The sequence below is a fragment of the Candidatus Neomarinimicrobiota bacterium genome, from assembly GCA_022567655.1.
Taxonomy (GTDB): Bacteria; Fidelibacterota; SORT01; order SORT01; family SORT01; genus JADFGO01.
Genome location: JADFGO010000008.1, coordinates 1 through 43,396, shown reverse-complemented (window position 1 = coordinate 43,396; position 43,396 = coordinate 1). Strand labels below are relative to the sequence as shown.

Genomic DNA, 43,396 nt, shown 5'->3' with positions numbered 1-43,396 from the left:
CCATAAATCTCCCGGATTCTTTCGAGCCTCCGCATGACAACTCTTATTATCAACTTATTTCCGGGCTGAAAAACCAGCCTCCCGGCGGACTAACCGCTTTTTCCGATGAACTGTCATCGATATCCGCATTCCTCGAAAGCAGAGGAATTGTTCCGTCTCCGCTGCTGAAAAACACGGGCGAATTGATCGAAAAAGGACTCGAGCGTCCGCTCAACTCCTTAGAATTAAGGGCTCTCATCGGTTCGCTCGGAATCGACGGTGAAGCGAGAATCTCCCGCAGCATAGCCGAGAAAAATTTTAGCAGCCATAATAATTTCCCGCCGTTAAGAAGAATGCTTTTTAATAAACTATCCTCCCAACTCTCCACACTTTCGAACAACGAACTCTCCTCAGAAAAGTATAGGGCTATAAAGGCGGGTATGGAATTCTTTCAGACCCTGTTTGAGAAATCATCCGGCTCACACAATCCGGCTCCGGAAACGTCTATGCTGTCACGTTTATATTTCATCCGGGCGGCGCAAAGCCTGAACTACCTCGGTGTGATACCTGATTCCCTCAATCTTATCGCATTAGAAGCGCTTCTCGAATCGGACCATCCCGTAACACGGGATGAGATAAAATCACTCACTGACACTATTTCGGCATTTCCGGTCAAAACCGGATCTCGACAGGAGATAAAGTCTCTGATGAAGGCGGCGCTGTTGTTGAAAAGTATGAAACTGAACCGGTCTTTCGAAAATGCTGTTTTCATCAGCAGAGTAGCCGAGAGCCGCTATAACGTCAGCCGAATTTTATCCGCCCTGCTTGACAACGATTCCTCTCAGGCACTCAACCTCCCCGATGGAATAGATAAACTTCATGAAATCACTAAACGGCTTTCCGGTTTACTGTCGGGAAAAACCGTCCGCTTCGCAGACCTCATTAAACTCTCCATCGCTTTAGCTGTCGAAGTTCCGCAGGAACTTAAAAAGCAGATTTCCTTCCCTCTGTCTCAAATCAAAGAAAACGACGCACGAAAGATTCTGCAAAAAGTACAGACCGAATTAAACTCCGCCATAGAAAAAATTTCTCCTGCAAAGTTATTCTCGGACAACGTCAGGGTGTTAATCAAATTGCACTCTCTTGAGCGCTCAATCAGCGCGGTCATCGCCGGAAAATCGCCGGATTCTTTACAAAAAATAGAAGACTATCCGGCTGAACCGGGGAGTAACCTGAACTCCTTGGAAAGAAAGATCGCCGCCCGTTTAATAGCCCGTCAGTTAGACCCCGCACAGGCGTTGATTAAAAAAATAGCAAATTATCTGGAGAGTTATTCGGGAGCTGACAGAGATAAGCCGGGTACGATGAAAATAGAGCGCGCCGTCAGAGCGGTAACCTCGCGGATGCCGTTGAACGAAACTACCTGGCAGCTGCTCAAACCCTTGGATTCTCTATCTTCCGCTGTCGCCCGAAGCGCAAATGATTACCTCGAACTCATCTCTCAATCCGAAGTCCATACGGGCAATAATGAAGGAATGAAGGGGATTCTTGAGTTGTTGATAGCTATTTCGACCGGAAAGCCTGATCAGAAGTCGTTAATTAAAATGAGCTCGTTGTTGGACGATTCAACCATAAATAATCGACTGATCAACCATTCACGGGCGATTTCCAAACAGGTTGAACAGCTCACCGAAACGGTTAAAAACGAATTGCTCAGAATCAAAGAAGAAATTAACCGACACTCAACGAAAAAGAGCGTGAAGGAAGTCGAATCTCTATTAAAGTCCTTATCCACGGCACTTGAGCGGTTGGAAATTTTTCAAATGGACAATTCAAGAAAAGAAGGACTCTTCCAATTCATACTCCCGTTCCCGAACACACCGGACGACGGTCAGGCTAATTTCCGGTTTTCCAAAAAAGAATCCGCCGGAGACGATGAGGATTTCAGTATCTCGCTCAAGCTCTCCCCCGAGCCGATAGGACCGATCGAAATTTCCCTGCGTAAGCTTAAGACCGGCGTAGTTGCCACGCTCATCATAAAGCGCCGGGAATACCTTGAACTGATATCGGAAAATATTCATCTGTTGACCCGAAGGTTCGAATCAATCGGCTTTGGCGAGGTGAGCGTCAGCTGCGCGGTAAGCAGAAATCCGGAAGTGAAGAGACGCCGCTTAACCGGGCTTTATGCTTGAAAGTAGTTTAATCCCTGTGTATAATCGTGAGCAATCGAGAAAGCCGGAACAATCACCAGACCGATTGAATACCTTATTCGGTAATGAGGTTGATTTTTGGACATTGAGAAATATCAGAACGAAAAGGTAATCCGAAAAGTACTGCGCAAAAGTAAAACAATTGCCGTTTACGGCGCTTCCGAAAAGCCGTGGAGAGCAAGCAACAGCATCACCCGGTTTCTTTTGAGTGTCGGATACGATGTTATTCCGGTAAATCCGAATTACGAAAGAGTGATGGGAATGGAATCGTTCCCGAGCCTTCTGGATATCGGGGTGAACGTTGATCTGGTCGATGTATTCAGGCGTTCCTCGGAACTGATATCCGTAGCCGAAGAAGCGGTCAAAATAGGCGCTAAAGGAATATGGTTTCAGGAGGGTGTTATAAACGAACAGGCGGCGGAAATTGCCGTATCCGGCGGTCTTGAGGTAATAATGGACAGATGTATATTGAAAGAATACAACCGCTATACCGACTAAGCGAAGTTCGCTAATTCAATTACAGACAGCATGGAGCTGATCCTGTCCAGATTAAACGGTTTCCTGACATAGTCGTAAGCCCCTATACTCAGCGATTTTTTCGCCATCTCCTCGGTAGCGTATCCTGACATCATTATAACCGGTACGTTTTCATCATATTTCTTTATCATCTGAAGGATTTCAATGCCGTCGAGACCGGGCAGCATTACGTCCAGAAATATGATATCGGGAATCGCCCTGTTGAGGTGATATATGGTTTGCGCGACCCCGTCCGCATCCAGTACCTCTTCGCACTTTGACTCAAGAAACAGCGAAAGGGTTGTTCTTATGTCCTCTTCGTCGTCAACAACTAATATTTTATTGAATCCCATATGTCACCTCTTTGTATAATTAAATCAGTTCTTAAATAATTTTTCGAATTCTTCCTCCGAAACCGGAGTCTCAACGTAAAGGAAAGGTGATTTCGCCAGCTCTATCTCCTTCCCTTCGTCATAAGGTACCCCGTCGGCATTGCAAAGTAGATCGAGCTTCGGTCGCATCGGATGCGAAGGATCAAGACCGATGACCTTTCCGATATCCCCGTTATTCAATCTGACAATCGAGTCGATCGGAAATACGGAAATCTCCCTCACAAGAGCTCTCAGAAATTTAACGTCGAAGTGCGAATCTTTGAGCGCCACAACCTTCTGAAGAGCCTCGTATGCCAGATATTCACTCCTGTACGACGAGGGGTGCGATACAGCCTCATACATATCGATTATCGCCACTATTTTAGCATAATCGTGTATCTCGTCGCCTGCAACAGCGTTAGGATAGCCCGCCCCGTTCATCCTTTCATGTTCCTGCAAAGCCACAGTCGGTAGAAATCCGAACTGAGCGAGTTCAGGTCTTGTTAGTATGGCGTTTGCCAGATACTCGCTTCCCTTGATCGGATGATTCTTGAGTGTATCCATTTCCTCGTCGGAAAGTTTCCTTTGTGCCTTCCGAATCTCATCGGATATAAATAGCATCCCCACGTCGTGTAAAAGAGCCGATAGAGCTAATTCAACCATGAGTTTATTCTCATACTTTAATCCGGTGGAGAGTTTCACGGAATAGATACCGACGTTGAGCGAGTGAACGGGAAAATCGTTACCCTCTCTTCTGCCCATGGCGCGTATCTGAAGGTAATTCGACTGATTGACGGAAGAAACTATCCGTCTTGCGCCCCGTATAAGAGAATTAAAATCATATTCGGCGCCGCTCACAACGGCACTCTCGAACTCCCTCAGATCAGATAAAGCCGTTGAATATACTTCCTTGTGGTCTACTTCCTCATTAAAGTCGTATTCGGGTAAAACCTCCGCTTGAGGTTGAGGTTGTGAAACTTCACCGACTCCCCCCGGGGGAACCGGTGAATCAGGCAGTTCAGCGGAAGGCGCTGCCTGTTGGTCAGCGGGTATAATCGTACTCTTTTCGATATTTTGTTCAACCGGTACGGGCGGTTGAGGAGGTTGAACGGGAGCCTCCGTAATTTGTTCCTGCTGGATTTGAGGCGCTGTCTCCACCGGTGAAGGTACCTGGCTGACCGCTTCGGAAGGAGAATCGACAACTCCCTGCCGGTCAATTTCTACAGGAACTGATTCCTGAGCAGCTGCCGCCGGATCGGCAGGGACTGACGTCGGGGACGGTTTTGTCAACTCTCCGGAGCCGCCGAATATATCGTCCAACATTGATCCCGCATCAAGACTGTCCATCTCCTGATCCGTCTCTTCGACCTGATCCGCAACCCCGGGTTCCTCGCTCGTTTCAGCCGGCGGCTGTTCGACTTCCTCTTGAACGACGTCGCTCTCGGGAGTGACCGCATTCCCGGCTGGGACCTTGAGAGGGTTAACAGCATCATCACCCATGCCGGATTCGGGAACATCAACCACTCCTGTTGAAGTCCCAGCTGCTCCGACCGGTTCATGAGTCGGATCAGGCTCTGATTCTGCTGCGGCGGTCTCGTCCGACGCAGAAAGCCCCTCGACCGGTTGAGGTTCAGGTTCATCGGCCGTTTCCAGACCTATTTCATCTACGGGAATAGCCACTGCGCCGGCTCCGGAATCTACTTCTGTCTCGATCCGGTCTGAGGCAGACGAATCGTCCGCCGGTTCGTTCGGCGTCCTTGAAAGCAAAGACATTACCCTGCTCCGCAGCTCCGCAGGGTTGATCGGCAGCGTGATATAATCGTCCGCTCCTGTCTCCATACCCAAAACTTTATCGGGTCCTTCTGCGGAATCGCTCACGAGAAGAATCGGAGTGTTTTGAAGCGATCGGTTTTCTTTTATCTTCCGTGCCAGTGTCAATCCGTTCATCATCGGCAGATTAATTTCCGCGATTACCACCGATGCTGTATTCTTAAGAAGAAATTCACTCGCCGCTTCACCGGATCCGAGAATTACGAGCTCCATTCCGAGACTCTCCAGAGCCTGCTCTAAGGTGCTGTGAATTTGTGACGAGGCGGCGACCACCAATATACAGCTCTTCTCGGCTGCTGATTCATCGTTATTAACCTGTGTTACCTTAGGGCGACTCGAAGACCGGAATAGATCTATAGAACGTATCATGTAAGCTCCATTACTCCAAATTAGAGCAGATAAAAGTCAAAATCAACAATTCCGGAGCCAATACTTATCTTCCCTGATATCAGATCACCATGTTGATAAGAGCGGAATCTATCAATTTCAATTCCCTTCTCGCTCCGGTCATCAGCGCCAGATCACAGATGCTGTTTATTCTCCTCGGAACGCCGTAAGAAGCGTTGAATACGGCGGAAATCGCATCGTCGTTGACGATATTCGGTGATGCCCCCGCGATTTTAAGCCGGTGATGAATGTACTTGTGCGTATCTTCGAGGTTGAATGCATGCAGGTGATATTTTACTCCGAGTCTCTGCTCGAATTGCGGCATGGAGGAGATCATTTCTCTTAATTCCGGTTGACCGACAAGTACGATCGTCACGAGAAATTTGTCGTTGAGCTGATGGTTCAATAGGAGTCTCAATTCCTCAAACACGGAGGCATCCTTCATCAATTGCGCTTCGTCGATCATGATCAAAACATCTTTACTCAACTGAAATTTTCTGTACAAAATTTCTTCGATCATTTTTGAGAGTTCCACACGCGGTTTCTGAACAAGTTCTTCCCCCAACTGATAGAGTATTTCCTGCAACAGCTCCTTAGGATTGAACTGCGGGTTATTGACTATCACCACTTCCCTGTCGTCGCTTTTAACGTCATTCGCTATTATCCGCAGCAGAGTGGTTTTACCGCATCCGTATTCTCCGGTCAAAAGAGCGCCGCCCTTGTTCTCCGTAACCGCATAGATCATTCTTTCGTAACATTCTTTGTGCTCTTCCGAGTTATAAAAATATTCGGGATCGGGAGTGTTCTCGAACGGCTTGCTCTTCAGGTTCCAGAACTGCAGGTACATCAGGTCAAATTCCTCTGTTCTCTACGATCTGCTTCCGACGCCCCAGTTTAATTTTGCCCTCAGAGTGTCAAAATATGATTTATCTTTCCATTTGATCAACTTGATATTGTTTTCCGCTCTGACAACCGTCACGCTTTGATCCTTCCTGATCTTGACGCTCGTCTGTCCGTCCATGGAGAGCAGCATCTCCTCCGGAACATTTTTGAAACTGATCTCTATACTTGAATCCGGTTTGAGGACTACCGCTCTCTGCGAAAGACTGTGCGGCGATATCGGCGTCACTACCATAGCCTGAAGCGGCGGAACGATTATGGGTCCACCCGCCGAAAGAGAATATGCCGTAGAACCTGTGGGTGTGGCGATAATAATTCCGTCGGCGGTGTAGTCATTAAAAAAGGATCCGTCCACTCTGACCGAAATACTCATCATCCTCGATGAGAATCTTCTTTCGATAACTACGTCGTTAAGCGCCCTGAAATGAGTCCCCTTATCGTCGTCCACGACTGCCTCAAGCACCATTCGTTCCTCTACCAGATACTCACCCTTTTGAATCAATTCGAGTCTTTCGTATATCTCCTCTACCGCCACCTCAGCCAGAAATCCCAGTCCGCCGAGATTTATCCCCGCTATCGGGACTCCGCTGCTGCCCACGGCTCGCGAAGCAGCTAGAATCGTTCCATCGCCGCCGAGCGCGAGAATAATATCGCACTTTGACGCTATCGAATCGCGATCAGCGCTCTCGATACCCTTCAATTCATTCTTTGCCGTCGAGATTATATCGGTTTCGAGAATGACGCTGTTATCGTGCTTTTCCAGCCAGGAAATCAGATCGGGAAGCATCTCGAAAAGTTCACTCTTCCCTGTGTTAGCTATGATTCCGTAAATCACTCTTCCGGCGCTGCCTCTTTGTCCTCTGATTTTATTTCCTCTACCTTCTTGGCGGCATTTTCGAGGAATTCGCGGCAGATCTTGGACAACTTCACACCTTCCTCGAACAGTTCAAGAGTGTCTTCCAATTTCATCTTCCCGTCCTCAAGCTCTTTCACTATTTCGGACATTCTTTTCATTGCCTGTTCGAATGAAGTTTTGCCTTTCTTTTCTTTAGAGCCCATTCGATACCTCCTTTATCACTCCCCTCAGCGTTCCTTCGTGAACCTTGATGCGTATGTCGTCATTTACCTTTACTTGTTTAAAACTCGATATTATCTCTCCGCTAACTTCAGAACTTACAATCGAATATCCCCTTCCGAGAACAGAGAGCGGGTTGAGGGAATCCAGACTATTTTGAAGAGCTCTGGTTTCGAGTTTAAGAACTTGAAAGATATGTTCCTGAATGAGCCTCATCTTCATACTTATGTCGTTAACCTTATTATCAGATTCGGTAATGAACGTTTCCATCCGCTCCCAGCTGAAAGCTGACTCGATATCGTCCACTGCTCTCTCAATTTCTCTGATCTGTACGGTGACCGATTCGTAGATCGACTTTGAATGATCTTCGATGGCAGAAAGCAGATCAATCATCCTCGGAGCAGCCAGTTCCGCCGCAGCCGAAGGCGTCGGCGCCCTCAGATCAGCGCTGAAATCCGCTATCGTAAAGTCGATTTCATGTCCCACTGCGCTGATGACGGGAACGGCTGATTCGGCGATCGCCCTGGCGACAATCTCTTCGTTGAATGCCCAGAGATCCTCGATTGAACCGCCGCCTCTTCCGACAATCAATAAATCCACGTCCCCCCTAAAATTCAGCTTTTCAATCCCTTCGGCTATCTCCTCCGCCGCCCCGTCTCCCTGCACACGGACGGGTTCGAGTACCAATTCGACGTAAGGAGCCCTGCGGTTCAGGACGTTGATAATATCCGAAATCACGGCGCCGTCAGGCGACGTGACTACTCCTATCCTGAACGGATACGGCGGTAAAGGTTTTTTCCTGTCTTCGTCGAAGAGCCCCTCTTCCGATAGCCGTTCTTTAAGGAGTTCAAATCGCCGGTACAGCTCCCCGAGCCCGACCGGTTGGATCTGCGCTGCGATAAGCTGATACTTTCCGGATTTTTCGTAGATCGAGATTCTGCCCGAAACGTTGACCTGCATTCCATCTTCCGGTTTGAAAAGCAGCCTGCCCGCGTTCTGTTTCCAGATTACGCATGAGAGTTGAGAAGATTCGTCTTTGAGACTGAAGTATGCGTGACCGGATGCCGCTCTCATCCATGTGGAAATCTCGCCATTTACCCACACGGGAGGGATATTCATTTCTAATACTGATTTTATAAGTGAGTTGACTTCAGATACGGAGTATATCTTTTGATCTGAGCTCATCGAGGCAAAGAGGGTCTTCCCGCCGATTCCCAGGCGGTGACCCAATATCTACCAAGATTCTCGGAAGCCCCGCTCATTTGTTTCCAACCTATATCTCCTACATCCCAGTAGAGCGCTTTAATATAATTCTTGACGGGATCGGCTTTCCGGTCGGCAAGAGAATCTATCAATGAGTCCGACAGACCCTCTCTCGCCTTTGAGTCCGCAATGAGTATCGGCAATACGAGTTGATATCCGTTCAGGATAATATCGAAGGCAAAACCGAGCGGATCGGCAATCGGCTCAGCCTCCTGCATCGACGGGTCATATTCTTCTATGTAGGAATTGACCATTAATTTTTCAAACTGATTATGGATTCCTTCATTATTCGTGAACTGACCGTTGTAGTTCTCCGCCGAGTGAAAGGGCATATGGGCATCCGCTACGTAGTGACCCAGCGCAGCTGCGCTCATGCGGATCTTCTCCCTCTCCCCCGATTTCATATCTTCGGAGAGTTTCATTGTGTATTCGACTATCCGCCAGGGGAGAGTTCCCTTCGAGTTTACAGCCTCGGCACCGAATTTCTTCACCGCTTCATCGTAATCCCTTGGCAGCTCCCTAAAAGGATACGTACCGTACATATCGATGTCGATGAAGTGACGAGGTAATTCCTCTTTGTCATCACGCTTCCATTTGTCGGGATCCACTGCGTGTTCCGATATGAAATTTCTCTCGCTTTCAAAAAATTCCTTCATTCCTGCGGGAAGAGTGTCGACCGCATCGGAATTGATCCTCATGTGGGCATCGTAGCCCCATCCGTTGGACAGTTCAAGTGGAATAAACATGGCGGCGATGAAAAGAATCGTAATCGATGTGTTCTTTATATTCAGGCTCATTTCATTTCCGGTTAATTTTTTACAAATCCGGTGTCATATTTGGCGATTGTGAATTCCGGGAAGATAGAAGGAATTCATCCTGCGCCTCTAACGAATTTTCTTTTTATGACGGTTCATCCGAAGACGTTTTTTACGCTTATGCGTATTTATCTTCTTCCGCTTTCTCTTTTTGCCGCATGGCATAGCTTATAAGAGCTCCTCTTTTTTTAGATGTTTATAATTTAAAATTAATCTTTTTTTAAATTTGCCGAGATCTGATCCCTCAATATTTTCGATGCCTTAAATGTGGGAACGTATCTCTCGGGGAGGTAGATCACTTCACCCGTCCCCGGGTTCCTGGCTTTTTTGGGCTGTCGCTTTTTAACGTTAAAACTCCCGAACCCGCGGAATTCAACGCGCTCGCCCTCCTGCAAGGCGCTTTTAATAGTGCTTAAAAACCCGTCGATGACAGCTTCTGTTTCTACTTTAGTCAGACCCGTTGCTTCTGCTATAATGTCTACAATGTCCGCTTTAGTCACTATTATACCTCCAACGCTAAAAATTTAAGTTTAACTTATATTCCGGCAGGGCGACTCTGTCGAATACTCTCAAAAGATCCTGTGCGTCCCCGAAGAAAAGATCGAGCAGCGAAGATTTTCGTCTCTTTTCTTTCAATATATTCGGTTTGCCGGTCAAGCCCGCCAATTCGACTGCGTAGTCCAGGGCGTCCTGATATGTACCGAGCGTATCTATCAAGCCGAACTTTTTTGCCTGATTGCCGGAATAGATTCTTCCGTCCGCTAATTCGCGCACTCTCTCTATCGTCATTCCCCTTTCGACGGAGACCGTATTTACGAATTGATCGTAAAGATCGTCTACAACCTCCTGAAAAACATCCCTGTCATCTTTCCTGAGTTTCCTGTAAGGAGATCCGCTGTCCTTCAAGGGGCCGCTCGTTATATTGACGAAACTCAGCCCGAGCTTGTTCATAAGACCCTCATAGTTCGGAAGCCCTACTATGACTCCGATCGATCCGGTTACCGTGGCGGGATTCGACATTATCTTATCGGCGCCCAGGGCTACATAATAGCCTCCGCTCGCCGCCACGGCACCCAGAGATGCGAGGATCGGCTTGCCCGAGTCCCTGACCTTCCTCACTTCTTGATATATCTCCTGCGATGCCGATACTCCGCCTCCCGGACTCGATATCCTGAACAGAATAGCATCGATATCCTCATCGTCACCGTACTTCTTGAACTGTCTTATTATAGAATTGGAATCGTATATCGGGCCTGACAACTCGACAACTGCTATCAGAGGTTTTCCGTCCGATATATTTATTTCCCCCCCGCTGATATACTTATAAGCGATGACAAGGAACAATGTGAAAACGAAAAAGACGGAGGTTATCAAAAGAGCGGTCAATATATTTCGTTTACGTGTCATACCTGTATTACCTCCTGTAAATCTTGATTCGGTCGCCCGGTTTTATCGGATTATCCTCCGCCCACGGGTTCCAGGAGAACATCTCCGAGATAGAGACGCCGTTTTTCCTTGCAATATCCCATAACGTATCGCCTCTTCGCACCGTATGGATTGTCAACTTCACGTTCTTCAAGGTGATATCAGCCTCGACAGCCTTCATCGTCCATACATTTATCAATGACCCTGCCTTTAACTCATTCCCCTTTATCGAATTCCAGAGCCTCAACTCATCCGTTTTAACTTCAAATTTTGCCGCTAAAGCGGAGAGAGATTCACCCGCTTTCACACGATAGTGTAAGAGGAAAAGTCGTGGATCGGCAACCGAATATACGGGCTGGGATAATTTCAAATACTCCGGCAGATAAACGTTTAAACTCTCTCCCTCGTAGATCGGTTTACCGTACCTTAATCCGTTCCACGCCCTGAGCTTTAAAGCTGTAGTATTATAATACTCCGCTATGTGACCGAGCGTATCGCCTTTTTTGACTCTGTATTTGATCGGCTTGGAATTTTTAGGCACGGCGGAGCGGCTTTCGATTCTCTTGGAGCCCGCAGAAGAAAACACACTGCTGTTGGTCGGGATTAACAGGATTTTGCCGGCCCTGATAGAATTGCGGTTCCTTATCGAATTAACACGCACTATCCGACCGACCGGAACACCGTATCTGGCTGCAATTGTAGAAAGCGCCTCACCCCTCCTCACCTTGTGGCGGACGTACCCCGTCCGCTCCTTCTCGGGTAGTTCGGCGAAGTTCTGATTGAATTGTTCTGCCGTCCCCATGGGCAGCAAAAGAGAGTACCCGTAATCGCGGGGAGGCGTTGCGTTACGTCTGAGTTCGGGGTTTAACCTCCTCAGGTCTTCGACGCTGACCCCTGCGGCTTTTGATATGACGGATAAACTGATGCTTCCCTTAATTTTTACCTCCTCAAAGGAGAGAGGGCTTTCCGGATTGACGTCAAAACCGAAAGCTTCCGGATCCTCTCCTATGATAGCAGCGGCTATAAACGAAGGTACGTAATTCCTTGTTTCCCGCGGCAGTGTCAGCAGCTCCCAGTAATTTTCGGTGTTTCCTCTTTTCATTGCGCGTTTGACCCTGTTCGAGCCCGAGTTGTATGCCGCCATCACTAAATACCAATCCCCGAATTCCGTGAACAGATCTTTTATATATCGCGCCGCTGCATGAGTTGACTTAATCGGATTTCTCCGCTCATCAACCCACCAATCCCTTTTCAATCCGTACAGCCTGCCCGTGCCGTAAATAAACTGCCACGGTCCGGCGGCGTGTGCCCACGAGTAAGCTCTCGGCGAAAAACCGCTTTCAACCATCGCCAAATACACCAATTCCTTGGGCAGTCCTTCCTCTACGAGGATCGATTCAAACATCTGCTGATAGGCGCCTTTTCGCTTAAGCCACAGATCAAACGACTCGGAAGCTTCGGTCTGGAAAAACCGCACTATTCTCATCACACTGCCGTTTATCACAAGCGGTATTTCCATGCCTAAATCATCGGCGTATTCCTGAAGGACCTTAACCGCTATCCCGGAAGTGTCGTCAATCGAATCGAAGAGCTCCAGCTTTTCCATCAAGCTCAAATCCGATGAATTCCCGTATCTGATCTGGAGTCTTCTAAGCGCTAACTGATAATCTTTGGAAACTTTATTGGCGGTCGCCTGAAACTCCGATTCGAATGCGTTTGATGAATTATCGTAGAGATCGATCTCCCCGAGCAGTGAGACCGCAAGATCATACTCTTCACGCATGCGGGAAGTGTCGGACAGATCCTCGGCTATCATCGCCTGGGCATAATGAATTTTGGCGTCCCGCAATGTCTCCCAGTCATCCGATAAGATCCCGGTTCCTATATCGCTCTCTGTCGCGATCAGTTCCGCGCCGCTCTTATCGGTGGGTGCGGTTGAGCATCCCGCACTCCAGAAGAGGAGCATAATTATGCCTATCTTGCTGTTATTCATCAATTTATACCTTCATCCTTAACAAATCGCTCGAAAAATAGACTCAAACTCCTTTATTGTCAAACACTTTCTGGGATTGGAAGAGGTTCGGGCGTTTACCGTCAATCTGAACTCTTCGCTGCCTTTGAAATTTTTTGTAGAATGAGAGTCGTTGAATAACCTTCCAAAAGGGGTATTCTCCGCACTTCTCCGCCCTGAGCTTCCACTTCTTTTTTGCCGACGATTTCTTCCGCTGAATAATCGGACCCCTTGACAAGAAAATCCGGCCGCACCGTTTTTATAAGCTCCAATGGACTGTCTTCGTCAAAAAGAACGACTATATCTACGCACTTTAAACCTGCTAAAAGCAGCGCCCGGTCTCTTTCACCGTTCAACGGCCTCCCCTTTCCCTTGATCGAACGGGTCGAACGATCGGAATTCACTCCGATAACGAGGAGGTCGCCCAATTTCCTGCTCTCCTCCAAATAATTCAGATGACCGAGGTGCAGAATGTCGAAGATACCGTTGGTGAACACGATTTTTTTGCCTTCGTTATGCGCTTTTTCGCTGATAGCGCCGAGTTCTTCGAATCTTTTGAGCTCACCCAAACAGCTTTCCCTTTGTCTGAATCGAGAGGGGACAGTTCTGGACCTCCCCTCTCGAACACCAACGGTTGTAAAGATGGATCATTCCTTGCTGCACCATCGCAGAGCTCGAGAACATCGGATGATCAGGAGAACACGGCAGCACGAATCTTCTTATATGCCTCAATATCGAGTTGTCCTGTTCGGGCGGATATACAAAAGCTATTCTGTTGACTCTCGCCTCAAGCGCGCTGTCGGATTCTTCGACAGCAAAAACACCGAGGAGAGGGAGAACGACGTTCAGAGCGATCGTCCTTGCTCTCGCTTTTCCTATCAGCGCGGATCTCCTCCGCAGATCTTTTCCGAACCGGGACATTTGGTTCCAGTACGGATCACCCCGTAAAATCAAAGACTCCTCTAAAGCCATAATAAATTTTTCGGGCGATTTGAAATTCACGGCTGCGAAGGCTGCCAATTGTACGAACCGTTCAGGATCGTACCGTTTGAGGAACCCGGCGAGAGCGGCCATACGCCTTGTCGGAAAGTTCTGGGGACGCAGCCGGAAGAACTTCCAATCGCTGCCGTTCATCGGGGCTTGCACTATTAAATGACTGATTTCATGCCATTTCCTCGAAAGCGCTCTTCGCCGCTTATCGCTGCTGCCTGTGTCGATAAGCCCGGAAAAGCCGAAGAGCAATGATTCGAGTGTTTTATCCTCTTTCGATCCGGCTCCATCTGTCCGAATCACCCTGTGAATATCGTCGAGGCTCAGCATCCTGCTGAACCGGCTGAACTGTGTAGAATTTTTGGAGTACCCCAAGGCTCTCGCTAAACCCCTGTAGAAAATATCACCGTAGCTGTGCCCCGCCTCCAGCTGCAATTTGAAGCTCTTACGTTTATGGTTCAATCTCTCCTTGCCGAGCCTCAGAAGTTCAAGATATATCTCTCCTTCTCTCATCTCCGGCCGCTCGTGATAGCACCCGTCGTTCCAGGGCCATTGGAGTTTTTTGCTCAGCCGGGCATTCCAGTCTTCGGATAAAGGAAATACCAACGTGGGAATTATTCTGCCTGCATGGTCTATCGTTTGATCCCCTTTCGGCTCAAATGCCACTACGTGAAGAATGACGTTCGCAAACGCCGGATCGCTGTGGTGGTTATGTTCGTACCATGAACGCGCCCGAAGGTGAATCTCGACGTCGCCCCTTTTGACCTCCCCGTCTATCAGAAGCATTGCTCCTAAAAAATCAGGTCCCGAATCCCTGTTCGGCTCTCCCGGCTCTAAAACAGCCACCTTGCTGCCCCCGGAACTGAAGAGTTTCCCCGCCATCGACTTGCTCGATCGGAGCCATCTGAGCGCTATCTCGCTCTCTTTGAGGTTCTCCGTCGAATAATTCCGGACCGATTCCGAAATGACGCTAAAATTTAGTCTAAGATTATTGTACGGCACTTTCGTAAGCCATGTTTTTTATCACCACATTCCTGATCTCTTTCACAAGTTCGTTCCTGTCGGATATATCCCTTCCTTCCGTGGCTACCGGATTTCCCACTTTTAGCCTTATCGTTCCCCGTTTTATCATCATATCTCCCTTGGGGGCAAGCTCCCGGCTCCCCAAGATCGAAACAGGCACTATCGGTATTCCCATTGAGATCGCCAAAATTATTCCGCCCTTTTTGAATCGTCCGACGCGTCCGTCCAATGTGCGGGTACCCTCTGCGAAGACCATCGCCGACGCTTTGCGCTTTTTAAGTTGCACCGAAGCCTTTTTGAGGCTCTCGACTGCGGATTCGAGGTTTCCTCTGTCGATCCTTATATGCCCCGCCATTCGCAGAGCAAGTCCGAAAACAGGGAACTTGTAGAGCTCTTTTTTTGCTAAAAACCTAAGCTGAAACGGCAGAGAATAGAGCACCGCCGGTATGTCCAAGAGGCTCGCATGATTCGATATGAATACGTAGCTTTTCCCCCGTTCTAATTTATCGAGCCCGTCGATTTCAACGCTTATGCCGGCAATTTTCAAAACGATCCACGCCCACGCACGCGTCATTCTGCCGGTCGAGTTTCCCGAATAATCTATTAGTGTCAGAATCACCGCGAATACGCTGACGACTCCGGTTATAATTAACGCCGAGACTACCGTCATAACTGATCGGAACAACGGTTCACTCCTCCTCTGCTTTTATCACAGCCGTGCCGACGTACGGTACGAGGGGGTCGGGAAGATGTATGCTTCCCTCTTCGGTCTGGTGAGTTTCCAAAAGGGCGACCATGAGACGGGAAGTAGCCAGTCCGCTCCCGTTGAGCGTGTGAACGAAATCTACGCCGCCTTCGTTTTGACGGTACCTGATATTCCCGCGCCTTGCCTGAAACGATTCGAAGTTACTGCATGAGGAGACCTCTAAATATTTACCCTCGGCGGGCGCCCAAACCTCGATGTCATAACATTTTGCAGCCGCAAACGAAAGATCGCCTGTCGATAGCTCCACAACCCTGTAGTGCAGTTCGAGCCTTTTCAATATCTCCTCGGCATGCAATAATATCTCCTCTAAGGCATCGTAGGAATCTTCAGGTCGCGTGAATTTCACAAGCTCGACCTTGTTGAACTGGTGAACCCTCAAAAATCCTTTCGTATCCTTTCCGTAAGACCCCGCTTCACGCCTGAAACAGGGTGAATACGCCGCATAAGAGATCGGGAGTCTTCCTTCCGGCAATATTTCGTTCCTGTGTATGTTTGTCAATGGAATCTCTGCCGTCGGGATGAGGAAGAGTTCCTCCTGTGAACTGACGTACATGTCATCCCTGAACTTCGGCAGCTGCCCGGTGGTAATGGCGCTTTCCTCATTAACCAGAAAGGGCGGAAATACCTCCTTGTAGCCGTGTTCTTCCGTTTGAACGTCGAGCATGAAGTTGATAAGACCTCTTTCGAGCTTAGCTCCCATACCGAGATAGAGAGGAAACCCGGATCCTGAAATTTTGGAAGCCGAGGAAAAATCCAGGATTCCGAGAGATGTTCCGAGCTCCATGTGATCCTTCAGGGCGAAATCGCTCTTCGGCTTATCCTCCCATTCCCTGACGATCTTATTCTCCGACGCATCTTTTCCGTGCGGGACGCTATCGTGCGGCGGATTCGGTACATTCAGCAGCAGCTCTTTGAGCTTATCTTCCGTCTCCCGCAGCGAGTCGTCCAGATCTTTTATTTTATTAGAAACCTCTCGCATCTCACTGATCTTTTCTTCGGCTTCCTCCCCCTTTTTCTTAGCCTGGCTGATCTCCTCGGATACGGTGTTCCTTCGCGCCCGCAGACTCTCAACTTCCTCTAAAACAGCTCTCCGTTTCGAGTCGAGTTTTATTATAGGCTCAAAGTCGACCTTATCCCCTTTTAACGACACCCTTTCCGTCATACGCTTCGTATCGTCCCTTATCAGTTTAATATCTATCATAAGACTTAAAATATATCAATTTTCCCCCTAAGATAAAAGCTCTTGCTCATCATCATGACCGGAATAAAACGCCCCGAACTCACTTTATTTCGGCTTGGACATCTGTGCTTCGTGGTAAGAAAAACCTGTTGTCGGCAACTTTTTTCCCCTCCCGTCTGCCGAAGTTGTCCCGGCTCATCTTTTTGAGCGTTGAATTTTAACCGCTTACCCTTGGAGATCTCGATCCGCTATCCGACAGTGCAAGCAGTGCGGCGCTCGTCTCCTCAATATTATCGTCGGTCAAGCCGATATCCCGCTCCGCCTGCAGAAGGAGAAAACCGAAACGTTCTCCCGAAAGCGGCTTCACCCCCGTAAAAAACCGTTCGATCATCTTACTGCTCGAGTAAACGTCTAAAATTTCATACCCCCGATAACCGGGGTCTGTGTCGGTGGATTGTGCTTTCAAACTTGAAACAAAAGATAGGATTGCAACTGCTGCGGTAAGGCTGAATCGCCGTGACGTCATCAGCTTAAGTTTTAGTGTCCCCTGCCGGTCAGTATTACTATCATAGTCGACAGTAAAATTTTAAAGTCCATTCTGAGCGACATGTTCTCTAAGTAGAACAGATCATATCTGAGTTTACGTTTTACGTCATCGAGAGATTCATCATACTTGTGTTTGATTTGTGCCCATCCTGTTATGCCGGGACGGATTCTCAACCGTTTTGTATAGAGCGGTAAATCGTTCTTGAGTTTTTCAACAAAATACGGCCTTTCGGGCCGGGGACCGACAAGACTCATATCTCCCTTAAGGACGTTTATGAACTGCGGGACTTCATCGATTCGGGATATGCGGAGGAACTTTCCGAAACTCGTGATCCTCGGATCGTCTTGAGCTGCCCATACGGGACCCGTCTTGCTTTCTGCGCCTGAACTCATCGAACGGAACTTCAGTATGTTGAACACCCTGCCGTCTCTTCCTACGCGTTCCTGACTGTAAAGAATACTCCCTCTTGAATCTATTTTAATTAACAACCCTATCAACACCCACAGGGGGAGAAATAGCGTTATCACGCCGACCGAAACTGCGATATCCACGATCCTTTTAACCGACCTTTCCCACGCCGGCATCAACTCCGGAAGAATGTCAATGAGCGGCAGTCCGTAAATCTGATTCGTCCGCGCCTGACCGCTGATGATGTCGTACATGTCAGGGCTGATTTTTATACCGACCGATCCGCCGTTGACGATATTCACCACGTCAAGAAGCCGCTCATGTTCATTTGGCGACAGCGCTAAAATAATCTCTTTGACGCCCTTTTCCTGAATGATAGCCGGAAGATCTCTTATCGAACCGATTACCGGTACGCCTTCGGAGGACTCTCCCAGGTCTTCGGGACGCGTGGAGACAAAACCCACTACGTCATATCCCAAACCCGGATACGATTTTATTCTCGAATTGAGCGCTCTCGCTCTATTGTTCCACCCTACCAATATCGACGGCAGCAGCTCCTCGCCCCGCATCAATCGCCGTTTTTGAAAAGTTCTGAATGCGACCCGCGCCCCGACAACGAAAAAGATCATTCCGGCCCAGTATGTTATAACTATAATACGGCTCGGAGAGATCATGTTGCTTAATTGAATCGTAAACAGAAATACTATCAGGGTACCTACCGAGACGGTCTTAACTACGCTGAGCGCCTCATCGAACCGCGAAGTGGGAGATTTTATGGCGTACAATCCGGAAAACCAGAAAAACAGCACCCAGCCGGCGGATATAAGTGAAACAGGCAGAGGTATATCTCTTAGAAACAAAGGTACCGGATTTGATATTAATCCGCTTTTGAATTTAAACAAATAAAACAGAAAAAGTGCGGTAAATGTTGCCGCAAAATCAAGGGCTACCAATATGAACGTTTCGTTTTTTCTGAGATTCAACTCTTAACCGTTCTGTTAGGGTCTGTCCACCCATTTAAAATAATGAATCAATTCGACCTCACTCTTTGAATCAATTGTCGCCATTATAAGATTTTGAACAGCTTAATTTATCAATCCCGCTGCTTTTGCGCTTAAGAATATTGAAAAGAGCGGAAGGAAAACGTCAAAAGCGTCTCTGAATTTGCGGTTCCATTTCCTCGGGACTACTATCGTGTCTCCCCTCCGGATAATAATTGCAGAGTTACTTTTTACTCTGTTTCCTTCTCTGATTACGAAAATTTTACTTCCGTTGCCGGCGGAGCTGGCGCCGCCCGCGTATCCCATATATTCCTCAGAGGTGAAGTCGGGTATGTACGGGTAAGCTCCGGGATGTCTTACCTCGCCTGTTACGTAGACCATCTGGTTTATCGACGGAATTATGATGCTGTCTCCCGGCTTCGGTTTGAAATTTAATAATTCATCAAGCGATTTGCCCACTCTGAACGTTTCTTCGGTTTCTCCGTTTCTTCTCGAGACGTAAATTCCTTCTATATCCGTCAATTTGGAAAAGACTCCGGTTCTTCGAAACAACGAGGATAAGTTCTCGTCCTCTCTTAGATAAAAAGAACCCGCTCTTTTGTCATACGTCTCCAACGTTACCAGCCTACCTGACCAATCAAGTGTGGGAACATGAACGACGTCACCGTTCAACAGACGCCTGTTTTTTGAAAGCTTACCCGCATACATGAATTCAAGATAATCGAATTTATAGACGCTTCCGTCTATCGAGGAAACTTCAACGTTTGCTCCGTCGGCGAATCCATCAAGACCGCCTGCCAGCTCAATCACGTCGGAAATTCTGTCCACCGCTCTAACGGGATAAGTACCCGGATGAGCTACGTTTCCCGTTACATATATCCGAAATAATCTGAGCTGAACAAGGGATATGGATATTTCCACGCCGGAGTATGTTTTCTTACTGAACTCCACTATCTTCAGTTTTGATTTCTCGAGGCTCATTCCGCCTATAGGTATCAGACCGATTGTGGGAATTTCTAATTCTCCTTCCGGAGAAACGATCGCCTCGAATTGCTGATCGACCTTACCCCAAATATATACTGAAAATAAATCTCCCGGCCCGACTATATACTCTTTTGGATCGAGAGTGACGTCCAATACCTGATTGACCAGCTCCTTTAACCGCTTCTCGATCAAGGCGTCCCTTTTCTCCTCCCTTTTCACCTTTTCCAGCGCTTTCTGGTATTTTAGTTTTTCCGCCTCTGTCGACATTCTACCCTGCCCGAAGGTCTGTGAGACAGGCACAGAAAGGACGGTAATCAATGAAAACAACGTTATCACTCTAAAACTCATAAATCGAAAATTCACTCTTAATTTGTCCTTAATTTATCGGATTACAACATATTATCGAATCTGAACTGAAAAAGAAACATATACCCTTAATTATCAACGCTTTATCGCGGTTTTAGTTCCGTTTATCACTCATAATTCCATACCATAATGACTTTTATAATAATCAAGGTATTCGCCTGATTTTAACGGTTCCCACCATTCTCTTCCGTTCACATACCAATCTACGGTCAATTTAATGCCGTCTTCAAAATCCGTCGCCGGGTTCCATCCGAGATCGCTCAATTTTTCACAATTAAGCGCATATCTCTCATCATGCCCCGGTCTGTCGTCAACGAACCTTATGAGCTCTTTATCCCTTCCCGTGAGATCGAGTATTTTCTCTGTTATCTCCATGTTGGTCAGTTCGTTCCCCCCGCCGATGTTATAGACCTCTCCGTCAATTCCCTCTCTGACAATAAAATCAATCGCAGAACAGTGATCCTCGACGTAAAGCCAATCACGGACGTTCATTCCGTCTCCGTAAAGCGGCAGCGGTTTTTCCTCTATCGCGTTGGTAATAAACAGAGGTATCAGTTTCTCCGGATACTGATGGGAACCGTAATTGTTCGAAGCCCTCGTTACGATGATGGGCAATCCGTACGTCTTGAAATAAGAATATGCCAATCTGTCGGCTCCCGCCTTACTCGCAGAATACGGGCTGCTCGGCATCAACGGATCCGATTCCCGAAACGGCTCGCCCTGAGTGCTTCCGTAGACTTCATCCGTGCTTATCTGTATGAACTTCGAAACGGAGCGCTCCCGGACCGCTTCTAAGAGGACGAAGGTACCGTACACGTCGGTTTCAATAAAATCCTCCGGCTTACCTATCGAACGGTCTACGTGACTTTCAGCGGCAAAATTTATGAGCAGGTCGGGTTCGTGCTTACCGAATATTTCCGCAACCATCTTTTTGTCGCATATATCTCCATGATAAAAGGTGTATCTGTTATTATTCTCAACGTCACGGAGGTTTTCCGGATTCCCGGCATAGGTCAGTTTATCCAGATTGATAATCTCAACGTCGTCGTATTTATTCATCATGAAGTTTATGAACCTGCTCCCTATAAACCCTGCGCCTCCGGTAATCAGATACTTTTTCAATTTATTTTCCGCCTCTGCCTACCTACCCACGGATAGATAATTGAATCCCAATTCCTTCATCTTATTCGGGTCGTATATGTTCCTGCAGTCGACTACGTTCGGTTTTGACATCCGTTCTTTGAGCACGGAGAGATCGATCTGCCGGAATTCGTTCCACTCGGTCATCAGCATGACGCCGTCGACTCCCTCACACGCCGCCATCATGTCATCAAAATATTTTACGCTCGGCAGTATTTTTTTTGAATTTTCGACCGCAACGGGATCATAAGCATGTACGGTACATCCCTCGTTTATCAACAGCTTAATAACATCAAGAGCCGGGGATTCCCTCACGTCATCCGTGTTCGGTTTGAACGCCAATCCGAGAACCGCTATCATTTTTTTATTAAGTTCGGGCAGGAGACTCCGTAGTTTTTCCACCATTATCATCCTCTGACGGTCATTAGCGGCTACAGCCGCTTCAACAACGTCCGATTTGACTCCGTTGTCTCTCGCCAGCCGAATGAGTCCCTTTGTGTCTTTCGGAAAACAGGATCCTCCGAATCCGGGACCGGCGTGGAGAAATTTCGGGCTTATCCTCCCGTCAAGTCCCATTGCCTTCGCTACCACATGCACATCCGCGCCAGTTTTATCACAAAGGTTCGCCATCTCATTGATGAACGATATTTTCACGGATAAAAATGCGTTGGAAGCATACTTTATCAATTCAGCGGTCTCGACCGTCGTTCTTATGATAGGGGTTTCTATGAGGTACAGCGGGTTATAGATATCTGCCATTACCTCGTAAGCCATGTCGGAATCCGTTCCGATTACGATCCTGTCAGGCCTCATAAAATCGTTCACGGCGGATCCCTCCCGTAAAAACTCCGGATTCGAGACTACTTCAAAATCAGCGCCGGACTTGGAGTTTTCTTTGATTATCTCAACTACCCTTTTACCCGTTCCCACCGACACCGTGCTTTTGTTGACCACTACCTTGAAATCATTGAGGTTGCTGCCTATCATTGCCGCCGCTTTCTCGACGTAGTCTAAGTCGACTTTTCCATCCGAGCCGGATGGAGTTCCCACCGCTATGAATATCACTTCCGACGATCTGATCGAACTATCGATGTCCGAAGAGAATGAGAGCCGATTCTTCTCTACGTTATTTTCAACAATCTCTTTCAGACCCGGTTCGTATATCGGGAGCATATTTTTGTTGAGCGTGTCTATCTTTTCCTGATCAAGGTCCACGCATATGACCCTGTTGCCTATATCGGCCAGGCAGGTACCCGTGACCAGCCCGACATATCCGGTTCCCATTATGCAGATATTGCGCAATTCACCTCCTAATAATTAGCCAGGAGGTTAATTTATATGAATTTGCATTAGGTATCAACCATTCGCTGACCGTCATTGATAATCAACAAAACGTATTTTATACCGAATTGCCGCTCTATAACAGCCCATTCAGTCTCCTCAATGTCCACTCGGCCGCAAGAAGAATCAATAGTATGATCAGCAGGTACGTATTATTCCATAAATCAAAAGAGGCCTTTGACGCTTCACTGTAGCTCTCGAGATCCAGATGGAGCGAATCAAGTGTGAAAGATTCGATCGGCATGTACGAACCGTTGGTATTCAGTGCGATAGACGACAGAAGCGCATCGTTTCTTTGAAAAGTGTTCAACTCGGGAGAAAAAGGTTCGTATATAAAGCTTCCCCTGAATTCACCAAGCCGTAAATCTCCTCTGGTAGCCTGAGCGATGTAGTTAAAACTGCCCGGAACTATTGAGATAAACTCGCCTGCATAATTCCCTGAAGGAGTCAAATTCATGTCAAAAGAATACTCTGTGACAGCTGAACCCTCCGGAATGATCTTTACCTGCAAAAGCGCGTCCCTGACAGGTTTATAAGAAGAATCATAGACTCTGCCTCTGAAACGCACGCGTTCGCCCTGCGCATAAATCTTTTTATCGGTCCGGAGATTCACTCTGTTCAGCTCCTGTGAAGTTGCAAGCCATTCGACGCCCTGAGTCAATGTCTTCTTCCACGTGGACGACATGTCGCCGACTCCTATTTGAAGAAAATGCAGGGTATACGAATCTACCGCCGTGAGAACCGCGCTTTTTCCGTCGGTTCCTTCTTTTACAATCAGGACCGGGACTTCATTCACTCCTGAAACATTTCTTGATTTAGCGGAGAGTAATATTGTGCTGTTTGTCCCGGCTCTGATAGACGGAACCGGTAGCTGCGCCGGAGGCAAAGCGTCCCATAAAATTGATGACTCTTCGGTGAATTCCGATTGCCTGGTAAAAGGATGTGACTTCCCTTCTTCGGTCAGCTTCAACGCAGCTTCGGAATAAACCCTGTTTGTTATCTCTGATGGAAATTCCACAGGAAGGAAACGGTTGAACCTCGAAAGGAGAGAGTAATCAGCGTTCGGGGATTCTATAAAAAAGATTGCCGTCCGACTTTTACTTATCCTGTCGATAAGGTAGCGTAAATCTTTGTCCTGCGTCTGTTTTGCAGGGAATCCTATGAATATCATAACATCGTATTCATTTTCGGAATTCAGGTCAAGACCTCCACCCTCATACCATCCGCCGTCCGGGGATTGAACCATGGACGTCAGATTGAAATCTTCTCTCTCTTCAAGAAGGTTTTTTATAAATACGTAATCCGCCGACGGCGCGCCGGCTAACATTAAAACATCCTTCTTTTTAGACAGAACATTGATCGATATCAATCGGCTGTTGTTCAATTCCGTCAACTCTTTCGGCAGGGGAGTGATATACGCGGTGAGTGTTCGTTCCCCTTCGCCCTCAAATGACACATCGAATTCAACGTTTTTCATAAATCCGTCCTGGGGAAGCATTACTCTTTTGCCCTTTTTGATCCCATCACCGGTGAGACGAACCTCCGTCCGCTCCCCGGCAAAACCCTCTGAGGAAATCTGAACCGAAATTCGTGAACTGTCTCCCGAGAACATTATGGGAGCCGCTTCGACCGATACGATTCTCACATCGCTGATTGTCCCGGTTCCACCGAGTCCCACGGAATAGATGGGAAACGGATAAGTTCTCGAGTAGAGTTCCGGGGATTTACCTTGATTGGATTGTCCGTCACTGAATAAGAGTAAACCCGATACGTTACTCCATCTCATCTCCCTTTCAAATTCACTGAGAGAGTTCGAGATATCGGTTAGATCCCCATTGGCTTCGGCATCCAAATTGAATTCTCTCAAGCCTGAGTCGAATATATATTTCCTTACTTGTGCCTTCTTTTCGATCGTGGAAGCCAACCTGTCGACCATATTAAGCAGCGAGTCGAAGGGAACACCGCCGCCAAGCTGCGTACTTCGGCTCCCGTCCAACAACAATCCGATTACCTTTTTTTCGGTGGAATATTCGTTCCACTCTATAACAAAAACCGCCGCTTGCATACTGATAATCAGCAATGTAACCAGACGCAGCGACCGGAGAATTATTCTTAAGAACCTTGATTGCGGAGGGAATATATTCTTGTAAAATAAATATACGGCGACGATGGAAATTCCCCCTAACACAATAAACAAACCTATCCCGTTGATCCCGGTTAGGGAGAAACCGTTGATTAGATTATTCATCCGTTGATTATTGGAATCTCTTCACCTATTCCGAGATTCGGATAAACATTGACGCTCAACGGGGATGATTTACCCTTCTCAAGATAATAGGCTCCCGCCGCCGCAATCATCGCTCCGTTATCCGTCGTAAGAAATTTCGGAGGAAAGTTTACTTTGATGTCATTCTTTTCTCCAGCTGAAATCAGATCGTCACGAAGAGCCGAGTTGGCGGATACGCCCCCTCCGACGACGATTCGGTCAAAATCGAATTCCTTTGCCGCCCTGACCGATTTCTCCACTAACACTTCCACAACCGCCTTCTGAAATGAGGCGGATATATCGGCGATACGTTCATTGATAAACGCCTGATCCTGTTTTTTCAGATAATAGAGAACGGCTGTTTTAATTCCGCTGAAACTGAAGTCGAATCCTTTGCCGATTAAAGCTCTCGGAAATTTGACAAAATCAGGATCCCCGCCACTTGATATTCTCTCGATCTCGGGTCCTCCCGGATATGACAATCCAAGCATCTTCGCCACTTTATCAAACGCCTCTCCTGCCGCATCGTCGAGCGTCGTTCCGATTATATCATATCCACCCCACTCTTTTACGAGAATCAGCTGTGTATGCCCGCCCGAAACGAGCAGCATAAGAAACGGCGGTTGAATATCCGGCAGTGCCAGACGAATGGCGAACAGATGCCCTTCTAAATGGTTTACGGCGATGAATTTTCTCCCTGACCCCATTGCGAGCCCCTTCGCGAAATTCAATCCCGTCAGGAGCGATCCCGCCAGTCCGGGTCCGAGTGTCACCGCAACGGCGTCTATATCACTTAGCTTTGAGCCGGCTTCATCCAATGCCGAGTTGACTACAGGTACTATTGCCTTGATTTGTTCTCTTGATGCGAATTCAGGTACTACTCCCCCGTATTTGCCGTGAATATATTGGGAAGAGACTACATTAGAGAGGATTTTCAGGTCTTCAACAACTGATGCAGCCGTTTCATCGCATGATGTTTCAATTCCCAGGACTCTCACTTGCTCTCCGTTCACGTATAACGATCACTTCAACTTCCGAAGGTGTGAGGCTCTTCCAATTAGTGACATCTTTCGGAACTTCAATTCTTAGCCGATAAAGTCGCTGGTTTTCCTTCCAATCTTTTGAATAATCGATTGATGCTCCTATGTTTTCTCCGGTGAGTCCTGTCAGGAATGCTATTCCGCCCTGAAGTTCAAGAGATACCGTCGGCGGATTTACAATAGCTTTGAGGTTCTCAGGCACGTTTCTTACTTCCACTTCTATACCTTCAACCCTCCGTTCACCGATGCTTTGTATGCTTGCTCTGAGCTCAATCTCCGGCTGAGAAATCTGAACTAGCTGCGGTTGGTCTATCTCGACAGAGATTGTCGCTTTTACATTATTTTTCCTCGCCTCAAAGCTTCTTTCCTCGGTGAACAGCTCTTCAATAGTGTCCAAAATCGAGGCGGGTCCCGATATCCTGACCTTCGGGGGATTTATTATCAGTTCACCGACCTGTATATAACCCGGATCGGTGGAAATGGTTACTCTCGGTCTGACCGGAACCTCCTTTTCCCGATAAGAATCCAGTCTTACCCTTACAGTATCAGGAGAGATTATTTCAACAAGCTCTAATCCGAAATCCCGGGGAACCTCAAATCTATCGGGATAGCTTCTTAGATATGGTTCCAGCGCAAATTCATAATAAAATTTTATCCTCCCCATCTCGAGCATTATCCCTTTATCGGCGAAGGTCCTAGTCAACATGTTATTTAAAAATTGCCTTCCCGTTCCACGCATTTTCACTTCAGCGTACTCCGGAATAGGCTCCGCCAACACCCTGCCTGTTTGTAAGTTTCTTAATATTATTGGCAATTTCATCACATGAACATATTCGCTCCCCGTTACCACAAACAGCCAGAGGGTCATGGCAATTACCAGAGAACTCAGCTTCACAGATAAATTCCCGGATATCATCCCAATAAATTTTGCGGCAAGATTCATACTTAACAGATTATCCGATGATCACAATTACTTCCGGGATTGTTTAAGGGCATGACCGAAACTTAATTCCCCGTTATCGATCCTGATGTTAAAGCCACAGTCGGGATTTGAGCAAACCCATGCTTTATAACGAATCTCAGAGCCCTGTCTCCCATAATCCGACATAGGGATAAGTAAACCCGTATTGCATTTCAGACACTGCGGATATTGGTCTTCCATTTTGTTTCTCCCTTTCTTCTCGTTATCTTTACATCTATCACATGCAAAATAGTCATTTCTTACTAATCACAACTTTCGCGCCGATCTCAACATCCATATTTTTTTTAGCGCTGCCGTTCTTTACGCTGATCTCAAGGAATCCTGAGCTACCGTTTATGAAAAAGGGGGAATCATCTTCTCCGGAATTATAGCTTTTCAATATAGTTTTTATTTCAAACCCATTTACGTTTCCCGAGGCGAATTCTTCTGACATAAGTCTTCTTATATTAGATACGAGATTACCATAGCTATCAATATATATAATCTCTCCGGTTAAGTCACCTTCATTCTCATTCATTACCGGATAATCGATTATAACAGGATTTTCGATTTCGGGACCGAATTCTTCCGGCATCACTCCAAGACTCAGGTATGAAGCCACCGGTCCGAAGATATCTCTGCCGTGAAACGTATCCGACGTGGAGTCAAGGAAAAACTTATTTTCCGTCAGATGCCTCGCCTTGAATTCTTCATTCCTGTAAACAGCGGAAAATATTCCGTTATCAGGACCCACGAACGTCCAATTCTCTGTCTCGACAAGTATCGGCAATCTTGAAGAACCGACTCCCGGATCAATTATCATCAAATGGATCGTTCCTGCGGGCCAATATCGGTAGAATCCGCCAAGTACGAACGCGGCTGAATGTGTATCTTGTTTCGGGAGGTCGTGGGCAACGTCTTCAACACGGGCGTCCCGGTTAATACTCTGAATTACCCCTTTTACGGCGCCAATGTAAGGGTCTCCATAACCGAAATCTGTGGTTAAAGTTATCATCCCATCACCCCCGGAGCTAAACCAGTGAATCTTTCTATGCTAAGCAGGAACCGCTTTGGTCAGGACACCCCGGAGCACTGACTCTGCCGGGAATTTATCTTTCTCTTAATCCGATTCCTTCGCTTCCGCTTCCTCATCGGCAGATTCTCTGTCTACATTTTCCTCAGTTGAAGCTGATTCTGATTCTTCCCCGGAAGATTCAGATTTTTCAGCTTCCTCCGAAGACGTTAAGTCTGTTCCGTCTTCCCCCTTTTTATCACCGGACTCTTCTGTATCCAACTCTTCTTCTTCAGGACTCCCTTTTTCCGAACTCTCTTCGCCTGTCTCGACTGCCGCAGCTTCCTCGGAAGATTCAGATTTTTCAACTTCCTCCGAAGACGTTAAGTCTGCGCCGTCTTCCCCCTTTTCATCACTCGATTCTTCTGTATCCAACTCTTCTTCTTTAGGACTCCCTTTTTCCGAACTCTCTTCGCCTGTTTCGACCGCCGCAGCTTCCTCTGCCTTTTCGGCTCTGTTCTTTCGCGCTAACTCTAACCTATCCGATGGTTCTTCCTCACCGGAGTCTTCTAAATATTCGAGATACGAAAGCACAATTTTTTTATCCTCTTTACTGAATTCGATTACTTTCAGGTTAATGGTCTCTCCTTCCTCGACGATCTCAGAAGCCCGTCTGACTCTATGACCTGTCAATTTCGATAAAGGCACAAACCCCTCACCCCCTTCAGGGAGATCGACTGTTACGCCTTTATCAAGGACTTTTACAATTGTACCCTCAGTGATCTGACCAAGTCCGTACTTTTCTTCAAATAATGGCCATGGATCTTCGCCCACCTGCTTATACCCGAGAGAAATTCGCCTGTTATCACGACTGATATCCAGCACCATAACCTCAATTTCTTCACCTTTTTTTACCACTTCCTTTGGATGCCGCACCTTTTTAGTCCAGGAGAGGTCCGATATGTGGACCAATCCCTCAACACCCTCTTCAAGCTCGACAAAACATCCGAATTGCGTGAGATTTCTAACCACACCCGAATGTATCGTCCCAACTTGATATTTCTCCTCGATGTTCTCCCATGGATCAGGTGTGAGCTGCTTCAATCCGAGCGATATCTTTTTTTCGTCGGGAGTGACCTTTAAGACCCTGGCTTCCACTTCCTCTCCTAAGGAGAGCATATTAGATGGGTGTTTGATATGCTGTGTCCATGACATCTCGGAGATATGGATCAAACCCTCTACGCCCTTTTCAAGCTCGACAAACGCTCCGTAATTGGTGATACTCACAACTTGTCCCGTTACGGTCGTATCGACGGGAAATCTCTTCTCGATGTTATCCCATGGGTGAGGCTGCAGTTGTTTGTAACCAAGCGAAATTCTTCCGTTCTCATCGTTATAATTGAGAATAGTTACCTCGATTTCCTCATCTATAGAAACCACTTCCGAGGGATGGTTTACTCTTCCCCAGGAAAGATCGGTGATGTGCAATAGTCCATCCACTCCGCCGAGGTCCACAAATACGCCGAAATCGGTTATGTTCTTTACTCTCCCCTTCATAACCTGATCGACCTCTATACCCGAGAGAACCTCCATCCTCTTTTCCTTGAGGTCCTCCTCTATCAGTTCCCTGCGAGAGACTACGATGTTTTTGCGAGCCTCATTGAGTTTAACTATCTTGAATTCGTATGAATTCCCGACGAATTGATCGAAATCCTGAATCGGTTTTATATCTATCTGCGAACCGGGTAAAAATGCGTCAAGACCAAGAAGATCAACAATCATCCCCCCCTTAACACGTCTCAATATCCTGCCTTCAAATATTTCATCGTTGTTATACCCTTCAAGGATACGTTCCCAAATCCGCATAAAATCGGCTTTTTTCTTGGACAGGACAAGCTGACCCGTCTCGTCCTCTAATTTTTCCAGAAAGACTTCGATCGTTTCCCCGACCTGCGGCAGCTCCCCCCGGTTGAAATCCTCTATCGGTACTACCCCTTCGGATTTAAATCCTATATCGACTATCGCTTCGTTATCATTGACAGCCAGGACCCTTCCCTCCGTTACGTCCCCCTCGGATATGTCATGGAGCGACTGGTTGTATAATTCTTCCATATCGCTTTCGGTCGGAGAGTCCGTTATAGTTAACGCTTCGAGTTCTTCAAGAGTTACCGTCTTGATGATGTCATCGGCTATCGGCGGCTCGAGTACGTATTCTTCTTCAACTTCCGGGGGTTCCTCCGTTTGATCCTCCTCCGGAATCTTTTCATCTACACTTTTTTCTTTTTTATCCTTTGTTCCTGTCTCTGCCTCTTTCGGTTCTTCCGATTTTTCTTCCTCAACAGTTGCTTCTGCTTCTACTGTAACTTCTTCATCCACGGTTTCTGTTGTCAGTTCTTCGGTTTCCGGGTTATTTGTTTCGTTATTGGTTTTTTCTTTATCCGACATATACTTTAGACTCCTTGTGCATCTCTGCTTCGATTATCCTGGTTAAGTGTTTGACTTGCTCGTCGATTGTCATCTCAGTTGTGTCTACTTCAATTGCGTCGTCAGCTTTTCGCAGCGGGGATTCTGACCTGGTCGAATCCCTTAAGTCTCTCTCTGCAATATCCCGCTCGATCTCTTCAATCGAACTGCCATCATGCCTTACATTCAGTTCGGCAAATCGTCTTTTAGCCCTCTCGGCGACGGTTGCGGTCAAGAAAAACTTTATCTCCGCATCCGGAAACACAACAGTTCCAATATCTCTGCCCTCTACAACAAATCCACCGTCGTTTACCGCTTCACGCTGAAGCTTGACCATTGCTTCCCTTACTTCTGAAAGCGCGCTGATGCGGGAAGTCAAAGCGGCGACTTCCGGCGTTCTGATCTCCTCGGATATTTCAACATCGTTGAGGTATATTTCCATCTTATCCTCGCTGCAATTGACCCTTATATCTGCCGTAGTTATCGTCTCGATCACCGCTTCCTCATTATCCGGGTTTACCTTCCCCCGCAGCACTGACAACGCCGCCGCACGGTATATCGCTCCCGTGTCGAGGTAGCGTAAACCTAAAGACTTAGCCAGGGACTTTGCCGTAGTGCTTTTCCCTGAGGCTGCTACGCCGTCTATCGCAATTATACTCCTGTTTTCGTCATTACTTTTCATCACAGCTTTTTAAGGTATTCTAAGAGAAATGTTAATGCAAGTATTTTTATTCCATTCTACCGTGAAGCTCAGGTAGATGTTGACCTCAAAGGAGGCGGGGAATTGCCCCAGGACAACTCTTGAGTTGTCCCTACAAATTTACTGGATCAGTGTGGCGTAGTCACCCTGAGCGCCTGCCCGCCCGTCTGACCACTTGCCGGGCAGGACGAACGTCAGGCGGGGAGTCGAAGGGTGCCTGCGTATTGAGATTCCTTCGGAACAAGTCCTGACTGCCACGATACGGCATTTACTCGTTTATCGTAGGGGCAGGTCTGTGACCTGCCCGACTCCAGCCCGCCCGTCTGACCGCTTGCCGGGCAGGACATCGGTCTGGCGGGAATACAAGGCAATCCTGTCTCATTTATGGGAAGGTTAATAAACCTTCCCCTACTCATTTCATATCCGATGGGATATCCATGTAGGGACAATTCATGAATTGTCCACAGCTATTCACCAGCTTTTTCACGGGCGATTCGTGAATCGCCCCTACACTTGAAGTGAATATTGAATGCATCCGGCAGCTGCCGGACTGACCGCAAGAACATGTCTTAAGGGCGTCAGGACCAGTCCGACTTCAGCCCGCCCGTCAGACCGCTTGCCGGGCAGGACATCGGTCTGGCGGGAATGCCAGGCGGGCAAGTCTTGACTGCCACGTAATTTTTATTTCATTCTGAATCCGCTCTCTTCAGTCTCGAATATCCACCCGACGATCTTTCCTATGGAAAACTCTTCATCGCCCAGCCAGAACCTTTTCGTTCGCTCCAAATAAGACGACGAATCTTCCGAACTCTGCTTTTCTATGTCGGATATGATTTTTTGTGCTCTTTTAATCCATCTATCCATGTTTTTTTCTCTCAGATCGATCCATCCCCTGTCGCACCAGCTGTCGAGCTTTTCCTCTGACGACGGAAGTTCCTTCCTTTCATCCACAGCGGGCGTTTTAATATCCGGTCCCCGCAAAAATCTCTTCCCGTCGGGCAGCATTATCGGAAGCCCTATTGAGATGATGGTCGAGCGGATCCACTTATCGGTTTTGATTATTTCTTCCATCTTAATTGACAGTTCTTTAGGAGAGGCGGTTGCGAGAGATTGAAGTTTGCCGTCTATCCGCTTCAACATGTAGGCTTCATAAAGCAACTTTGAGAGCCGGGGAGGTCCGAGATTTTCGAACGCTATGCTGCCGTGCGCAGATTCCGCTTCCATCTCCCGCATTTCGCTCAGTGCGATCTCCCGCATGGTGCCTGCTCTATACGTCGGGGAGAGAATAGAGGCGTCCAAGGCGGAGATGATGTCCCTTCCGGTGTTTATACCTTTGATCTCCTGTACCGCAATCACGGCTATTTCTTCCGGCGTGATAAACTCCATCTGTCCGAGAGTGGTTATCGCCTCAAATTCACCGAGTGAGAAATATCCGTTCTCTCCCGCATCGATATAGACGCTTTCGAGATATTCGTTCTCCAACTCCGTCCAACTCCCCTGCTCGAATATCGATTGTCCGGAATCTATCTCTGCAGCGTCTTCAGGGTTGGAGTCGTATAATTTTATATAGCTGGCGCCCCTCTTGATTTTTCCCTTTCCGATATCTTTCCATGCAATTGCCGTTGCGGGTTTTATCTCCTTAATTATCGAAGTTCCGGGAGTTCTTCCCATTAAAAACAACAGGATAGAATGAGCGCCGGCTATTGCAGATTTTGTCAGAAGCATTTTGCTCGGTTTTTCCTCACTGTGCGTATATGGAATATTGAATCCCATTCCTCCGGTGCCTGTCGTACCGATTTTCAAATATATTCTGACCTCGCACGACTTGAGCGATTCAAACAGAATTTGTATATGTTTTATAAGCTGAGGCATGTTCAACGATGCCAGAGTAAGCTCGAGCTGCTCTATAAGCAGCGCGGTATCGAATTTGTCCTTCTTTATATCCTCTATAATATCCCGAATTTTTCCTACGTTTCCGTAAATGTTCTGGTAAGCGATTGCGGTGGCTGTGTTTATACAGTCGATCACACATTCAGGTTTGTACTTATCGAACAGGTAATAAAGCGCCGTCGATTTCAAAAAATCGCTGTCCATTTCCGACATCATATCATCCAACAACAGTCCGCGGGTATCGGTATCTTTCAGCATCTCGGGCCTGCCTGTCTTCATAAACTTGCTTCTTAAAAATACGTCGCCCCATTCCCAGCCGACTTCAATGTCTTTTCCGCTGACTTCTTTCTTCAGCCACTCTCCCATCGTTTCGGCGTCTTCCTCTCTTAATGAGCAAATCACTATTTTTGCAGGATTTTCGGGAATCAACTTTCTGCAAATCGACTGACCGACCATTCCCCAACCGCCGAGAACCAGTATCGTCTTCCCTTTTATATCCATTAAGCGAGTCCTTTCAGGCTTTCGACTTCTTTTGCGGTTAGGTCACGGAATTCTCCGGGAGGCAATCCCTTGTCGCTGATTCCGGCGAAACTGTCTCTGTGCAGCATCTCTACACCGTATCCGATCTGCTCAAATATTTTTCTAACCTCTCTGTTTCTTCCCTCGGCAAGCAGAAGTTTCACCTCGTTCCCTCCCTTCCATTCAACGTTCAATACGTTCGCCCGACGATCATCAATCATTACGCCCCTGCGAATCTTATCGAGATGATCCTTTTGAAACGGAGCATTAAGCTGAACCGTATAGACCCTTTCCACGCCGAATGAGGGATGAGTAAGCTCGTAAGTCAGCTCTCCGTCATTCGTCAGCAGCAGTACTCCGGAAGTGTCATAATCGAGTCTTCCGACCGGATGTATCCCTACAGGGTTGTCTAAAAGGTCAAGGACCGTCCTTCTCCCCCTATCGTCGGAGACTGCGCTGAGAACTTCGACCGGCTTGTTCAATACGAGATATGTGAAGGTACTCGGAATCGATACGTGAGTACCGTTCAGGGTTATAAAATCTGTCTCTTCATCAACTACTAACCCCAGCTCCTCCACCTTTTCTCCGTTCACCGCCACTCTACCCGACATGATGATCGAGTCGCTCTTCCGCCTCGACGCAACACCCGCCCTTGCGAGAAATCTGTTAAGCCTCAACCTTCGACTGCTCCCATTATATCCTCAATCTCTTTAAGTTTAGGCAGATCGCTTAGATTGTCTAATCCGAAATATCTGAGGAATTCCCGGGTTGTACCATACAAAATCGGCCTGCCGGCAGAGTTCTCTCTCCCTTTTATGGTAATCAGGTCTCTTTCCAACAACGTCTTGATCACTCCGTCGCAATTGATTCCCCTGATAGATTCCATGGTAGGCTTGCTCACAGGTTGACGATAGGCGATAATCGACAGCGTTTCCAGCGCCTGATGAGACAATCTAAGCCGCCCCCTTCCCACAAATATCCTTCTGACCCAACGCTCATATTCAGGTAAAGTTACCATCTGATAGCCGCCGGCGACCTTTATTATATTAAAAGACCTGTTGTTTTCAGCGTAATGTCCATTCAGTCTGTTCACCATTTCGTCAATATCGAGTTCCTCCCCGCCCTCAATACATTCCCTTATCCTGCCTATACTTACAGGTTCGGGGGAAGCGAAAATCAGAGCCTCTATGATCCTGTCAACCGGGCTTCCATTTTTATCCATTCGACAGCTTCCTTATGATGATTTCACCAAAATTTTCTTCCTGTTCGACCCTGATCTTTTGTGATCTCATAAGCTCCAGCATAGCCAAAAATGTCAGCATGACCAGGATTCTCTGTTTCAAGTTCTTAGCCAAATCCATAAACGTAAAATGGTCTTTCTCGCCGAAGAAACTCTCTATAACGCCCATCTGCTCCTCGATAGTAACATCGAGAGAAACTATCTCATACGAACTTTCCTCGGGCATTTCCGCCAAGATTTTCTTCACGGTTTCGAGCAGATCAAATAAAGTTACGTCTTTCAGGGAGTCTTCAAGCGTCGGACCTCCATAGACTTCCTCCATACTCTGAATCCTTGGAAACGTCTTAATTTGCTCATCTTCCAACTCTTCAAGATCACCCGCTGCTTCTTTGAATTTTCTATATTCAACAAGCATATCGACGAGCTCCCGCCTCGGATCCTCGATCTCGTCCTCATCATCCAATGGAGACTCCGGCAGCAGCATGCGAGCCTTAATCCTCATAAGAGTTGCCGCCATTACCATAAAGTCTCCGGCAAGATGGAGATTCAGGACTTTCAACAGATTGACGTAGTCCAAAAAATCCTGAGTTATCTTTGCAATCGGGATATCATAGATGTCCAATTCGTCTCTGTTGATAAGAAACAGAAGGAGATCAAGCGGACCTTCGAATATCGGCAGCCTGACCCTGTATTGGTCAACTATTAACGGGCTTACCAAACTCCATTGCCTCGTAAACTAATGACATCGTAGATAAAGCTTCACTCCTTGCTTTAGTGTCGCCGGCGCTGATTATCTCCCGCACTGCTTCCGGCTTCGTTTCATACTGCACTCGTCTTTCCCTTATAGGGTCGAGATAATCATTTAAATGGTTAGTGAGATTCAGTTTACAATCAACGCATCCGAGCGTACCAGCCTCGCAGTCCTTCCGGATTTGCGGCACTTCCTTCTCATTGAACTTGTTGTGATAAGCGAAGACAGGGCAAACGTCGGGATGCCCCGGACTGTCTTTGTAGATCTTTTCGGGATCCGTGATCATCCCCTTGACCTTATCTTTCAGTGTCCCGGCGCTATCCGACATAAGTATAGTGTTCCCGATTGATTTACTCATTTTCTTGTTGTCCAATCCGGGAAGACGACTGAATTTTGTTACTTTTCCCTCCGGCACAGGAAATACGGTTTTATAGGTAGCGTTGAACTTTCGGGCGATCTCTCTCGTGATCTCGATATGGGGAAGCTGATCTTCACCCACAGGCACCAGGTCAGCCCTGTATATCAGTATATCCGCCGCCTGCAGTACCGGATATCCCAGATGACCGAACGACAGGTTATCGTCAAGATCGGCATCTCTTACGCGTTCTTTTAAGGTAGGGTTGCGTTCGAGGCGGGGAACAGTGACCAGCATTGAGAGAAGCAAATTCAATTCGGCGTGTTCTTTTATGTTCGACTGCAAAAAAATAACGCTCTTTTCGGGATCGATGCCGGCTGATAACCAGTCCGTAACGACTTCTAATGATGCCTCGTTCAGCTGCTTACTCGATTTATAATCAATGGTGAGAGAGTGCCAATCAGCTACCATGTGGAAATTTTCATATCCCGAATTCTGTAGTTCGACCCAATTTTCCAGCGCACCGACAAGATTGCCGAGATGTAATCTGCCTGTCGGCTGCATCCCGCTGAGTATGCGCTTCCCCTCAGCCGGCATTATCAATCCATAAACAGATAGGGGCGCCACTCCTTTACTGGCGTTCTTACGAATCGTTGGATGAAGGTTATTCTGTTCGGTACTCTCGGCTTGGACTTGAGTCTCATCTTCGCCTCGCGAGGAGTTCTGTTCCCCTTCAAATTATTACACTTAACACAGGCGGCAACCAGATTCTCCCAGCTGTCACTGCCGCCGCGTACTTTCGGGATGATATGATCAACCGTGAGCGGCGAGCTTTTAGTTCCGCAATATTGGCAGGAAAGGGAATCCCTCTTAAGAATGTTTTTTCGGGTGAGCACAATGCTGTTTCTGGGCAACGTAATATATTGAAACAGCCTTATCACTGCCGGCATCTTTATCGACCGGGAGACAGACCGGATCTCATCCTCGAAGTGCTCGACCGGATGCGCCTTTCCGAGAAACAGAAGAACGACTGCACGCCTCATATTACATATCTGCATCGGCTCATAACTCTGGTTCAGGAGAAGTACCTGCGTATTCATTTTGCCGTTTAAACTGCTCAACTTAGATACTCCTCTACGCTGCGCACCTGCATGAACCGGTTTATATAATTATCCTGATCCGCTGCCTCCCCCGAATTGAGAGCCGAAATTTTCACGATTCCGGAAGAATGAATAAACTTCCCGTTTCCGAGATAGATACCTATATGATTCAGTTTGCCCTTCTTATCGCTGAAGAACAGTAAATCTCCCTCCTTAGCCATGTTAATGTCCGTGCCTATCTCCTCTCCTGCTTTAATCTGTCGGCTCGTATCCCTCGGCAGTTTTATACCGTTCAGCTCAAATACCGTCTGCACGAAACCGGAGCAGTCGAAACCGCCGGTGCTTCTCCCCCCCCATAGATATGGCGCACCAAGAAACAGCCGCGCTGTATCGGCAATACCCGTTCTTGTTCCCGAGTTTTGCAGATGAAACTGCTGACCGCGGGTCCATCCTTTTGTACCTTCGGGAAGTCTCAGCTCCACCCAGACTCCTTTGCGCGAAACAATCGGGAGCTTTACTCCCATATACGCCGTTCTGACGATGCCGGCACTTTTAAACGGCGCTTCTAATATATCCGATGAACGCTCTCCGAACAGGAATTTTTCAGATTCCCTCCATTCTATCGCATCCTCTTTGCTGAATCCTGCAACCATCCCCCGCGATATATAACCGACATAACCGTCACTTTCCAACTCTACCTTCAGCCATTGATCCTCTCCTTCAAGGAGCTTTACGATTTCTCCCAACCTGGCTTGCGTGACTTGCTCGGACCGATGATCGGGTTCGGCTCGTATCGGTGCGACAGCAATCATCACGACATAATAGGGCATCAATTCCATCGTTATACATATCTATTTCACTTTTTGGTCGGTGAAATTTAGCTAATGAATCCAGCATTGTCAAGGCTTTTAGCGTATCTTACGACCATTGTACTTCCGATATTATTTAATTCATTTCAGGGTTTTGCATGGATATTTGTTGCTTTCAATTTTAATAAGTATTACAATTTATTGTACGATAAAATAATCGCCCGGTAAAGGGAAGCCCGTTACAGATATAACCTTCTGGATTCGGGCACAGCCCCGCTACTGTATGTGGTTATGGTTACTGCAAACGCCACTGCCCTCGATAAAAGGGACGGGAAGGCGCAGAGAGCCGAGACGAACCACGAGTCAGGAAACCTTTCCGGTCGGACAATCGCTAAATCCTTCGAGGGAAGGTGCGATAGATGAAAACAGATATGCACCCTGCCCTGACTCGATTGTCAGGGTTTTTTGTGAGATTTCCCCGTATAACAGGCGGGAAATCCTGCGTATCGCTGTATCAATTTCCTTTATCAAAAATTCACCGGATGATTGTCAATAATACGGTTCCACCGCGGGGTCAATCGATAACCCAAAAAAGGAGAGTCTGATATGTCCGCATTCAAAATAATGCTTCCGATCCTTATAGCAGCATCTGTTAACCCGATTATCCTTGCGCAAGACAAGGAAGACGAGTTCGACGACACGATCAGGCTCAAGCCTGTCGTCGTCACGGCCGACCGAATTGAAGTACCTCTGGACAGGGTTTCAAGTTCTGTGACTTTGATAACAGCCGAATCTATTGAAACCCAACAGTATCAGACAGTTGGAGATGCGCTCAGGAACGTTACAGGTGTGAGCATAGCCCGTTCCGGTTCAACCGGAAGGATCACTACACTCTTCTTGCGAGGAGCTAACAGTAACCAAACACTTGTGTTAATCGACGGAGCTAAAGTCAACGAACCGATGAACGGCGGTTTCGATTTTTCAAATCTCAAAACGGATAATATTGAAAAGATCGAAATAGTCAGAGGTTCTCAAAGTACTCTTTACGGATCTGAAGCTATCGGAGGGATCGTGAATATTTTTACGAAAAGCGGATCTAACGATTTAGCATTCTCGTTGAACGCCGAAGCGGGAGAGTTCGGAACTTTCAGCGAATCAGGAGATTTGTCGGGAAGCTTAGGCGGCTATAAATTTTCATTTTCTCTATCTAATCTTAAAACGGACGGTCAATTCGAAAATGACGACTACAAAAACACAACTTTCTCAAGCCGGATAACCACCACATTGCCGAAAAACACTGAAATCGCGCTCACCGTCAGGAAATCCAACGCAGAGGGAGGAGCGCCGAATCAAAGGAAATTAAATTTTGATCCGAACGCCAGACAAAAAAGTGATATTAATATATTTTCACTGGCATTGAACCAGAAAATATCAGGTCTCTACCATCACAAATTAAAACTGTCCAAATCAGAAAGTGACATCAATTATTCAGACCCCGTGAATCCGGGAGACATTAGCGAATTTGCATCTGACTTTAATTCTTCGATAATCTCCTCGGTTTCCAAGGTGGATTGGCAAAACGATCTACACTTTTCAGCCAATAACGTGGTAACAACAGGAATTGAATGGGAAGAGAAACAGGGGAAATCAGTTTCCACCTTTGATGACTTCGAGAATCGCACAAACACTCGATCAATTTATTTACAAAATCACTTCCGGTTGAATGATAAGTTCAGCGTAACCGGAGGAGTCAGAACAGACAACCACAGCAGTTTCGGAAACAGCACTAATTACAGACTTACTTCGGCGTATATATTCAGAAATTCATATGGAAATGAGACGAAAATCCGGGGTAGTTGGGGAACAGGATTCAGAGCGCCATCCATTTTCGAACTTTATTCTCCCGGATTTTTCGGTTCTTTCGGCGGAAACCCGAATCTTCAACCCGAAGAAAGCATTAGTTTGGAAGTTGGTGTCGAACATAAAACAGCTGACAACAAATTATTCATATCTGCCGAGCTGTTTAAAACCGAATTCACCAATCTAATTACAATAACCGAGCCGGGTGCCGTAAACATAAATAAGGCGGAGACGAAGGGTATTGAACTGAACACTGATATAAAAATATCTGAAAAAATAGATGTATCCGGGAATTATACTTACCTTGAGACAGAAGATCTACTCACAGGTTTACCTCTTTTGCGAAGGGCGAAACATAACGGTGGAGCCAGTCTGAATATTCGAGCAACAGAGAAATTGAATTTAAGCGCCGGTGTCTCTTTTGTGGGTGAGCGATACGACACTGATTTTGTATTTGATGAAAATTTCCAGGTTTCTTACGGCTTCTTTCCTTCGTATACCACGGCACGTGTTGCGGTTTCATATGAACTCTTGGAACAGGTTCGTTTGAAATTAAGAATAGAAAATCTTCTTGATGAGGTCTATGAGGAAGTGGCGGGATACCCTTCGCCGGGCAGAGCCGTTTATGGCGGGATAACTCTGAAATTATGACGGTATTTTATTCAAATGGGATTTCAGTTGATGAAATCCCAGCTGACGCCCCAGAAAAATTCATTCCCTGTTAACCCGAATCCGTCCACAAGTTCATAACGTGTAAGAAGCAGGTTATCGTTGCGGAGGAATATCGTCAAATCCGATATATCAATGGTAAACCAGTAGTTGAATAAGTTGACCGCTGGTCGAACCTCCCCTCCCGTCACGATATAAAAATCAAGAGCTGGATCATAGGTGAACCTGTTCCCCTCTCCTAAGAGAACTCCCTCTCCGTATATGGTGAAATTAAGGTTATCCTCGAAAAATCTTCTATTCACGCTCCCGTACGCAATCCCTTTGTATCTTCTCGCAAACGGTTGATCAAATCCAAAATTCAGGTTTTGCCATCCGGACAACCCTATCTTCAGAACTCCGTTAAAATCCGTTTCAATTTCTGAGAAGATCGATTGAATTTGATAATTCTCTTTTTTGATCACCCCGAGATTATCAATATTATCAACAACTTCGACAACTAACGGGTTTTGCACTTCAGTGACGTCATACACTAATTTTAATCTCAGCCTCTCTCCATGATGAACGAATCCTGCCGAACGGTTTTGAATAGATTCTCTACTCAGTGATTCGTTAAGGCTGAAATTGACCGTGTTCATAAGATAGTAATCAACCGGGACGTCCACAACGCTTTTGGATATCTCGCCATACAGACCGGTTTTTGCCGTGAAGTTAAGCCCTAATCTGCCGGCATATACTCCCGTTGAACCGAACTCGGAATCAAATTTTATTCCTTCAGTGAATTTGAGTGAAAAGAATCGATCGCCGCCGAAAATTTGGGATAAAAATACATGTGATCTTTGCAGGTTTCTCAGGTCGAATCCCCCGCCTCTGACGTTATGAACCTCCGACCGAAATCCGGCGTAAATTCCTCCATCGCCTATACCGATCAGTTTCTGCCTCAGATAACTTCCGTAATAATAACTTAGACTAATATCCTCAAAGGTCTTGATCGCGCCTTTTTCATCCACGTCTATCCGGTTATTGTCCTTCCGTTTCGATTCGTTCGTGGACAGATACAGAGTCAGTTCGCTTCCTGCGCCGGGAGTTCGGATTGTGAAAGTATGATCGAATTCCACCTCTCTGAAACTTCCGCTCGTTTCATAGCCGTATGCGTTAATGAATGTCGGACCTGTAATATTTATCGTTCTGAATGAATGATTCAAAGAATACGTCGTAAGCCACCCGTTGTCTCCCCGCCGCTCATATACCGCGCTGATCTTCCTACCCCTGTATTTCAACGGCACTTCCCGCTCGGATTGGTCTCTTATAAGCGCCTGAATAAAAAACGCGGAATTTCTGTTCAACCTGCGGGTGATATTAACGTTTACGTCGTCATAATCTCCCCTACCGCGCCGGATGACAAATTGCGATGTGTTAAATTCATTAAATTCCGGTTTAAGACTGAACGTCACACCCGCAAGGGACGGATCTCCGTTCAGATGACCATCCGCTGCGGAGCGGAATGACGATTCATCGAGATTATATTCAGGCAGGAGACTCAGGTCAAATTTACCCTTTCGGACGTTGTGCATCGGTCTTCCCTGCATGAAAACAGTCAGATATCTCGGGTTTAACCCGCTCGGAGCCCCATACCACGCTGAACCGTAAGTCCCTCTTGAAAAAACCTGAAATTCGGGTCTTTGAATCAGGTAATCAGCGACTCCTCTTAACAAATTTGCCCTTTTCAGCGATTCTCTAAATTTCGTACCACTATGACGATTTTCCGCTTCCGCTTGAGTCCAATCGTAAAATGTCTCCCTTGTTGAATCGGCTTCGATTAACGAATCGGGCGAAGATAGACCAGCTTCTGTTTCCTGCGCGGAGGCAGATTTAAAAGTGATAAGGGCTGAATAAAACAGAAAGGCGCTAAGAACGAATCTCAACCGAACCGCCCTGTTTTTTTTACAGCTCTCAATATGGGGGGCAGCGCTAAAACAAAAATAAGCGTGTTGGAGATTATGTGAATTGATGTAAAAACCGAACCGAGCGCGATCGTAGCGTAAATCTGACCTCGGTCGAATCCGGCGGCAAGGGGCCAGGAGAGTGTCGTAAGCAGATCATAAAACAGCGTGCAGCCTAAGCCGGCTGCTCCGATAAGTGCGATCCTGACCTTGGAAAAGCGCTGTATTTCTCCCCGTGAGCCTAATATCCCGCCCACTGCGCCGAATAACGACATCCCCAATATTTGAGCGACAAGAAGATATGGAAACGCAAGCCCTGACCCCATCGGGTTGAAAGCCGAATAGGTCGTTTCCGCTATTATAGCAACAAGTATCCCTTTCTGAATACCCAACAAGTACCCGGATATGAATATCGAAGCTGATATCATCTCTATATTCGGAACATGTATGAACGCATATCCCATTACAACCGAGAGCGCCGAAAAAATACCGATCATAGCCATATCTTTATTAGACATGCTCATTGACCTTTCACTGCTTTTCCTTGCGCCGGTTTCCTTTGTAGAGAGGAACTCCAAAATAGTTGTTGCTGTCGGTCCACTCGCGGTCGTTCTCGTCTTCCTCCAGCGCCTTATCGAATATGTTCAGTTTAGCATCCATCTCATCGATGTGATAGAGCAGTAACGCTTCCTTTATCATAGGTCTTCTCGGCGAAGCATATTCGTATTTTCCCTGATGCGAGAGTATCATATGATCGAGAAAAAGCAGCGTCTCCTTCGGGAATCCGTCTATTTTCTTCGAAGCCTCCCTCACCATGTCCCTGCCGAGTATAATATGTCCGACCAGATTCCCCTCGTCGGTATACGCTGTAGCGATTTCTCCCGTTAATTCTTCGACCTTACCGATGTCATGCAGCAAGCTTCCGGCGAGGAGCAGATCCCTGTTGAGATCGGGATATTTCTTCGCAAAATATGACGCATCATTGGCGATGGAAAGTGTATGCTCAAGGAGTCCGCTCCGGAAATTATGGTGAATGAATTTCGCCGCCGGAAAGCTCATTATCCTCTCCCGGTTCTCATCATAAATCAGGTTCAACAGCTCCTTCAGAAATACATCCTCTACGGATTCTATCAGAGCTTTAACCTCTTCGAACATCTCCAAAGGGTCTCTGCTCGACGAAGCGATAAGCGAATCAGGAGAAAAACCGTAGTCAGTGTGCTCTTCTCTTACCTTGCCGATCTTGGAAACGTTCAACTGAAGTTTATTCCGATAAAGTTCGGTATGCCCCTTAAC

At 47.0% G+C, this 43,396-nt stretch carries 38 protein-coding genes and 1 riboswitch; of the genes, 3 read left to right on the top strand and 35 right to left on the bottom strand.

What is annotated here, in order from left to right; genetic code table 11:
* A partial coding sequence (locus IID12_01760) for a flagellar hook-length control protein FliK (protein ID MCH8287818.1) occupies window positions 1-2,171 on the top strand: 2,171 nt, incomplete at its 5' end.
* 102 nt (window positions 2,172-2,273) lie between these two features.
* Window positions 2,274-2,687 (top strand): CoA-binding protein, encoded by a 414-nt coding sequence (locus tag IID12_01755; protein ID MCH8287817.1) that lies wholly within the window; start codon window positions 2,274-2,276, stop codon window positions 2,685-2,687.
* On the opposite strand, the gene IID12_01750 is transcribed toward IID12_01755, so the two are convergent.
* From IID12_01750 to IID12_01595, 32 genes are all read right to left on the bottom strand, one after another.
* Window positions 2,684-3,058, bottom strand: a complete 375-nt coding sequence (locus IID12_01750; protein ID MCH8287816.1) for a response regulator — start codon at window positions 3,056-3,058, stop codon at window positions 2,684-2,686. The genes IID12_01755 and IID12_01750 overlap by 4 nt on opposite strands.
* Window positions 3,059-3,082: 24 nt before the next feature.
* On the bottom strand, window positions 3,083-5,275 hold the full coding sequence (locus tag IID12_01745) for a response regulator (protein MCH8287815.1): 2,193 nt from the start codon (window positions 5,273-5,275) through the stop codon (window positions 3,083-3,085).
* Window positions 5,276-5,354: 79 nt separating this feature from the next.
* Window positions 5,355-6,140 carry an AAA family ATPase gene (locus IID12_01740; GenBank protein MCH8287814.1) on the bottom strand — a complete coding sequence of 262 codons (786 nt, stop codon included), beginning with the start codon at window positions 6,138-6,140 and terminating at the stop codon, window positions 5,355-5,357.
* Between the two features lie 21 nt (window positions 6,141-6,161).
* Window positions 6,162-7,028, bottom strand: coding sequence for an NAD(+)/NADH kinase (locus IID12_01735; GenBank protein MCH8287813.1), 867 nt, complete (start codon window positions 7,026-7,028; stop codon window positions 6,162-6,164).
* Window positions 7,025-7,252: an exodeoxyribonuclease VII small subunit gene (xseB, locus tag IID12_01730; GenBank protein MCH8287812.1), complete on the bottom strand. Its 228-nt coding sequence runs from the start codon at window positions 7,250-7,252 to the stop codon at window positions 7,025-7,027. Before xseB ends, IID12_01735 begins: the two co-directional genes overlap by 4 nt.
* On the bottom strand, window positions 7,242-8,453 hold the full coding sequence (gene xseA, locus IID12_01725; GenBank protein MCH8287811.1) for an exodeoxyribonuclease VII large subunit: 1,212 nt from the start codon (window positions 8,451-8,453) through the stop codon (window positions 7,242-7,244). Before xseA ends, xseB begins: the two co-directional genes overlap by 11 nt.
* The gene (locus IID12_01720; GenBank protein ID MCH8287810.1) at window positions 8,450-9,328 is read right to left on the bottom strand and encodes a hypothetical protein; all 879 of its coding nucleotides are present in this window, start codon (window positions 9,326-9,328) and stop codon (window positions 8,450-8,452) included. Before IID12_01720 ends, xseA begins: the two co-directional genes overlap by 4 nt.
* A 227-nt stretch (window positions 9,329-9,555) precedes the next feature.
* Complete coding sequence (locus IID12_01715) at window positions 9,556-9,846, bottom strand: integration host factor subunit beta (protein ID MCH8287809.1); 291 nt, start codon at window positions 9,844-9,846, stop codon at window positions 9,556-9,558.
* Window positions 9,847-9,862: 16 nt separating this feature from the next.
* A complete protein-coding gene (sppA, locus tag IID12_01710) occupies window positions 9,863-10,753 on the bottom strand; it encodes a signal peptide peptidase SppA (protein ID MCH8287808.1) in 891 nt (296 codons plus the stop codon).
* 7 nt (window positions 10,754-10,760) lie between these two features.
* Window positions 10,761-12,764, bottom strand: a complete 2,004-nt coding sequence (locus IID12_01705; protein ID MCH8287807.1) for a LysM peptidoglycan-binding domain-containing protein — start codon at window positions 12,762-12,764, stop codon at window positions 10,761-10,763.
* A gap of 101 nt (window positions 12,765-12,865) precedes the next feature.
* Window positions 12,866-13,351, bottom strand: coding sequence for a D-glycero-beta-D-manno-heptose 1-phosphate adenylyltransferase (gene rfaE2 / locus IID12_01700; protein MCH8287806.1), 486 nt, complete (start codon window positions 13,349-13,351; stop codon window positions 12,866-12,868).
* Window positions 13,344-14,774 (bottom strand): DUF2851 family protein, encoded by a 1,431-nt coding sequence (locus tag IID12_01695; protein MCH8287805.1) that lies wholly within the window; start codon window positions 14,772-14,774, stop codon window positions 13,344-13,346. Before IID12_01695 ends, rfaE2 begins: the two co-directional genes overlap by 8 nt.
* The gene (locus IID12_01690; GenBank protein MCH8287804.1) at window positions 14,761-15,480 is read right to left on the bottom strand and encodes a 1-acyl-sn-glycerol-3-phosphate acyltransferase; all 720 of its coding nucleotides are present in this window, start codon (window positions 15,478-15,480) and stop codon (window positions 14,761-14,763) included. The genes IID12_01695 and IID12_01690 overlap by 14 nt, the downstream gene beginning before the upstream one ends.
* Window positions 15,481-15,484: 4 nt before the next feature.
* Window positions 15,485-16,762, bottom strand: coding sequence for a serine--tRNA ligase (serS, locus tag IID12_01685; GenBank protein MCH8287803.1), 1,278 nt, complete (start codon window positions 16,760-16,762; stop codon window positions 15,485-15,487).
* A 196-nt stretch (window positions 16,763-16,958) separates the two neighbouring features.
* Window positions 16,959-17,267, bottom strand: a complete 309-nt coding sequence (locus tag IID12_01680) for a hypothetical protein (GenBank protein ID MCH8287802.1) — start codon at window positions 17,265-17,267, stop codon at window positions 16,959-16,961.
* An 11-nt stretch (window positions 17,268-17,278) separates the two neighbouring features.
* Window positions 17,279-18,679 (bottom strand): sugar transferase, encoded by a 1,401-nt coding sequence (locus IID12_01675; protein MCH8287801.1) that lies wholly within the window; start codon window positions 18,677-18,679, stop codon window positions 17,279-17,281.
* 102 nt (window positions 18,680-18,781) lie between these two features.
* Window positions 18,782-19,948 carry an SLBB domain-containing protein gene (locus tag IID12_01670; GenBank protein ID MCH8287800.1) on the bottom strand — a complete coding sequence of 389 codons (1,167 nt, stop codon included), beginning with the start codon at window positions 19,946-19,948 and terminating at the stop codon, window positions 18,782-18,784.
* 210 nt (window positions 19,949-20,158) lie between these two features.
* Window positions 20,159-21,169: a dTDP-glucose 4,6-dehydratase gene (rfbB, locus tag IID12_01665; protein MCH8287799.1), complete on the bottom strand. Its 1,011-nt coding sequence runs from the start codon at window positions 21,167-21,169 to the stop codon at window positions 20,159-20,161.
* Window positions 21,170-21,187: 18 nt separating this feature from the next.
* Window positions 21,188-22,471, bottom strand: coding sequence for a UDP-glucose/GDP-mannose dehydrogenase family protein (locus IID12_01660; protein ID MCH8287798.1), 1,284 nt, complete (start codon window positions 22,469-22,471; stop codon window positions 21,188-21,190).
* A gap of 133 nt (window positions 22,472-22,604) precedes the next feature.
* Window positions 22,605-24,776 (bottom strand): hypothetical protein, encoded by a 2,172-nt coding sequence (locus tag IID12_01655; GenBank protein MCH8287797.1) that lies wholly within the window; start codon window positions 24,774-24,776, stop codon window positions 22,605-22,607.
* Window positions 24,773-25,792: a tRNA (adenosine(37)-N6)-threonylcarbamoyltransferase complex transferase subunit TsaD gene (gene tsaD, locus IID12_01650; GenBank protein MCH8287796.1), complete on the bottom strand. Its 1,020-nt coding sequence runs from the start codon at window positions 25,790-25,792 to the stop codon at window positions 24,773-24,775. The genes IID12_01655 and tsaD overlap by 4 nt, the downstream gene beginning before the upstream one ends.
* Window positions 25,773-26,729 carry a YbbR-like domain-containing protein gene (locus IID12_01645; protein MCH8287795.1) on the bottom strand — a complete coding sequence of 319 codons (957 nt, stop codon included), beginning with the start codon at window positions 26,727-26,729 and terminating at the stop codon, window positions 25,773-25,775. Before IID12_01645 ends, tsaD begins: the two co-directional genes overlap by 20 nt.
* Before the next feature lie 319 nt (window positions 26,730-27,048).
* Window positions 27,049-27,810 (bottom strand): SAM-dependent chlorinase/fluorinase, encoded by a 762-nt coding sequence (locus tag IID12_01640; GenBank protein ID MCH8287794.1) that lies wholly within the window; start codon window positions 27,808-27,810, stop codon window positions 27,049-27,051.
* A 105-nt stretch (window positions 27,811-27,915) separates the two neighbouring features.
* The gene (gene rpsA, locus IID12_01635; protein MCH8287793.1) at window positions 27,916-30,252 is read right to left on the bottom strand and encodes a 30S ribosomal protein S1; all 2,337 of its coding nucleotides are present in this window, start codon (window positions 30,250-30,252) and stop codon (window positions 27,916-27,918) included.
* Window positions 30,242-30,952 (bottom strand): (d)CMP kinase, encoded by a 711-nt coding sequence (locus IID12_01630; GenBank protein ID MCH8287792.1) that lies wholly within the window; start codon window positions 30,950-30,952, stop codon window positions 30,242-30,244. Before IID12_01630 ends, rpsA begins: the two co-directional genes overlap by 11 nt.
* Window positions 30,953-31,651: 699 nt before the next feature.
* Entirely contained in the window at window positions 31,652-33,361 is a 1,710-nt protein-coding gene (locus tag IID12_01625; GenBank protein ID MCH8287791.1) for a short-chain dehydrogenase, read from the bottom strand.
* Window positions 33,361-34,056, bottom strand: coding sequence for an rRNA pseudouridine synthase (locus tag IID12_01620; GenBank protein MCH8287790.1), 696 nt, complete (start codon window positions 34,054-34,056; stop codon window positions 33,361-33,363). Before IID12_01620 ends, IID12_01625 begins: the two co-directional genes overlap by 1 nt.
* Window positions 34,053-34,601 (bottom strand): SMC-Scp complex subunit ScpB, encoded by a 549-nt coding sequence (gene scpB, locus IID12_01615; protein MCH8287789.1) that lies wholly within the window; start codon window positions 34,599-34,601, stop codon window positions 34,053-34,055. The genes IID12_01620 and scpB overlap by 4 nt, the downstream gene beginning before the upstream one ends.
* Window positions 34,594-35,337, bottom strand: a complete 744-nt coding sequence (locus IID12_01610; GenBank protein ID MCH8287788.1) for a segregation/condensation protein A — start codon at window positions 35,335-35,337, stop codon at window positions 34,594-34,596. Before IID12_01610 ends, scpB begins: the two co-directional genes overlap by 8 nt.
* Entirely contained in the window at window positions 35,315-36,322 is a 1,008-nt protein-coding gene (gene trpS, locus IID12_01605; GenBank protein MCH8287787.1) for a tryptophan--tRNA ligase, read from the bottom strand. The genes IID12_01610 and trpS overlap by 23 nt, the downstream gene beginning before the upstream one ends.
* Window positions 36,323-36,324: 2 nt before the next feature.
* A complete protein-coding gene (locus tag IID12_01600; protein MCH8287786.1) occupies window positions 36,325-36,825 on the bottom strand; it encodes an HNH endonuclease in 501 nt (166 codons plus the stop codon).
* Window positions 36,826-36,842: 17 nt separating this feature from the next.
* Complete coding sequence (locus IID12_01595; protein ID MCH8287785.1) at window positions 36,843-37,655, bottom strand: C40 family peptidase; 813 nt, start codon at window positions 37,653-37,655, stop codon at window positions 36,843-36,845.
* A gap of 164 nt (window positions 37,656-37,819) precedes the next feature.
* Window positions 37,820-38,029, top strand: a riboswitch (cobalamin riboswitch).
* A 211-nt stretch (window positions 38,030-38,240) separates the two neighbouring features.
* Between IID12_01595 and IID12_01590 the strand changes: the two genes are divergently transcribed.
* Complete coding sequence (locus IID12_01590; protein ID MCH8287784.1) at window positions 38,241-40,145, top strand: TonB-dependent receptor; 1,905 nt, start codon at window positions 38,241-38,243, stop codon at window positions 40,143-40,145.
* Window positions 40,146-40,168: 23 nt separating this feature from the next.
* Here IID12_01590 and IID12_01585 read toward each other — a convergent pair whose 3' ends face one another.
* Genes IID12_01585 through IID12_01575 form a run of 3 tightly spaced genes read right to left on the bottom strand, consistent with a single transcriptional unit; the run spans window position 40,169 to window position 43,357 of the window.
* Window positions 40,169-42,085, bottom strand: coding sequence for a hypothetical protein (locus IID12_01585; GenBank protein MCH8287783.1), 1,917 nt, complete (start codon window positions 42,083-42,085; stop codon window positions 40,169-40,171).
* Entirely contained in the window at window positions 42,082-42,627 is a 546-nt protein-coding gene (locus tag IID12_01580; GenBank protein ID MCH8287782.1) for an ECF transporter S component, read from the bottom strand. The genes IID12_01585 and IID12_01580 overlap by 4 nt, the downstream gene beginning before the upstream one ends.
* Window positions 42,628-42,634: 7 nt before the next feature.
* On the bottom strand, window positions 42,635-43,357 hold the full coding sequence (locus tag IID12_01575) for an HD domain-containing protein (GenBank protein ID MCH8287781.1): 723 nt from the start codon (window positions 43,355-43,357) through the stop codon (window positions 42,635-42,637).
* Window positions 43,358-43,396 lie beyond the last annotated feature (39 nt).

Bases quoted from the DNA above. Each gene is read 5' to 3' on its own strand.
- IID12_01750 (MCH8287816.1), bottom strand. From the start codon at position 3,058: ATGGGATTCAATAAAATATTAGTTGTTGACGACGAAGAGGACATAAGA.
- IID12_01745 (MCH8287815.1), bottom strand. From the start codon at position 5,275: ATGATACGTTCTATAGATCTATTCCGGTCTTCGAGTCGCCCTAAGGTA.
- IID12_01740 (MCH8287814.1), bottom strand. From the start codon at position 6,140: ATGTACCTGCAGTTCTGGAACCTGAAGAGCAAGCCGTTCGAGAACACT.
- xseB (MCH8287812.1), bottom strand. From the start codon at position 7,252: ATGGGCTCTAAAGAAAAGAAAGGCAAAACTTCATTCGAACAGGCAATG.
- xseA (MCH8287811.1), bottom strand. From the start codon at position 8,453: ATGAGCTCAGATCAAAAGATATACTCCGTATCTGAAGTCAACTCACTT.
- IID12_01720 (MCH8287810.1), bottom strand. From the start codon at position 9,328: ATGAGCCTGAATATAAAGAACACATCGATTACGATTCTTTTCATCGCC.
- sppA (MCH8287808.1), bottom strand. From the start codon at position 10,753: ATGACACGTAAACGAAATATATTGACCGCTCTTTTGATAACCTCCGTC.
- IID12_01705 (MCH8287807.1), bottom strand. From the start codon at position 12,764: ATGAATAACAGCAAGATAGGCATAATTATGCTCCTCTTCTGGAGTGCG.
- serS (MCH8287803.1), bottom strand. From the start codon at position 16,762: ATGATAGATATTAAACTGATAAGGGACGATACGAAGCGTATGACGGAA.
- IID12_01680 (MCH8287802.1), bottom strand. From the start codon at position 17,267: ATGACGTCACGGCGATTCAGCCTTACCGCAGCAGTTGCAATCCTATCT.
- IID12_01670 (MCH8287800.1), bottom strand. From the start codon at position 19,948: ATGTCGACAGAGGCGGAAAAACTAAAATACCAGAAAGCGCTGGAAAAG.
- IID12_01660 (MCH8287798.1), bottom strand. From the start codon at position 22,471: ATGGGAACCGGATATGTCGGGCTGGTCACGGGTACCTGCCTGGCCGAT.
- IID12_01655 (MCH8287797.1), bottom strand. From the start codon at position 24,776: ATGAATAATCTAATCAACGGTTTCTCCCTAACCGGGATCAACGGGATA.
- IID12_01640 (MCH8287794.1), bottom strand. From the start codon at position 27,810: ATGATAACTTTAACCACAGATTTCGGTTATGGAGACCCTTACATTGGC.
- rpsA (MCH8287793.1), bottom strand. From the start codon at position 30,252: ATGTCGGATAAAGAAAAAACCAATAACGAAACAAATAACCCGGAAACC.
- IID12_01630 (MCH8287792.1), bottom strand. From the start codon at position 30,952: ATGAAAAGTAATGACGAAAACAGGAGTATAATTGCGATAGACGGCGTA.
- IID12_01625 (MCH8287791.1), bottom strand. From the start codon at position 33,361: ATGGATATAAAAGGGAAGACGATACTGGTTCTCGGCGGTTGGGGAATG.
- scpB (MCH8287789.1), bottom strand. From the start codon at position 34,601: ATGGATAAAAATGGAAGCCCGGTTGACAGGATCATAGAGGCTCTGATT.
- trpS (MCH8287787.1), bottom strand. From the start codon at position 36,322: ATGCCGGCTGAGGGGAAGCGCATACTCAGCGGGATGCAGCCGACAGGC.
- IID12_01600 (MCH8287786.1), bottom strand. From the start codon at position 36,825: ATGAATACGCAGGTACTTCTCCTGAACCAGAGTTATGAGCCGATGCAG.
- IID12_01595 (MCH8287785.1), bottom strand. From the start codon at position 37,655: ATGCCCTATTATGTCGTGATGATTGCTGTCGCACCGATACGAGCCGAA.
- IID12_01590 (MCH8287784.1), top strand. From the start codon at position 38,241: ATGTCCGCATTCAAAATAATGCTTCCGATCCTTATAGCAGCATCTGTT.
- IID12_01580 (MCH8287782.1), bottom strand. From the start codon at position 42,627: ATGAGCATGTCTAATAAAGATATGGCTATGATCGGTATTTTTTCGGCG.